This is a genomic window from Enterobacter sp. UPMP2060 (assembly GCF_053709655.1).
The window spans coordinates 1-42558 of record NZ_JBSKJQ010000018.1; the positions used below are offsets into that span (position 1 = coordinate 1).

48 protein-coding genes and 1 pseudogene are annotated in these 42558 nt (G+C 48.3%); 41 read left to right on the top strand and 8 right to left on the bottom strand.

From position 1 onward, the window contains the following. The 7 genes from ACWKXN_RS21400 to ACWKXN_RS21430 form a co-directional block, all read left to right on the top strand. A partial coding sequence (locus ACWKXN_RS21400) for a hypothetical protein (RefSeq protein WP_454544311.1) occupies positions 1-277 on the top strand: 277 nt, incomplete at its 5' end. Next, on the top strand, positions 267-485 hold the full coding sequence (locus ACWKXN_RS21405; RefSeq protein ID WP_454544312.1) for a hypothetical protein: 219 nt from the start codon (positions 267-269) through the stop codon (positions 483-485). The genes ACWKXN_RS21400 and ACWKXN_RS21405, both read left to right, overlap by 11 nt. A gap of 97 nt (positions 486-582) precedes the next feature. Continuing rightward, positions 583-912, top strand: a complete 330-nt coding sequence (locus tag ACWKXN_RS21410) for a hypothetical protein (protein WP_454544313.1) — start codon at positions 583-585, stop codon at positions 910-912. A gap of 51 nt (positions 913-963) precedes the next feature. After that, on the top strand, positions 964-1158 hold the full coding sequence (locus tag ACWKXN_RS21415) for a hypothetical protein (protein ID WP_454544314.1): 195 nt from the start codon (positions 964-966) through the stop codon (positions 1156-1158). Between the two features lie 67 nt (positions 1159-1225). After that, a complete protein-coding gene (locus tag ACWKXN_RS21420) occupies positions 1226-1360 on the top strand; it encodes a hypothetical protein (protein WP_257789149.1) in 135 nt (44 codons plus the stop codon). A gap of 501 nt (positions 1361-1861) precedes the next feature. Beyond that, on the top strand, positions 1862-2272 hold the full coding sequence (locus ACWKXN_RS21425) for a relaxosome protein TraM (RefSeq protein ID WP_454544315.1): 411 nt from the start codon (positions 1862-1864) through the stop codon (positions 2270-2272). Between the two features lie 423 nt (positions 2273-2695). Beyond that, on the top strand, positions 2696-3409 hold the full coding sequence (locus ACWKXN_RS21430) for an SDR family NAD(P)-dependent oxidoreductase (RefSeq protein WP_454544316.1): 714 nt from the start codon (positions 2696-2698) through the stop codon (positions 3407-3409). Here ACWKXN_RS21430 and ACWKXN_RS21435 read toward each other — a convergent pair. Together ACWKXN_RS21435 and ACWKXN_RS21440 are read right to left on the bottom strand one after the other, a co-directional pair. Continuing rightward, on the bottom strand, positions 3366-4019 hold the full coding sequence (locus ACWKXN_RS21435) for a VUT family protein (RefSeq protein WP_454544317.1): 654 nt from the start codon (positions 4017-4019) through the stop codon (positions 3366-3368). The two genes, ACWKXN_RS21430 and ACWKXN_RS21435, sit on opposite strands and share 44 nt — an antisense overlap. Beyond that, the gene (locus ACWKXN_RS21440; RefSeq protein WP_454544318.1) at positions 4016-4666 is read right to left on the bottom strand and encodes a hypothetical protein; all 651 of its coding nucleotides are present in this window, start codon (positions 4664-4666) and stop codon (positions 4016-4018) included. Before ACWKXN_RS21440 ends, ACWKXN_RS21435 begins: the two co-directional genes overlap by 4 nt. Before the next feature lie 124 nt (positions 4667-4790). Between ACWKXN_RS21440 and ACWKXN_RS21445 the strand changes: the two genes are divergently transcribed. From ACWKXN_RS21445 to traI, 24 genes are all read left to right on the top strand, one after another. Further along, complete coding sequence (locus ACWKXN_RS21445; protein WP_454544319.1) at positions 4791-5276, top strand: transcription termination/antitermination NusG family protein; 486 nt, start codon at positions 4791-4793, stop codon at positions 5274-5276. A gap of 28 nt (positions 5277-5304) precedes the next feature. Continuing rightward, positions 5305-5517 carry a hypothetical protein gene (locus ACWKXN_RS21450; protein ID WP_261643176.1) on the top strand — a complete coding sequence of 71 codons (213 nt, stop codon included), beginning with the start codon at positions 5305-5307 and terminating at the stop codon, positions 5515-5517. Positions 5518-5846: 329 nt separating this feature from the next. After that, the gene (locus tag ACWKXN_RS21455) at positions 5847-6182 is read left to right on the top strand and encodes a type IV conjugative transfer system pilin TraA (protein WP_454544320.1); all 336 of its coding nucleotides are present in this window, start codon (positions 5847-5849) and stop codon (positions 6180-6182) included. 12 nt (positions 6183-6194) lie between these two features. Further along, on the top strand, positions 6195-6503 hold the full coding sequence (traL, locus tag ACWKXN_RS21460) for a type IV conjugative transfer system protein TraL (protein ID WP_454544344.1): 309 nt from the start codon (positions 6195-6197) through the stop codon (positions 6501-6503). A gap of 12 nt (positions 6504-6515) precedes the next feature. After that, entirely contained in the window at positions 6516-7085 is a 570-nt protein-coding gene (traE, locus tag ACWKXN_RS21465; RefSeq protein ID WP_454544321.1) for a type IV conjugative transfer system protein TraE, read from the top strand. Beyond that, positions 7069-7800, top strand: a complete 732-nt coding sequence (locus tag ACWKXN_RS21470; RefSeq protein ID WP_454544322.1) for a TraK domain-containing protein — start codon at positions 7069-7071, stop codon at positions 7798-7800. The genes traE and ACWKXN_RS21470 overlap by 17 nt, the downstream gene beginning before the upstream one ends. Next, a complete protein-coding gene (traB, locus tag ACWKXN_RS21475) occupies positions 7797-9158 on the top strand; it encodes an F-type conjugal transfer pilus assembly protein TraB (protein WP_454544323.1) in 1362 nt (453 codons plus the stop codon). Before ACWKXN_RS21470 ends, traB begins: the two co-directional genes overlap by 4 nt. A 194-nt stretch (positions 9159-9352) precedes the next feature. Beyond that, on the top strand, positions 9353-9589 hold the full coding sequence (locus ACWKXN_RS21480) for a hypothetical protein (protein WP_454544324.1): 237 nt from the start codon (positions 9353-9355) through the stop codon (positions 9587-9589). After that, on the top strand, positions 9579-9926 hold the full coding sequence (locus ACWKXN_RS21485) for a hypothetical protein (RefSeq protein ID WP_454544325.1): 348 nt from the start codon (positions 9579-9581) through the stop codon (positions 9924-9926). Before ACWKXN_RS21480 ends, ACWKXN_RS21485 begins: the two co-directional genes overlap by 11 nt. A gap of 222 nt (positions 9927-10148) precedes the next feature. Further along, on the top strand, positions 10149-10529 hold the full coding sequence (locus ACWKXN_RS21490) for a TraV family lipoprotein (protein WP_454544326.1): 381 nt from the start codon (positions 10149-10151) through the stop codon (positions 10527-10529). Continuing rightward, positions 10517-13120 (top strand): type IV secretion system protein TraC, encoded by a 2604-nt coding sequence (gene traC, locus ACWKXN_RS21495; RefSeq protein WP_454544327.1) that lies wholly within the window; start codon positions 10517-10519, stop codon positions 13118-13120. The genes ACWKXN_RS21490 and traC overlap by 13 nt, the downstream gene beginning before the upstream one ends. After that, positions 13108-13512, top strand: a complete 405-nt coding sequence (gene trbI / locus ACWKXN_RS21500; protein ID WP_454544328.1) for a type-F conjugative transfer system protein TrbI — start codon at positions 13108-13110, stop codon at positions 13510-13512. Before traC ends, trbI begins: the two co-directional genes overlap by 13 nt. Next, the gene (gene traW, locus ACWKXN_RS21505) at positions 13512-14138 is read left to right on the top strand and encodes a type-F conjugative transfer system protein TraW (RefSeq protein WP_454544345.1); all 627 of its coding nucleotides are present in this window, start codon (positions 13512-13514) and stop codon (positions 14136-14138) included. Before trbI ends, traW begins: the two co-directional genes overlap by 1 nt. A gap of 20 nt (positions 14139-14158) precedes the next feature. Then, positions 14159-15121, top strand: a complete 963-nt coding sequence (gene traU, locus ACWKXN_RS21510; RefSeq protein ID WP_454544346.1) for a conjugal transfer pilus assembly protein TraU — start codon at positions 14159-14161, stop codon at positions 15119-15121. A gap of 12 nt (positions 15122-15133) precedes the next feature. Beyond that, positions 15134-15742, top strand: coding sequence for a type-F conjugative transfer system pilin assembly protein TrbC (trbC, locus tag ACWKXN_RS21515; RefSeq protein ID WP_454544329.1), 609 nt, complete (start codon positions 15134-15136; stop codon positions 15740-15742). Continuing rightward, a complete protein-coding gene (traN, locus tag ACWKXN_RS21520; RefSeq protein WP_454544330.1) occupies positions 15739-17571 on the top strand; it encodes a type-F conjugative transfer system mating-pair stabilization protein TraN in 1833 nt (610 codons plus the stop codon). Before trbC ends, traN begins: the two co-directional genes overlap by 4 nt. Continuing rightward, positions 17571-18356, top strand: a complete 786-nt coding sequence (traF, locus tag ACWKXN_RS21525; RefSeq protein ID WP_336195655.1) for a type-F conjugative transfer system pilin assembly protein TraF — start codon at positions 17571-17573, stop codon at positions 18354-18356. The genes traN and traF overlap by 1 nt, the downstream gene beginning before the upstream one ends. A gap of 193 nt (positions 18357-18549) precedes the next feature. Then, positions 18550-19086, top strand: coding sequence for a type-F conjugative transfer system pilin assembly thiol-disulfide isomerase TrbB (gene trbB, locus ACWKXN_RS21530; RefSeq protein ID WP_454544331.1), 537 nt, complete (start codon positions 18550-18552; stop codon positions 19084-19086). Further along, the gene (traH, locus tag ACWKXN_RS21535; RefSeq protein WP_336195653.1) at positions 19083-20447 is read left to right on the top strand and encodes a conjugal transfer pilus assembly protein TraH; all 1365 of its coding nucleotides are present in this window, start codon (positions 19083-19085) and stop codon (positions 20445-20447) included. Before trbB ends, traH begins: the two co-directional genes overlap by 4 nt. Before the next feature lie 2 nt (positions 20448-20449). Next, positions 20450-23272 (top strand): conjugal transfer mating-pair stabilization protein TraG, encoded by a 2823-nt coding sequence (gene traG / locus ACWKXN_RS21540; protein WP_454544332.1) that lies wholly within the window; start codon positions 20450-20452, stop codon positions 23270-23272. Beyond that, entirely contained in the window at positions 23265-24083 is an 819-nt protein-coding gene (locus ACWKXN_RS21545) for a hypothetical protein (RefSeq protein WP_454544333.1), read from the top strand. The genes traG and ACWKXN_RS21545 overlap by 8 nt, the downstream gene beginning before the upstream one ends. Positions 24084-24182: 99 nt before the next feature. Continuing rightward, positions 24183-24650, top strand: coding sequence for a lytic transglycosylase domain-containing protein (locus ACWKXN_RS21550; protein ID WP_016193183.1), 468 nt, complete (start codon positions 24183-24185; stop codon positions 24648-24650). Between the two features lie 21 nt (positions 24651-24671). Continuing rightward, on the top strand, positions 24672-26810 hold the full coding sequence (gene traD, locus ACWKXN_RS21555) for a type IV conjugative transfer system coupling protein TraD (RefSeq protein ID WP_454544334.1): 2139 nt from the start codon (positions 24672-24674) through the stop codon (positions 26808-26810). Beyond that, positions 26810-32035 carry a conjugative transfer relaxase/helicase TraI gene (traI, locus tag ACWKXN_RS21560; RefSeq protein ID WP_454544335.1) on the top strand — a complete coding sequence of 1742 codons (5226 nt, stop codon included), beginning with the start codon at positions 26810-26812 and terminating at the stop codon, positions 32033-32035. The genes traD and traI overlap by 1 nt, the downstream gene beginning before the upstream one ends. Before the next feature lie 9 nt (positions 32036-32044). On the opposite strand, the gene ACWKXN_RS21565 is transcribed toward traI, so the two are convergent. Continuing rightward, positions 32045-32692: a DUF2913 family protein gene (locus ACWKXN_RS21565; RefSeq protein ID WP_454544336.1), complete on the bottom strand. Its 648-nt coding sequence runs from the start codon at positions 32690-32692 to the stop codon at positions 32045-32047. Between the two features lie 124 nt (positions 32693-32816). On the opposite strand from ACWKXN_RS21565, the gene ACWKXN_RS21570 reads away from it, so the two are divergent. The 7 genes from ACWKXN_RS21570 (at position 32817) to ACWKXN_RS21600 (ending at position 37771) form a co-directional block, all read left to right on the top strand. Then, positions 32817-33380, top strand: a complete 564-nt coding sequence (locus ACWKXN_RS21570) for a phospholipase D family nuclease (RefSeq protein WP_454544347.1) — start codon at positions 32817-32819, stop codon at positions 33378-33380. 146 nt (positions 33381-33526) lie between these two features. After that, entirely contained in the window at positions 33527-33787 is a 261-nt protein-coding gene (locus ACWKXN_RS21575; protein ID WP_161617811.1) for a replication regulatory protein RepA, read from the top strand. 234 nt (positions 33788-34021) lie between these two features. After that, positions 34022-34096, top strand: coding sequence for a RepA leader peptide Tap (tap, locus tag ACWKXN_RS21580; RefSeq protein ID WP_100208657.1), 75 nt, complete (start codon positions 34022-34024; stop codon positions 34094-34096). Further along, the gene (gene repA, locus ACWKXN_RS21585; protein ID WP_454544337.1) at positions 34089-34952 is read left to right on the top strand and encodes an incFII family plasmid replication initiator RepA; all 864 of its coding nucleotides are present in this window, start codon (positions 34089-34091) and stop codon (positions 34950-34952) included. Before tap ends, repA begins: the two co-directional genes overlap by 8 nt. 1202 nt (positions 34953-36154) lie before the next feature. Continuing rightward, the gene (locus tag ACWKXN_RS21590; RefSeq protein WP_115408761.1) at positions 36155-36949 is read left to right on the top strand and encodes a ParA family protein; all 795 of its coding nucleotides are present in this window, start codon (positions 36155-36157) and stop codon (positions 36947-36949) included. Next, complete coding sequence (locus ACWKXN_RS21595; protein WP_115408760.1) at positions 36936-37187, top strand: hypothetical protein; 252 nt, start codon at positions 36936-36938, stop codon at positions 37185-37187. Before ACWKXN_RS21590 ends, ACWKXN_RS21595 begins: the two co-directional genes overlap by 14 nt. Positions 37188-37540: 353 nt before the next feature. Further along, on the top strand, positions 37541-37771 hold the full coding sequence (locus ACWKXN_RS21600; protein WP_454544338.1) for a hypothetical protein: 231 nt from the start codon (positions 37541-37543) through the stop codon (positions 37769-37771). Between the two features lie 64 nt (positions 37772-37835). Here ACWKXN_RS21600 and ACWKXN_RS21605 read toward each other — a convergent pair whose 3' ends face one another. The 5 genes and pseudogenes from ACWKXN_RS21605 to ACWKXN_RS21625 all read right to left on the bottom strand — a co-directional run bounded on the left by ACWKXN_RS21605 (position 37836) and on the right by ACWKXN_RS21625 (position 40668). Further along, positions 37836-38117: a hypothetical protein gene (locus tag ACWKXN_RS21605; RefSeq protein ID WP_454544339.1), complete on the bottom strand. Its 282-nt coding sequence runs from the start codon at positions 38115-38117 to the stop codon at positions 37836-37838. 528 nt (positions 38118-38645) lie between these two features. Continuing rightward, a pseudogene (locus ACWKXN_RS21610) lies at positions 38646-39266 on the bottom strand (recombinase family protein); the annotation flags it as partial. Positions 39267-39402: 136 nt separating this feature from the next. After that, the gene (locus tag ACWKXN_RS21615) at positions 39403-39885 is read right to left on the bottom strand and encodes an N-acetyltransferase family protein (RefSeq protein WP_454544340.1); all 483 of its coding nucleotides are present in this window, start codon (positions 39883-39885) and stop codon (positions 39403-39405) included. Positions 39886-39950: 65 nt separating this feature from the next. After that, complete coding sequence (locus ACWKXN_RS21620; RefSeq protein ID WP_016192357.1) at positions 39951-40268, bottom strand: helix-turn-helix domain-containing protein; 318 nt, start codon at positions 40266-40268, stop codon at positions 39951-39953. Next, positions 40261-40668, bottom strand: coding sequence for a type II toxin-antitoxin system RelE/ParE family toxin (locus ACWKXN_RS21625; RefSeq protein ID WP_454544341.1), 408 nt, complete (start codon positions 40666-40668; stop codon positions 40261-40263). The genes ACWKXN_RS21620 and ACWKXN_RS21625 overlap by 8 nt, the downstream gene beginning before the upstream one ends. Before the next feature lie 465 nt (positions 40669-41133). On the opposite strand from ACWKXN_RS21625, the gene ACWKXN_RS21630 reads away from it, so the two are divergent. The 3 genes from ACWKXN_RS21630 to ACWKXN_RS21640 are packed head-to-tail and all read left to right on the top strand — an operon-like array spanning position 41134 to position 42556. After that, on the top strand, positions 41134-41649 hold the full coding sequence (locus tag ACWKXN_RS21630) for a DnaJ domain-containing protein (protein ID WP_336195643.1): 516 nt from the start codon (positions 41134-41136) through the stop codon (positions 41647-41649). Between the two features lie 58 nt (positions 41650-41707). Beyond that, positions 41708-41944: a hypothetical protein gene (locus ACWKXN_RS21635; RefSeq protein WP_454544342.1), complete on the top strand. Its 237-nt coding sequence runs from the start codon at positions 41708-41710 to the stop codon at positions 41942-41944. Positions 41945-42004: 60 nt separating this feature from the next. Then, complete coding sequence (locus ACWKXN_RS21640) at positions 42005-42556, top strand: hypothetical protein (protein ID WP_454544343.1); 552 nt, start codon at positions 42005-42007, stop codon at positions 42554-42556. Positions 42557-42558: the final 2 nt, after the last annotated feature.

Consider the following 42558-nt stretch of genomic DNA (forward strand, 5'->3'; position numbering starts at 1 on the left):
AAAAAAAATGAATGAAGTCCTGAGCGTCAGAAAAAACAAAGGTAATGTAACATACAGGATTGTTGTGTCTGAAGATGCAACACGTTTGTTTATTGAACTTGAAAAACTGATGAAGGTACGCTCAAAAGAGGCCGATAAAAAAACAACTAAAAAGGTTGTTTTTAAGAAATATTTTTATCATGAAGAATTCAGTGACGTTAAAGATGAAATTGAAGACCCAATTTTATTGGAATTCTATACAGATACTATTTTGAAGGTACAAAATCATGATTTTTAAACCTACACCTGAAGAGGTGAAACAAGCTCGTATCAAGGCTGGCTTTACGCAACAGGAGGCCGCAGAACGGTTTGGTTTTACGTTATCAGCTTGGCAAGCTAAAGAAACATCTGGGAAAACGTCAAGAGGTTTGGCTGCTGGGACTTACGAATTGTTATTGTTGCTTGCTGATGAACATCCTGATTATAAATTAATTAAGCGGGGATAAATTATATTGTTATACCATCATTTGATGGTGTAATGAATCTGTTGGTCGGGAATGGTTCCCGGTCTTATCCAGTAGCCCAAACGGGCGGGAGATTTAAATGAATGTATTAGTTTTTAAAAATGGCAATGTTTCAATTAGCGATGTATTTGCATCATCATGGGGTTATGAGCAAACCAACGTTAACTTCTATCAGGTAGTTTCTACTCACGGTAAGAAAACCGTCACTGTGCGGGAAATTCGTGCTGCTACTCATCTTTCCGGCTCAATGGATGGGTATAAGATCCCTGTTCTTGATGATTTCATTGGTGAATGTCTAAAGCGTCAGGTTAAAGTCTGCTTAGACGTACTCGCCATTAAAATAGAAGATTTTGAAACTGCTTATAAAATAGCACCAGGCAAAAAACACCGCTTTACTTCTTATTATTGAAACTAAAGGGAGGGGGATTCCCCTCCATCTATCGGAGAGAACGGAAGAATAATGGAAAGAGAATTTAGCGCAGTGGCTTCCCTGAAACGCAATGTGAAATTCTGGTTTGAAAGCTGTGGTTGCAATAACGAGCAGGTTATCAGTAATGTGAAAAATTGGTTTGATTTTGCATATTGTCCGGCAGAGCAGGAGCAGGCCAAATATGAAATAATATCAGCATTAACCGGAGAGGGAAAAAAGATTTGATTGGAGAGGTATCAGGTTGCTGGAACAGCCTGATACCTATGACACTAAACATATAGAGGACGTTCAAATGTCAATGCAGCAGATAATAGCTATTGCTGATTCCCTTGTAAAGGGATGGGAAGTAAAGATACCGGCATTAAAGGCCACAGAATGGGATGAGCTACGTTGGTGGTTGGATTACTTAAAGGGTTATGATATCTAAATAAAGCGGGGATTTTCCCCGCTTTTTCTTTGTCCTTTCCCCTCGAATTTAATTCCCCCGTCAAATGTTAGAAACGGAATTACCGGGCAGGTAGTGAACAGGAATGTGCTGATGATAGATCTAGCCTGCTTCTTTTCCAGTAATCACCACACCTGACGCAGGATTTAAAAATCCTGCAAGTTGCTTATTAAACAAATAGTTAGTATGTGTGGTGTCTGTTTTATCTGAAAATCTTCCATAAAATAGGACTCTCATAAGAGTCTATGTATAGTCCCTTAGGAGTCTCTTTTAGAGTCTTATAAAACTATTATATATAAATCATGACTTTATATCTTTACTCCCCTTATGAGACTCCTTTAGGAGTTTGGTTTTATATTGTGATAGTCCTATTGAACTCTAGTAAAGTTCTGGTTAGACTCCTGTAAGAGTCTTATTCAACTGGCCTATGCGTTGTTTAAAATAAAACCAGACTCTAACTCAACTATGGATAAGGTGGTCGAAATGCCAAGAGCGCAGGTTTACATAACTCAGAATAATTATAAAAGAATACAGGCTATAGTTGATGCAAAAAAGGAAGATGGTGCTGACAGAACCGAAGCTAACGTATCCTCCGTTTCTGCAATGTTACTGGATATAGGGTTGCGAGTTTATGAATTTCAGCAGAAAAAGGAGCAAGAAGAAATTGAAAGTACGGAAAATTGTGATGTTTTAACAGATTCTACCGTATTCAATAAAGTGTTGCTGGAGAATATATTAAAAACATCTTATGCTTCAACTATACTTCTTCAAATGGTTGGTAATATTAATGAAGTTAAGGGGGTTGAATCTTTCAATTATGATAATGTTAAATTACAAATTAGAGAGAAGGTTGATAATGATTTGGCTTCACTATTAAATAATGAAGCCAAGTAAGTAATATAACTTTCTGCTAAGATATGGGAGGTGTCATTATTATGGATTTGCAACAAGTTTTCCAATTATTATGTTTATGATTTCATGAGTCATATCTTTTGATATGCATTCTGAAAATTTAGAAATGTTAAATGAAATGTAATCCTTATTTGAATATAAAAGAGTAATATTACCGTCAGAAATTAGCTTTTCTCTTTTGATCGTTCTTCTTTTCCATAAGAAATGGATGACATAGATCAAGTCCTGTTGTGATTTTTGAAGGTTATAATATATTTGATCTATAGTGGATATATGTATTCTTTGGGGTTCAAAGCAAGATGTATTGTGTACTCTAAAGAAAGGGGTAGTTGTGACATGAATAAATATGTTTTCATCGTAACATTCCAACCTGACTATTGTTAGTCTAGAAAATAAGGATTTGATGTGAGACGAAAAATTATTGTTACAGGACATGCGAGCGGGATAGGATATCATCTGGCTAATAGATTTCATGATTTAGGGTTCTCCGTAACCGGGATTGATAAAAATATTTCAGATAAATTAAATTGTGAAATAGAACAAATAATTTGTGATTTATCAGATGAAGTCTCTGTAACTAGAACATTTAGACATTTGAGTGGCTATACGTTTGCTGTAAATTGTGCTGGTGTTTCAGGAGTAAGAGATAAAATCGTTAACCTCGGAAAAGATGATTTGATTGATTCATGGGAAAAAATATTTATTCCAACATTTCTATCTTTAAGAGAAGAAATAAAAATGATGAATGAAATGAAAAGTGATGCGCCGTGCAAAATTGTCAACATCGCTAGTTTTACAGCAATGTTTGGTTGTAAAAATATGTTAGCATACAGTGCCGCAAAAGCTTCCATTGTTAACCTTACAAAGGTAGCTGCTGTTGAAAACTCTCCTGGGGTTTTAATAAACTCAGTTTCTCCAGCCACAATCGATACCCCTTTAATTAGAAAAAAATATGATGGAGATCTTCCTGATTATAGTAGTACCTATCTTACCGGAAATTGTGGCTCAGTTGAGGATGTTTTTCTTGCGGTTGATATGCTGTTAAAAAATAACTTCATTACCGGTTTCGATCTAGTTATAGATGGTGGTTTCTCAAGTAACTTTGAAGTGAGACAATGAAAGAAAGTAATAAAGTTACAACTAACTTATAAAAAACAACAAGTGCCACTGATAATAATGCACCTCCTGATAGGTTGTTTTTATACATCATCAGTGGTATTGATATCATGCTAACACTACTCTCAGCAAAGATAGCGGCGATAGAATACTTAGCGAAATCGTTTACCTTTTTCTTCTGTAAAATTGAAAATGTTACTATGTTAATTGTGTTGCTCAACCATACAAAGAAAAATGTAGATACCATTATCACGGGTATTTCACTGAAAACAGAAAAGTAATCTTCTCTATTACCTATGTATGTGAGTGCGTATCCGCAGAAAACAAAGATACAATCGGCAATAAAAGCATATCTGATAACTGTATTTGTAAATAATCGACCATGCCGGTCTTGAATGATATTAGATAGCGTAAAAGTTAGTGGGAAAACAATTAATCCTACTGAAAAATGCAATGGTCTCCCAATCAAATCGAAAGTGACATGATCAAAGAAGAACACCGTTGTCATGCATAGGGTTATCGTGAAGAATATTGGAAGGTATATTCTATCAGCTTCAGATTTGATAGTTTCTCCAAAGAGTTTATCAAGAATCTTAAACATCCGTTTTATCATCGCTTGACTCCATCATTAATAATTAAAATTATAGGCAGTATTAATGTGTTATTTCCTGCCTCCATATCCATTCCATCCTTATTTATATATGCATTCCCGGCATTTCCAATCCTCACTATCTCAATTTTCTTTTGGTTTATGAATAAACTAAAGTCATTGACTCCGCAGAAATTTTGGTTGAATACAATTACGTCCCCTTCAAAAATGAACGGGGGAAACGTTAGGTCTTTTACTTCAAAACAATACGTTGTCTCTACTAATTTGATTTTGTCTTTTACAGAAGCTTTTATGCTCAATATATATCTTTCGATAACGAGAGTGGGGGTCTTTCTGAACGCTATGTTATATAAATTCTCCTCAGAAATCACAGGGATAATGAATGCATTAATTTCTGGGTCGTAAATCGCCATAGGTGGTTCAGGAATGGAGCCTTCACTATATAGGTACTCTTTTGATACCCCCATGCGATCTGCAACTTTTAGCTTTTTTTTCTCAGGCGGAAGCGCGTTTTTGAAGAGCCAGTTTTTGATAGTTCCGGGTTTTTCATCCGTCAAGCTGGCAATCCTGACCTCTTTATTCTTAATGTTGGGCAGGATTTTACTGGATAATTCAATGATTTTACTAGAGAAGTTATTGTTCTTGGACATCTGAGGACGCTTGCTCCACCAATAATGTGTTTTTTTGTTGAAAAAACACATTTGTGTGTTATAGTATAATCTACACTAAACCTGATCCTTTCTTCAATTTTTCTCCGTTCATAGACGGCGAAAAATGGGCGAGATTTTGTCTTTAGCAGGAGGAGCCGTGAAATGCTGGTACTTGCTGTATTGTAAATCTGGATTTAAAAATACTATCAGACGATTGAATGAGCTTGGTGTCGAGGTATACCAACCAACAATGGTTAAAGTTCAACTACGGACGGACTGCCACTCGGTCAGGCTTAAAGAAAAACCTCTTTTTAATAACTATCTTTTCCTTTCTTTCGATATAAACCAGTTACATACCACTACTATCTGTCAAGTGCCTGGCGCAATCGGCTTTGTGCGATTCGGTTCTGAACCTTGTGTCGTCTCTCCAGATGTAATTTCAGCAATCGAGTGCGCTAAAGCTAAAGCTTTAAATAACGATGATGGGTCAGTAGATTGTATAAATGTGCATCCTGCATTAATTCTCAAGATACAGGATATCGTTAAGCTTAGGTCTTCAGATGAAAGAATGGCTGAATTCACAAAGCTACTATCATTTCTAAGAGAGTGAAATATTAACATTTTAGGGTTATTCAATTATGAAAAAAATAGGTAAGCCACCTTCTACTGCTATGGTTTACATTGGCAATGCCCGATATCAATTAATGGATAAAATTGCTCGTGAGATAAGTTTTGAAGCGGGATACACGGTGCGCAGTAGTACTCTCGTTCAGTATTTGATTGATAATTTTAGTGATTCAGCAAGAGTATCAATTTTGGAAGATCTATCTATACGTAACGAAAAGGGATAAGAACTTAAGAGAGGTGATTATGTCTCCGCAAACCAGCCAATTACGGGAAGCTATGATTAAACTGGCTGCGATGAAAATAGCCTATCGCCGGGCGTGGCATAATAAAAAGACACCAGTTACCCAACTTGTATCATTACTCCACGAAGTCGAAATATCAGAGAAGAATTGTCGATTACTTTCCCGCAGCCTCAAAAATTAAACTCTCCGCGAGAGAACTTTCTTTTCGGGGAAGAAAAAACTTCCCCTGATTATTTAAGACGATGTTTTTACAGGAAGCATTCTGCTTTCTGTAACAACCTTGTTTTTATCACAACGAAAGGAAATCAATAATGGAAGTTTCTGTAAATAAAAGCAGTCCTGTATCTTTTCTTAACAACAACCTGTCCCGTAAGAGGATGATGCATCTGATGGTTTTGTTTGCACTGGCCTCTGCATTGTTCCTTGCAATGATGCATGGTTGCTGGGCTGATGATGACCTTCTCAAGGTGGGTGATACCACAGTCAAAGCCACTTTCGGTAAAGATTCATCCCTGATGACGTGGCTTTTGATTGGTGAGGTGGTGATGGCTATCCTGGGTTATGTTGCAACCAAAAACTTCAAGATCCTGGGTGGCATTATCGTTCTTTCCGTTTTTATTAACGTGGCGTTCGCCATCATCGGATAAAGGAAGGTTATGATGGAATCGGGAGATGAACTGAAAAAGTATCGTTTCCCGAAAACTCTAGGGGATCAGTTGCGAATAATCGGCATGCCACTGGATGAGTTTATTCCAACTGTTCCCCCGTTTCTCGTTTCAATCTACTACAAACATGCATTAGGTGGGCTGATTTATGGCATCACCATGTGGCTGTTTATTCGCTGGCTGAAAAGAGGGCGGGGGAGCATGTGGCTTTATAATATGCTCTACTGGTATTTACCAACAGAGCTGTTCCGCGTCGTTTATAAAGTCATACCTGATTCCAGTTTTCGGAAATGGATAAAATAACAGGCGGTAATTATGTCCGTTAAGGCTCAAATTTCCGGTAATAAGGTCGTTGGCTACATTATTGTCGGATTGTTGTTTTTCCTTGCGCTTTCACTTACCAGCAATATTTATCTGGAGATAACAAACCGGGCGCTGGTTAACAAACGTGAAAAAATTGTCGTACCGATGGCATTTGATGCGCCGTTCGTCGTGTCGGAGAGTGAGGCGAGTGCGCCTTATCTTCAGATGATGGCGCTTTCATTTCTCTCACTGCGACTGAATGTCTCTCCTGAAACGGTTGATATGAATCACGGTTTCCTTTTGTCCTATGTTCGCGCCGAATCCCGCGAAAAATTTGCGCCAGTGCTGGCCGCTGAAGCTAAACGGATTAAGGAAAATGCGGTCACATCTGCGTTTTATCAGACCGCTATCAAAGTTTATCCGTCGGCTAGCATTGTTGATATTCGTGGTGTGCTGAAAACATGGATAGGTAACAGCAAGCCACTGGAGGAGATCAAACATTACAGACTGCAACTCAGCTATCGGGCCGGTGTTACCAGCATTGAGAAATTTGTGGAGGTGGACGATGCGAAAACGAAATAGCGTTATCCTGATGCCCGGCCTGTTGTGCCTGATGGCCGTGAATACTGTATTTGCCAGCACCGGCCCGGCAGAGCTTCGCGGTGAGAACGGCAGCACTTTCACCGTGTCTGTCAGCAGGGACAGCGCTAACGTATTGATGGTTCAGGGGGACAGGGTCACTGCCTTAACCAGTAAGGAAAGTGATGTGCCAGATCCGGAGAAAACCGGAAACGGTGCGGTGATGTTCAGCGTTGCAACGGATAAACCTTTTACCTTCGTCGTTGAGACGGAATCCGGCCAGGTATTTTCTGTCAGGGCCACGCCGGTTAAAGGACAGGGCAGAGTATACCGTATTTCACCACTCAGCCCTGTGGTTCATCCGTCAGCTAAAGCCTGGGAAAAAGAGACTCCCTATGAATCCCTTCTGCTTGCCCTCAACAAAGGTGTACTTACCGGGGCCATGCCTGATGGTTATTCACTGGTTGATAATCAGGAGCGTGATACTCGTCTGGCAGCGCCGGTCAGTGCAAAACGCCTTCAGGTATGGGATGGCGGTAATCTTCGGATTGAGAAATACCGCCTGACTAACCCGAATACCTGGGGACTCACGCTTAATGAACATGACTATGTGGGACATGGTGTCCGGTCAGTCATGTTCTGGCCCCGTTCTGCTGTATTACCTGCCGGAGCAACGGTTTCGCTTTATCTGATCCGTGACCTGGAGGTAAGCCAGTGAAAAACGTCAATATTCAGGCCAAAAAGAAGCAGATAGCGATAGTGGTGGCCGTGGTTGTGCTGGGACTTTGCGGCGGTGGGGGGGCGTGGTATCTCACTGCGGCCAAAAGACAGGTTTCATCCCCGCCTCCGGGTGAACCCGCCCCGGATATGACGGGAGTGGTTAATGCCACTTTCGATGACAAAGTTCAGCAGAATGCCATAACGGAAGCGCAGCGTGTCGGCAAAGAGGTAAACGAAAAATTTAAATCAATGGAGCGGGAAATCAAGGCGTTATCGGATAACAACGTCAGTCTGCAAAAACAGCTTACTGACCTGCAACAAACCAATTCTGGTCTTGTCCAGGCAATGACCAGCAATAAAGGGGAGAGCAGTCAGGGTAATGCTGGCGCGGGTAACGCAGGTAAAGCTGATGCTGGTGATAATGCTTCCCCCCCTGCGCAGGGGGGGCAAAATAATTCCCGGTACGATGGGATGGGCTACGCCCCTCCGGGGCAGATAATGGTCATGCCGCGTGAGAATGGTCTTCGCAGGCAGACGTTCAGTCAGGCCGTTCAGGAGCCTGCCTTTCACTTCCCCTATATCCCTTCCGGAAGTTATGCCGAATCAGTCGTGATAGAAGGGGCTGATGCCAATGCGGCCGTTACCGGCTCACAGAACACGTCTCCGATGCAGTTACGGTTAACAGGTAAAGTACAGATGCCTAATGACCGCGAGTTCGATCTTACCGGCTGCTTCGTCACGCTGGAGGCTTACGGGGATGTATCCAGTGAACGTGCGGAGGTCAGGACGCGAAAACTCAGTTGTAATATCGGGAAAGACGTTATTGACCAGGAAATTAAAGGACATGTTTCCTTTATGGGGAAAAACGGCATCAAGGGCGAAGTGGTCATGCGTAACGGTAAGGTGCTTGGCTTTGCCTGGGGGGCTGGTTTCCTCAGCGGGATTGGCAAAGGTATTGAAAGTGCCGGGTCAACCACCGTGGGTGTGGGAGCGACGGCTTCTCCGGGGGCCGGGGACATCATGAAAAGCGGCATAGGTGGAGGCACCAGTGAGGCGGCCAAAACGCTCTCTGAATATTATATTAAACGCGCTGAACAATATCATCCGGTCATTCCCATTGGTGCGGGTAATGAGGTCACACTGGTATTTAACGATGGATTCCAGATACAGACTATTGCGGAGGCGTTAAAAGCGAAACAGAAAAAATCAGAGTCAGCACTGGAAAAAACAGCCAGCGCGGTAGGTCACGAAACGCAAAATACAATCAACGATATTAAAAAGTTTAAACTTGGCGATATTGTTTCTGCGGAAGGTATCAACGGACCGTTGGCTATCCCTGGTGGGGTTAATAAATAAATGGCAATGATAAATAAAGTACTGAAGGCTATGTTCAGATACGGAGGTGCTGTCGTGGTCTTAATGGTTATTGTTCTGATTGTTAATGCACTTCTGCTTTTAGTTATGGGGGTTGATATATCAAGTGTAGTGAACGCAATCATTGAACCAGTTCACTGTGATTGTTTATCCGTACATGGGTGAGGATATTAAAAGTGAGTGATGAAACAGATAAAACAGGGGCAGGTAACGTAATGGTTACAGGTGAACCAGGCCGGGGTAAAACCTGCCTGCAAAGCCAGATAATGCATGTTCTCCTGTCGCAGTCTGATGTTGTTCAGCTACAGCAACGGTATGGCAGTGAAGACAGTGAACCCTTCGCTGAAACTTTGCGTAAAAACTGCAACGTCGGGATTATCTTGAAGTCCGGAGATGAACATCATGGCGAATAAAGAATGCATGAATAATACAATGGCTAATACGGGCGATGTCATAAATTCTGTCAAAGATTTTATTATGGATATGTCATCAAGAGGCATTGTTGTAAATGATCTGCATAAACTAATGGATTGTTGTGAGCACATTGCTGATGCCGGGAATAAAAACCCTCTGGATAATCTGATGCATGTGGTGAAAACAGGGAGGAAGATGGATATACATTTTTATGCCGATGATAAGGTTATCTCGGATATGAGGCTGGGAGAGTACGATTTTTATCTGAAAAGCGTATATGGGTTTACGCCTTATCAGGTGTCAGTATTCGCCAGTTCGGTAGGAGTGGTGAATTGATGGTAAGAAAATTAATCCTGACATTGACATGTGTTTTGTGTATCGCTTCAGGTCTGCTTATTGGTTATGTGATTAATGAGCATAAAGAAGGTGCCTGTATATTACTTCCGGTTCCTTTGCTGATATATATGTGTGGCAGAAAAGCTGCTTTTTACTTCAGTAAGTGCCGATCGTTATAGCCACCTTTCTCCATTTCTTTACATTATCGTCGGTATATAAACTATGAATAAACTCATTATGCCCTTGCTGGCAGGTGTTGTATTGCTTGCAGGTTGTGCCGGTGCTAAATCGGATTTCGAATGTAATGCCACCTCCAGTGACAGTTGTATGACCATTGATGCTGCGAACAATATGGCCCGTCAGAAGGCTAAGGCGGCAGCAGTAAAGCCGGGTGCGGCGTCGTTGCCCGCCCTGGCTAAACCTGCCGGTGCGGGTGTTCCTCTTACCCGTTCGGTGCAGGGGGCATCGTTTCTTCGCCCTCCTGTGAGAACACCAGAAGCGACAGCGAAAGTATGGGTCGCGCCCTGGGTTGATGGTCAGGATAACTTCCATGAGCCAGGGCTGCTGTCATTTGTCGTTAAACCAGGAGAATGGCACCAGTGAGTAATTTAGATATTTTCACTCAGACTATTTCCCGGATTCAGAATGCGATTAAATCGCCTGGTGGCGTTTCTGATGCCAACCGTTCTCTGGGAAATCTGACCTACCCTCAGCTATCAAACCTGCTTCCCTACCGGGAATTTGATGATGAAACAGGACTGTTTATCAATAAAAATACGGCAGGATTTTTACTGAAGGCTGTGCCGCTTATCGGGGCTAATAAGCATATTGTGGATGTGCTGAATGATCTGGTTAAAAGTAAACTACCCCGTAAAACGCCCGTCAGCTTTCACCTTGTCTCCAGTCAGGTCATCGGTGAAGAACTGGATTATGGTCTGTCGGATTTTGCCTGGCAGGGAAAACAGGCTGATAAATTTAATGCTGTTACCCGTGCCTATTATCAGCAGGCCGCCCGTAAAAGCTTTCGCACGCCAACCGGGCTGCCACTGACCCTGCGTAGTTACTCTCTGTATATTGCCTGTGCGGTAAAAAAGAAAAGTAACCGGTCTTCCACCATGACCAGCCTTTCTCACCTGATGAAAGTTGTCCGGGCGACGCTCGATTCCGCGAAACTGTATACCGAAATTGTTAACCGGGAAGGGCTGGTCAGTCTTGTCAGTGGTCTGGTGAACTTTCGCTGCGATCAGCTTTTCCGCCCGGAAGTGAAGGTTAATGAATATGATGACCTCCATTTCCAGTGCGTTGAGAACGGTATTGATTTTGATGTTTACCCTGAAAAACTGATCGTTACATTGCCGGAAAAAGCGGGTAGCGTAAAAACGTCCCGCGTCATGAATTTTATGCTTGATGACAACCCCGATATGTTCCTGCTGTGGCAGGGGGGGGACAATATCAGCAATCTGCTGAATCCGGATTTGAGCATACCTTTTCCCTTTGTACTCACATTTACCGTTGAAGCGGAAGATCAGGTTGCGGCACAGGGGGAGGCTAACCGTAAGTTTCTCGATCTGGACAGCAAATCCAAAGGTTCGCTGGCAAAACTTCTGCCGAATCTGATCAACCAGCGCAACGAATGGGAATCAGTTCGCAGCCGTCTTCTGTCAAATGAAAGCTGCCTGGTCAGGCATTACTTCAATATTACGGTTTTTTGCCGTGATGATGACAGTGAAGCGCTGACCTGCGAGCAAAAGGTGATTAACACCTTTAAGAAAAACGGACTTGAACTTTGTGCCCCGCAATATATGCAGCACCGTAACTGGATGTCGATGTTGCCATTTATGGCTCACGAGGGGCTATGGAGCGATCTGAAGGTTTCCGGTGCCACTAACCGGTGTGAAAGTATTCAGGCTGTTAACCTTATGCCGGTGATTGCTGACAACCGCCTGTGCCAGAAGGGACTTCTGGCACCGAGCTACCGCAATCAGCTTGCCTTTCTGGATATCTTTGGTGAAGGCATGGGGAATACCAACTACAACATGGGCGTTACCGGCACATCGGGAGCGGGTAAAACCGGTCTGGTGCAGCCTATCTTACGCAGCGTACTGGACAGCGGCGGTCTGGTCTGGGTGTTCGATATGGGCGATGGCTATAAGTCGTTCTGTGAGAACATGGGCGGGACTTACATTGATGCCTCGTCACTGTCGTTTAACCCCTTCGCTAACGTCACGGATATTACCCGCTCCGGTGAGCGTATCCGCGATCAGTTGTCTGTGCTGGCAAGCCCGGACGGAAACCTCGATGAAATCCACGAAGATCTGCTGCTCGAAGGCGTGATGTATGCCTGGGAGACAAAGGGGAATGCGGCACATATTGATGATGTGGTGACGTTCCTGAAAGGGGCTGTGCTTCAGGCAAGAAAGGACGGGGCAGACAGTATCGCCCGCCGCTTTGATGAAATTATCAAACTGCTGGGAAAATACTGCGCGGGCGGTATTTATGCCGATTACTTCAACAGTGATAAGCCCTCGCTTCAGGAAGATGCCCGGATGATTGTCCTTGAGATGGGGAGCCTGCAGGAAAGGCCAGCACTGCTCGTTGCGGTGATGTTTTCGCTCATCATCTATATCGAAGACAAAATGTATCGTTCGCCGCGTAACCTGAAAAAGTGTTGCGCTATCGATGAAGGCTGGAAACTGCTTAATTTTAAAAATCAGAAGGTTGGCTCGTTTATTGAAACAGGCTATCGCACTGTTCGTCGCCATAACGGCTCCTTTATCACCATCACACAGAACATTAAAGACTTTGATTCACCCGATGCATCTTCAGCCGCAAAAGCTGCCTGGGGTAACTCTGCTTTCAAGGTGGTTGCTAAACAGGATACCACTGAGTTCAAGACTTACTGTGAACGTAACCCCAGCCAGTTCAGCGACTATGAGCGCCAGATTATCGAGCGTTTCGGGGATGCGAAAGATCAGTGGTTTTCGTCATTTATGCTGCGTATCGGGGCTGTCAGTTCCTTCCATCGTCTGTTCGTTGATCCCCTGAGCCGTGCCATGTTTTCTTCCCGTGGTGGCGATTTTGAGTTTATCCAGGAAAAACGGGCGCAGGGATGGGATATCCACGATGCGGTATATGAACTGGCAAAACTCAACTATCCGGACGAAATGGAGGAGCTTGAAGCATGGGAACTCTGAGCAGTAATGATATCCGCCGCGGTATTGTGGCCCCGGCCAGACGCCGGTTACGCCACCGGGTCCGTCTTCTTTTGCTGGCCGGGGCGCTGATTGCAGTGAATGCCGGTATTTCGGCGCTGATGGTTGAGTGGCGAACGCCTGACGTGGTGACGTTCGATATGAAAGGGACGATAGACCGGTTTATGGATCAGTCTTCCCGTAAAAATCTTGATGAAGTGACCAGCCGCGCCCTGACCGAACGCTTTACCTCAAACCTTAACCGCAGCATCGAGGACTGGCAGGCATCACACCGCGCACTGATTCTGGTCACGCCTGCTGTGGTCAGTGGGGCCAGAGATATCACCCGCGATGTTCAGCAGGACGTGGCCCGGAAAATGCAGGCAGGGCAATGATGAAAAAGTCACTTCTTCTGATACTGGCGATAGCATGCAGCGCCGGTGCTAAAGACCTGGGAACATGGGGCGACCTCTATCCCATTCAGGAACAGGATATGCTGACGTTCATTCAGCAGCGGCTTAAATCGATGGAGGCAGATGGTTCACTTGCCCGTGAACAGAAAGCCGTCCAGGAGCGCGTAAAAGCGCATATTCTCAGGCCACCTCCGGTAACGGGGCTTCGTTTAGCCGATAAAAGCGAAACCCACTATATCGACCCGACGTTTACCGTTGATAAAGACATTGCTGATGGTAAGGGCGTGGTTTTCGCGCATAAAGGGGACAAAATCAATCCACTGGAGCATGTGCCATTCCGGGAAACCCTTTACTTCATCGACGGCGACGATAAACGTCAGATTGACTGGATGAAACAGCAGAAGCCGGACACGGTGATCAGTAAAATTGTCCTGGTGAACGGCAACATTAAAACCAGCGGGGAAAGCCTTGACGCTCAGGTTTACTTTGATCAGAACGGCACGTTAAGCCGCAAGTTTAAGCTTGACGCCGTTCCGGCCAGAGTCACCGTAGCTGCTGACGGTAAACGTCTGCGGGTAGATACGTTTGCGATGGAGGGCGGAAAGTGAGACTACCAACAGCCCTTATAATGCTGTGCGCTGTGCTGTTTCTGCCAGGCAGAGCCAGCGCGTCAGCCGCCGCCTGCGATGGTCATTTTGTCAATCCGATCACCGATATCTGCTGGGAATGCCTGTTTCCGATAACCATCGGCAGCATACCGGTTGCACCGGGCAATGTTGCTGATACCGAAAACCCGGCCAGCCCGATACAGATATGCCCTATGGGCGTTTTCTACCGTATCGGGCTGGCGATAGGCTTCTGGGAGCCTATGGCGATCACCGATGTCACCCGCTCTCCTTTTTGCCTGGTCAATATGGGCGGTATTAAGCTGGATATCGGTAAAGTTGGCCTGGGAGTGGGGGAGCAGGAAAATAATGACGTGCCAAACGTGTTCTATCACGTCCACTGGTACAAATACCCGCTGATAGCCTGGCTGAACATTATTACGTCTGTGGGCTGTTTGCAGGGCGGGGACATGGATATCGGGTATCTGACCGAGCTTGACCCGATGTGGAATGACGATCAGCTGTCTCTCATTATTAACCCTGAAGCGGCGTTGTTCGGTAACGTTATTGCACAGGGAGCCTGTGCCGCAGATGCCGCCGCCAGTCTGGTGAAGCCCATCGATGCGCTGTTCTGGTGTGCCGGGAGTCACGGCTCGCTGTATCCGTTTACCGGTACAGTCACCAATGAATACAGCCCTGCGCAGTCGTCGGTGCTGCTTTCCGAGCGAATGGCCTTCAAGCTGCACCGCGAAGGTCTGGTGATGGAGAGCGTGGGGGCAGATACAGCGGTATGTTTCGAATACCCTTCGCCCATCATCCCCAAAAGCCGCTGGCGATATCAGATGGTGAATACCTTACCCGACCCGCTGGCCTGCCACCCTTTCGGGCAGAGCACGCTGACCTGGCAGACAGGACATCTCACCCCCAACGACAAGAAAAATTACGGCTATTTAATGTGGCGTAAGCGTAACTGCGTCTTTCTCTGAACAGGAGTATTAATGATGAAATGCCTGCCTGTATTATTGATGGCGGTTTTCCCCTGCCTGTCTCATGCCGGAACTGTATCAGAAGACAGGGACTTTATTGAGCGGATGCAGTCGGCTGAAGCTCAGACTCAGAAAATGGAGGTGCCGGACTTTATTAAGCAATTAAAAAATAGTGGTGTATCCAGGGAGAATATGGATTTCATCAATAATCTCCAGCATAAGCAGCAGATGCAATATCAGGCTGCACAAAAACCACAACCGGCCATTCAGTATTTCGTCTCTTTTTCAATTCCCCGAAGTGGCCTTGCTATTATGCTGAATAATGCTTCTCAGTTTGCTATTCCGGTAAATATTCGCGGGATGATTAATAATGATTTCCGTCAGACGGCGAATACTATTTTTGAAATGACAAAGGGCAGTAATAAAGGCGGCGTTCAGATAAACCCCAAAGCCTTCCGGCAGTACGGGATAACCGCCGTTCCGGCACTGGTTGTGACGTGCGGAGACACGTTTGATCGCGTATCCGGTGATATCCGCATTGATGGTCTGCTGCGCAAGGTTGCTGAAGGTGGGGACTGTGCTGATGTGGCGAGGGCTGCACTGAAGGAGGCCACACAATGAAATCATTATGGTTAGTGATAGCGCTGATGGCGGGATTTATCGTTAACTTTCCGGTCACGGCGAACGACGATTTTAACAGTGGTATGGATTATGCCAAAGGGCTGAAGGGAAAGGATCTTGATACCTTTAAGTCATTTAAACCTGCGGATAACCTGCCTGACTACAGCAGCAGTCCGGATGCAACGAAGTACTACGGTGGTGTACAAAGTTCGGGTACTGATTTAACCTCGCCGGGCAGCAATACGCTTAATAATACCGAGTGGGGTAAGGCCGTCACCGATTCTATCAGTAAGCAGCCGAAAGATATGGTAACGGCTGATTCCCCGTTTCTGGATAATGGCCGCAATGCCGAGAATAACGCTGAAACGGTATTCGACCCCAAGCTGTGCGAGTCCAAAGAATTCGAGAAGAGTGTATTTACTAATTATGTCTGTGACCGGGATTTGCAGGTTCAGCAATATTGCACCAGAACTGCGACAATATCCGGTCATTACGAGGATGCAACAGAAATTAAAAATATTGTCATTCAGTCTCAGGATATTTTGTTTGCTTCTACAGATGCAGGATACACAGGAACCTGGAGCGCCCCCGTGACAGGAAAGATTATTAGCGCATTTGCAACATATTCCTGGAATAAACATCTGGCATTTAGTAACCCTAACTGGTTTATGCGTGTGAGTACGCCTTTCGGGTTGATTTCAATGGATGATGATACAGGCAGCCCTGCCCTGAGCAGTGGGACACAACTGACGGAGGGACAGAAGATGGCGTTCTCCATTCGTAACAGAAATAATAAGCCAACAGTCGATTTCATCTGGAAAAGCAGCAACATGCGTTACCGCTTTTCCATTACTCTTCGGGTTGAAATTCCATCAAAGAAATGGGTTCCGGATGTTGTATGGTCTGAAAACTGCCCGTTTGATAAAGCTGAAGGCAGTCTGACCGGGACGGAATGCACGGAGCCGGGCGGCGATAAAACGGTAACGGTGGATGGCAAGCCCTATACCGTACATCAGGACTGCTGGGCGTACCGCGACAGCTACCTGACCCAGAGCGAAAGCGAGGGAACCTGCGGGGCTTATATCCATAATGCGGCGTGTAACGTTATAAACCAGAAGTGCGTGGATCAGGGGGATGGTGTCTGTCTCCACGCCAACATCACGTATTCGTGTGAAACGAAGACAAAAGGTGAAGGGCAGGTTTGCGGCGATGAGCTTTTTTGTACAGACGGAAGCTGTGTACTGGATAACAACGGCAAAAACGACATGTTCGCCAAAGCGGCATCGGAACTGGCGGCAGTGGCGGCAGCGGGTAAGGACGTTGCCGAACTGAACAGCAATGATGTGAAAATCTTCACGGGTAAGGGCGTGTCCTGCAAGAAGTTTGCAGCCGGGTTCAGTAACTGCTGTAAAGATTCGGGCTGGGGGCAGGACGTGGGGCTTGCCAGTTGCAGCAGTGAAGAAAAAGCGCTGGGTAAGGCCAAAGAAAAACGGCTTACCGTCTATGTGGGTGAATATTGCAGCAAAAAAGCGCTGGGTATCTGCATTGAGAAAAAGCGCGGCTACTGCCAGTTTGATTCCAAGCTGGCGCAGATAGTCCAGCAACAGGGCCGTTCATGGCAGCTTGGGATCGGGTTCGGTTCAGGTAAATCGCCAGATTGCAGGGGAATAACACCGGAAGAACTCCAGAAGATAGATTTTTCAAAAGTCGATTTCTCCGCGTTTTATGACGACCTGAACAGCGGCAGTGATATTCCCGCTGACAATAATCAGATGGAGAAAATGAAAGAGCGGATGAAAGCCATGTTTGACCAGGGGAGCAGCCACTGATGCGAAAAGCCTGTTATCTGATGCTGGCTGCTGCTGGTTTTATCGGGGGACATGCTCAGGCCAGCGATACCCGGCTTGGCGGCTTTCCCGACAGTGAGGCGCAGGGCTGGATCTGGTACAACGAGCCTGTATCTCCTGACGAGGACGAGCCGCCGTCAGCACCGCCTTCTTCAGCAGTATCCCCGGAAAATGCCACCGAACTGAAAGAGAAATTGCAGGCTGCCACGAAGGCCGCGCTCGATAAGGCGATCATGTTCCCTTCTGCTGAAAATTTCAGGCGATACAAACTGCTACAGGATTTCTGGGCGGAAAAATCGTCTCAGTTTGCTCAGTCCTCAAAAGAGGCGCTGCTGAAGTTCCCCGAACTGGATTACAACCTGCGCTACAGCCATTACAACGGAACGGCCAGTACCCGCCAGGCGATACAGCGTCAGCGGGAAAAAGACGCTATTAAAAAGCTGTCTGCTGATAACGGGCTGTTTTATTTCTACCGGGGGAAAGAGCCGGTGGATGTGCTGATGGGCGTGGTTGTGCGCTCGTTCGTCAGGGAGTACGGCATCAATCTTATCTATGTGTCAGTGGATGGCAAAATTGCGCCGGAACTGCCGGGATCACGGCCTGACAACGGACAGACGGAGGCCATGCATATTACCCATTACCCAGCGCTTTTTCTGGTGAACCCCCGCACGGAGGCTTATCAGCCGCTGGCGTATGGTTTCCACTCCCAGGAGGATTTAGCCTCTCAGTTCCTTCTGGTAGCAACGGACTTCGCTCCCGGCTTCTGACGTCCTGACTGCCGCGCTTCGCTTGCCATCCGGCCCGCTGAGCCAGAATAAATTCTGACTCCCCGGCCCGGAGCCGACAAAAACCCAATCATCAGACTGGTGCTTTAAAGCTGCACCGGTGCTGCCGTGTGTTGCCCGAAGAATTCCGCCGTCACGACAGCCTGATTTTACGTATGTTAATACAGGTGAATTTATGCGATGTATTCCTGCACTTCCCTTCCTTTTGCTGGCGTTCACAGCCAGCGCGTCCGTCAACGCTACGACCTGGGATGAGATCGCCAGGCTGGAAGCGCACAAACAGGCACTTCAACATAGCGGAGGTCAGGTTTCGACCCGGCCCGCATCGGTGTTTTATCGTCTCAGCGACGGGCGGCAGGTCAATCTTCGGGACTGGAAAATCGTCCTCTTTATGTCGTCGTCCTGCCCGCACTGCCATGCTTTCGATCCCGTCCTGAAAGCTATTGCTAAGGACACCGGCTTTTCAGTATTCCCTTACACCCTGGATGGCCGGGGGGATGCGTCATGGCCGCAGGCAATTCCGGCTCCGCCGATGGTGATCACTGAATTCTTTGCTCAGGGTCTGCCTATTGCCACACCTACGCTGTTTCTGGTGAACGTTAACAACATGAAAACCTATCCCCTTCAACAGGGAGAAAGTGAGCGTGAAGCCTTTGTGGCAAGGCTTGATGAAGTACTGCGCTTTGCTATGGATAACGGGGAGGCGAAATGAACGGCGGTCTGAGAAAAAGCGCGCTGGCATGTGTTTTATGTCTTTATACCCTGATGGCCGGTGCCAGTCTTAATGATGATATGAACAAGTTCTTTGGCAAGCTGGGCTATGAGCAGAATACCACCACGCCGAAAGTCTGGCAGGGGCAGGCGGCAGGTTACGCCACGGGTGGGGCGCTCTATGCGCGAACCTCCGCGAAGGATGTGCAACTGGTATCGCTTCAGTTACCCAGCCTGAACGCCGGTTGTGGCGGTATTGATATGTTTCTGGGTTCCTTTTCCTTTATCAGCAAAGACGAATTTATCCAGTTCGCCAAATCCATTCTCAGTAACGCGCCGGGGCTGTTTTTTGACCTGGCTCTGAAGACAGTGACACCGCAACTGGCGTCAGCAAAGGATTTTCTTCAGAAACTGGCGTCCGATGTTAACAGTTCCAACATGAGCAGTTGTCAGGCCGCAAGGGCTATCGTCGGTGGGTTATGGCCGGAAACGCAGGAAAATGCCAGCGCGGTTTGTCAGACCATCGGCAGCGATTCCAATTTCTTCTCGGACTGGGCGGCAGCGCGTCAGGGCTGCGGCACCGGGGGGCAGTACAAAAACATGAGTAACAAAGCCGGGGCCGATATGAAAGACCAGGTGCTGCGTAACAAAAACCTGATATGGGACTCGCTGGAAAAAAATCAGGTATTCAGCGGAAACAAAGAGCTAAAAGAGTTTGCCATGAGCATTACCGGCACCCTTATTTTTGATGATGATGGTAAGCCTCAGCCTCTTACGGCCATGACGACAAATGAAGATCTGATCCATGCGTTACTGCATGGCGGTACGGCCAAAATCTATACCTGCAATGACGGTGAATGCCTGAAGGCAACAATAGGGGAAGTGACGATCAGCGCAGAGAATTCTCTAAGTGGTCAGGTCAATAAGATGTTGCAGAGTATCGGCAGTAAAGCCTATGCCGATGAAGCGCTGACGGAAAAGGAAAAAGGCTTTATTACGTCCACTTCTGTTCCGGTATTGCGTTATCTCGTTGATCCTCTCTCTCTGGGCGTATCGGATTCGGTTATCTATCAGCTTTCTGATTACATCAGCTTCGACATTCTTATCCAGTACATGCAGGAAGTGATGCAGCAGGCCCGCGTTATGTTGGCGAGCAAAAGCTACCCCGACAGTGCGCTTAAACCGTTGCAGGCAAGCATGGCAAACGCCAACAAGCAACTGGCAATCATGCAGTCCAGGGTTCAGGTACAGCAGGATGCGCTGATGGTAGTTGAACGTCAGATGGGCTATATGCGCCAGCAACTGTCCGGACGGTTACTCGACCGTTATCAGAACAACTATCGCTTTTCCGGAGGTATGTAATTATGCAGGTGATTTATACCATTACGGGTGGTGACTGGCTGGCTGACTCGCTGAACGCCGTGGCGGTATTAACCGCATCGGCCACTTGGGGAACCCTGATTAAATGGGCTTCCATTCTCTCCGTCCTTGCCGTTATATGGAGCTGGTTGCAGAAAAAAGATGTGCTGACCTTCATTAAGTGGGTGGCGGTGATAGTGATTGTACCGGGGGTGCTTATCGCCAATAAGCATTCGGTGCAGGTCATTGATATGACCGACCCGACAGCCGTTCACCAGGTGGATAATGTGCCTGGCGGTCTGGCAATTCCTGCATCGCTGATCACCTCTGTAGGGTATGCGCTGACGCAGGCCTATGAGGGTGTGTTTCATCGACCAGATGCGGTGTCTTACAGCAAAACCGGGATGTTGTTTGGCTCCGAACTGGTGAAGGCCAGTACGGGTTTTACCTTTGCCGATGGTGAGATTGCGGGACTCTTTTCCGATTATGTGCAGAACTGCGTAATAGGCGATATCTTTCTGAATCATAAGTATTCAATGGAAGATCTGATGAACAGCACCGATCCTTATTCGAAGATTTTTGAGAAACCCAGCCCACTACGGGGAATATTCGATAAGGCGGGTAACTTCCAGACCTGCCAGCAGGCCGCAGTAACCCTGCAACAGCAGATAGGTACGGATTCTTCCGGTGGTGGAAAGACGTTCTCGTTCTGGGCGCAGAAGCTGTTTGGTTCCAGGGCCAACCGGGAGCAGTTGTTTGCCTCCCTTCTGGGTGACAGCTACGGCTATTTTTATAATGCCGGCAGCAGCGCCAGCGGCATTATAAAACAGAATGTCGTGATGAACGGGCTGCGCAAAGGTATCAGCGCCTACGCTGCACGTAATGGCGATACCGCCAGTATGATGAATATTGCCACAGAAACGGCCACTGAGAAGCAAATTATGCAGCAGTCCGTCAGTGCCAATATTGCGATGAAGTATCTGCCAATCATGCAGACCGTTCTTCTGGGGATGATGATCGGGCTTTTCCCGGTAATGATTGTGCTGGCTATTATTAACACGCTGACCTGGACTGTGCTCAAGGGGTATATTTTTACCCTGGCTTATCTTCAGGCGTGGCCGCTGCTGTTTGCAGTGTTAAATAACGCCATGACGTTTTACCTGAAAGCCGGTGGCGCTTATGACGTTACGCTGTCTAACCTTTCTCAGATCCAGCAGCAGCATTCGATGATTGCATCAACGGCGGGCTGGCTTTCGCTCTCTATTCCCTTTATCGCTTATGGCATGGTGAAGGGGTTGGGTGGCGTGGTTTCCCAGGCGGGCAGCTATCTCAGCAGCATGACACAGGGGGTTGCCTCTCAGTCGTCCTCTCAGGCCGTAGATGGTACTTATGCGTTTAACAATATGCAGACGGATAACGTGCAGGGCTTTAAATGGGATACTAACAGTACCTTTGCTTCCGGGCGAAGGGATCAGCAACTGGCGAATGGCTCTATGCAGGGTACGACGGCTGACGGAACGACGATAGTTAACAGTACGACAGGCACATCTAAATTGCCTATGGATTTAAACTTTGGCCGCGCAATGAGTTCTTCTGCGCAACGGCTGGCAAGAGAAAGCCAGGTGCAGGCTGAAACATCGTTGCAGGGCTTTAACCATGCCATGAACAGCGCATATAACCAGGCGCAGCAATTCTCGCAGCAGACCGGTAACAGCAATACCATGAATACCAGCACGGATGATTCGCAGACGGCGCAGGCCACGAGAGGGGTTAGCTCGATGATCTCTGCGGCGAAAGACTATGCCAAACGTCACGGTATCAGCGAACAGCAGGCATGGGCTGAGATTGAAACCAAAGCCCGTCAGGCTGAGGCTGAAGCGTATGCGGGTATATCTTCAGGTAATTCAGCGCTTGGGAAAGTGGCAAAATGGACTATCGGGGCTGATGTTGGGGCTTCAGGTAAGATTTCAGCCAGTACAGGTAGTCAGAGTTCGGCAGATCAACGTCAGACCGGAAGCACCGATCACACCAGTAGTGAAGATGCTAAAAATGTGCGCGATTTCCGGGAAGGGAAACAGATACTTCAGAGTTATCGCGTTTCGCATTCTGCGGTTCGTAACGATAACAGTTCGGCCTCACAACTTGAACAGATTGGCACAACACTGAGTGTGGCCGACAGCCAGTACCAGCAATATACCAGCAGTGTGAGCCGCAGCCATGAGTACAGTAAAGTGGCGTCAATGTCGGAAAGCGAAACGGCACAACAAACCAGCAATCTTTCTCAGGAGTTCGTGGGTTATGTTCAGCAAAAAGCGCCAGGAGATGCGAGCCGTATTCTGACTAATACGGCTGATGAAAATGTGCGCCACGAACGTGAAGCACTGGCGGATAGCTTTGTGGAAGAAAAACTGCGGTCACGTATTGAAGGTGACTTCAACAGTAATCGTGCCTCGTTGGCGAGCGGTATGCAGAGTGTTGAACCATCAACCGGGGACGCAGCAGGAACGATAAATTCAGGTCAGCAGGAAATCGAACGCAGGGCGCAATTAGCAGGCATTAAAGGAAACATAACACAGGGCGTTGATGATTCTCTGACGAGAAATCAGGGAGTTATTAAACAGACCGGAGCAAATATTGAGCAAGGTCACGGTGATGTTCAGAGAGAAAGCGATAGACTGAAAAGTGAGCATGGAAAAGTTGATGGCGATTTTGTTGCTAATTATAACAAAGCCAGTGAACACCAGGGTCTTGGAGACTTAAGAAATAACCCTGGTGATATATCTGATATGGCGAAGAAACTAAAAGAGCGGAGGCGAGAAGATGATTAGATGTAAGTACCTGTTAATAATGCCATTAACTATATTTATTGCAGTTGCTTATAACTTTTCAGTCCATTTCGGTGAATGGTTAAAGCAACCACTGAATGCAGTGATTCTCTTTGTTTTATTGTTTTTAATTCCTTCTTTCTTCAATGTTTTATCGATGGCGGGTTTGTTGAGTAGAGATAGAAGATTGCCTTTTTATTTTTTCACATGTGGAGTTTTTCTTTCTGTTGTGTACACATGGGGAATGGATAATGAATTGTTGATAATACTCTGCTCAGCAAATGCTCTGCTGGCTGGTTGTATAGCGCTATTTCTCAAAAGGAATTATCATTTTGACGAAGTTAAGGAGTTAAAGAGTCTTGATACTCCTGACTGGATAGTCAAATCAGCTATAAAAAGAATTTTAAAAAGTGAGGTGGAAAAACGTATCCAAGATAAAGTAAATCCGCAAGTCGCATCCAGAATATCAGGCGGTGTGGCTGCTGGTGTACTGACTGAAGCCCTGTCTTCAGGACAGAAAGATCTATTTTCAGATAACCTGATCCCTGCCGCAATGAGCATTGCTGATAGTCATTTGGCTAACTTTGAATCAGGAAACTATTCTGTAACTGGTTCCCATGCTAATGACTTCAACCCGGCAACTGGTTTGGCTATGACCAGCGATTACTTTGATGCCGGAGGTGATACTTATGGTAGTGCCTTGAATCATGACAGTCTCTTTTCATCTGATAATCATATTTCTGGCGGCTTCGATAACCATTCAATAGATCATGGCAGTTCTTTCAGTAGCGGCTTCGACGACAGCCGATACTGAAATATTAATGCTTCAGTGCTCAAACTGAATCATCATTTGTAATTAAGTCTCTGATAAGCGCAGTCTTCCTGACTGCGCTTTTTCCTGTGGAATAAATCTATGCGACTCATTAAATCACTGATACTGGTGGCGGTCTGCCTGTGCTCAATGAATGCCAGTGCGTTCTGTTTCGTGCAGGCAGGAGAACGCTACCACCTTGACCCGATGCTGCTTGAAGCGATTGCCATGCAGGAAAGCAGCCTCAACCCGCGAATCACCAATGATAACGGCCCGCGACTTGGTAAAGACTATGGCTTGATGCAGATAAACAGCAGGCATATTCCTGAACTGGTCAGAATGGGGGTTATCCGCTCCCCGCAGGACTTACTGAATGACCCGTGCCTGAATGTACAGATCGGTGCATGGATACTCGCGAGACATTTACGGACGTGCGGTGTTAACTGGCACTGTCTGGGTTCATACAACGCCGGTTTCTCCGATAAGAATGCCGGTAAACGGGAACATTACGCCAACCTTATTTATAACCTCTACGTTCGCGTTAATCGCTCGCAAAAAATAACAGGTTAAGTCCTCTTACCGGAGAAAAAAATGAGTTTCAAAGGCCGTGATATTACGCAGGGCGGTCAGGTCACGTTTATGCGTTTCCGGATGTTCCTGCAAGTTAATAATATTCTGTTCTACTATGTTTTTATCGGGTGGCTGGCTTTGCTGGGGTTCATCCTTTATCTGCGATTAAATACCCAGACGTTCCTTAACGGGCTGGTTTACTGGTGGAGTCATACATTAATCCCGTTTGGTTCAATTATAAGAAAGCCGCCTGTTTATCCCGTAAGGTATTACGGTAATACTCTTTATTATACTTACGATAAAATCCTTACCGACAAATATACAGTCTGGTGTGGCATCACTCTGAGAAATGAATTCATTCTATCGGGGGTGTTCGCGTCGATAATTACGTTTGCCGTGGTTATGGGGGTGTTCTGGTATATCGGGCGGGTGGGGAAAAAGGCCAGCGAAGATGAAGTTACTGGTGGCCGTATCCTGGAAGATAACCCCAAAGTTGTTGCCCGTCTTATGCGCAGGCGGGGAACCGCTTCACATATCGTGATTGACGGCCTGCCAATAGTTAAAGACTCAGAAATACAGAACTTCGCCATGCACGGTACGGTCGGTACGGGGAAATCCACGCTGATGCGTAAGAAATTACTCCATCTTCGTGAAGCCGGTGTTCCGGTCATTATTTATGACAAAGGGAATACCTTTGTTGAAGAATTTTATGATGAATCCATCGATATCATTCTTAATCCGAAGGATAAGCGCTGTGCAAACTGGGATTTGTGGGCTGAATGCCCGACGCTTCCTGACCTGGAAGCTGTCACCGAAACGGTTATCCCGATGGGAAACAGCGGCGATCCGTTCTGGCAGGGGTCGGCCAGGACGATTTTTGCGGAAGGTGCGGAGCAAATGCGCGGTGATAAGAAGCGGACTTATAACAGCTTCCTGCGTACCCTGCTGGCAATCAAGCTTGACCAATTGCGTGACTTTCTGGCCGGAACGCCTGCTTCCACACTGGTGGATGGCAGCATTGAGAAAACCGCCATCTCTATTCGAAGCGTTCTCACCAACTATGTGAAGTCGCTGCGCTATTTGCAGGGTATCGATCGCGAGGGTAAAAAACCGTTCACCATCCGTGAATGGATGCAGGGCAACAGCGATAAAAAGCGCAGCGGGTGGCTGTTTATCACGTCCAACCAGCGTCACCATGAATCGCTGAAACCGCTGATATCAATGTGGCTGGGAATTGCGTCCAGCACCCTTCTGTCACTGCATGAGAATCGCTACCGGCGTGTCTGGTTCTTCTACGACGAACTGCCTTCACTGCATAAGCTGCCTAATCTGCCCTACATCATTGCGGAGGCCCGAAAGTATGGCGGCTGCTTTGTGCTGGGGTTCCAGTCCTATGCGCAGCTTGAAGAAACTTACGGCCCCAAATTTGCCGCTGCCATTTATGACCTGCTGAATACCAAATATTTTTTCCGTTCGCCCAGCGCGGCCATCGCGAAATTTGTTGAAGAAGATATCGGCCAGACCGTCCGCAAGCGTTTCTCTGAACAGACCAGCTTTGGTACGGATGAGGTGCGCGACGGTATCAGCTACGGCAAAGACGAAGAACGGGTATCGATAGTCAGCTATTCAGACGTGCAGGGACTGGAAGACCTGCAGTGCTTCGTCACGCTTCCCGGCAAATATCCCGTTGTTCGCCTCACCCTGAAATACCAGCCCCTGCCGAAAGTCGCGGAAGGCATTCTGGAGCGCGACGTGAAAACGTCTCTCGACCCTGAAATTGAGCAGGAAATCAGTCAGCAGGAAAGCAGCGAACGTCAGGCTGCGAGAAAGTTGTTCATCCCTTCCGACACTCAGGTGAAATCCGATCCGGCACCGGCGGGCAACCCCGTAAGCGTGCCGCCTGCACCGGCTGTGGCCGGGCCAGATTCATCTTCAGGCGGCCCGTCTGGTGAAAAGTCCGCCGTGACGGATAAACCTGCCCGTGGTGGTGGCCGTGAGAACGAAATACCTCATGGCATCAGCACGGATGGCGAGGTTATCGATATGGAGGCGTATGAAGCCTGGCAGCAGGAGATGCAGCACGGCACCCGTGATGAGGTACGCCGTGAGGAGGTGAATATCAATCACCACCCGTCACATGAAATTGATATGGAGTTGTGATGCTTTCAGTTGAACCGATTCATGGCGATGCCAAATATTATGGCGGTGAAGCCAACTTTGAGACGCTGGAAAATGCTGATGGTCACTGGCTGGGAAAAGGGGCCGCGATGCTGGGGCTTGAGGGAAAAGTGAACCCTGAAGTCTTCGATGAAATGCTCCGGGGGCATCTGCCCGATGGCACGGTGATTTCCCGTCAGATTGCGGGTAATGAAACAAACCGTCCGGGCATGGATCTGACCTTCGGTGCGCCCAAAAGTCTTTCCATTCTCGCCCTGCTGGGTGGCGATACCCGGCTGATTGAGGCACATAATGAGGCGGTCAGGCTGGCAATGCTCGAAGTGGAGAAAAGCGTCAATACCCGCCTTACCCGTGACGGTGTCACCACTACGGTGACAACCGGTAACATGGTTGCCGCACTTTATACGCATGATACGAACCGTGAAGGTGAGATGCACCTCCATTCGCACGGCCTGCTGTTTAATGTCACCCGCGCTGATGATGATAAGTGGCACGCGCTGGGGAGTGATACACGCCAGCGCAGCGGTATTCGTGAGCAGGTTTACGATATGAAACTCGCTTACGGGCAGTTTTACCGCGAGTATTTGCGCCCAATGGTGGAAGACTGTGGTTACACACCGGTCAGAAGCGGGCCACATGGTATGTATGAATTTGCTGAAGTTCCACCGGATGTGATTCGTGCATTTTCTCAACGAACCGCGCAGATTGATGATGCCGTAGGACGGGATGCCAGCCCACTTTCCCGCTCGGTCGCGGCGCTGGATACCCGTAAAAACAAGGAGTTCGTCGAGGGGGAGGCGAGACGTGAGCAGTGGGATAAGGTGCTGGCGGATTACGACTTTGATCCGGATAAGACGATCCAGGCTGCCCGTGAACGCAGCCGGTCGCAGGCAGCAGAACGCGGCGAAGCGGAAGCGAGTTCTCCGGCCAGCGTGACACTTACGGCTGAACCTGCACTGAAAGAGGCCATCACGCAGGCGCTGTCGTCTCTCAGTGATAAAAAAGCGCAGTTTGCCTACAGCGAAGTGCTGACCGCCGTTGTGTCACTTCTGCCAGCGGAAAAGGATATGGTGCTGCGGGCAAGAGCAGGCATCGATACCGCTATTGAACAGGGCCGTCTCGTTGCGCTCGATAAGGACAAAGGCATTTTTACGTCTGATATTCATTTACTTGATGAACTGACGGTTCGCCAGTTTGCGCGGGAGCATATGGATTCCGGCCGCGCCATTGTCTCCGGCGAAGCCCTGCTGAACGGGACGCTTGCCGCTGTTTCCGGCGTCTGTGCTGAACTGGCAGAGAATCGCGATCCACTTGCGGTGATCTATGGGCGCGGCGGCGCAGCCGTCCAGCGTGGGCGGGCCGAACAACTGGCCGGACTGGCAGTGTCGCAGGGGCGTCAGGTTATGGTACTGGCCGCAGATCGCAAAAGTGAAGCCTTTCTGGGAGAGAGTGAAACGCTGTCCGGGCTGATTGCAGGACGTGGCGCACTGAAAGCCGACCTTCCGCTGACTGCTCATACCACCGTGATTGTCGCAGAGGCCGAAACGCTGGGGCTGAAGGACAGCGTATTCCTGATGGAAAAAGCGCGGGAAAGCGGTGCGCAGATCCTGATGATGGACAGCGGTAAACGACAGGGGACTGGCAGCGTCCTTTCGGTTCTTCAGGAGGAAGGTGCCGCTCATTATCGGTTCAATGACGCGCCGGTGCCTGTGGCACAGCTTACGTCTGAAGCGGATAAAAAGGTTCGCTACAGCCATCTTGCCGCAGAGTATGCCCGCGATATTACCGCCGGGCATGGCGTCGTTGCACAGGTTGCCGGTGAGCGTGAGCAACAGGTCCTGACGGGGTACATTCGTGATGCGCTACGTGAGCAGGGGCGTATCACCGGCGATGATATCCGGATTGAAACATTGTCTCCGGTCTGGCTCGACAGTAAGAGCCGGAAAAGTCGCGATACCTACCGCGAAGGTATGGTAATGGAACGCTGGAATGCCGATGAAAAGAACATGGAGCGCTGGCGTATTGATCGTGTTGGCGCTGAAACCAGTGTTCTTCGTCTTGTGAATGAAGCCGGGGAACTACAGCACCAAAAAATCAGCCAGATTGACGCCTCATGGAGCCTTTTCAAACCCCGGATGCTGGAGGTGGCTCCCGGCGATCAACTGCGGGTTACGGGACGGGAAGCAAAGGGAAAGCTGAAGGCGCAGGATGTGGTCAGCGTCGTCAGCGCCGGTGATGGCGCTGTTGCGCTGGAGAAAAACGGAAAGATTATCCGGGCAGATATCTCCCGGCCCCTGAAGGTTGAGCATAACTATGTTGAATCCCTGGGTAAATCGATAGCGCCTGAAGGAAAAGTGCTGGCCGCGCTCAGCGGGCGTGAGATGCGCGATGATGTGCTTAATACCCTGACCCGCAGCGGCAGTGACATCCGGATATTTACCGCTATGGATGCTGAACGGGGCGAGGCAAAACTTGCCCGCAGCCCTGCTGTGCGGGTGATAAGCGCCCAGGTGGAAGCGGCCACCGGCGCAAAAGGGGTTGATGCCGCCCTCGATGCCGCAAGAGAACTGCCACGAACCCCGGCGGCTCAGGCCGTGTATCTGGCCCTCAGTCAGGTGCAGCATGAGAAAACCGCCTTCCTGGCCCCGGAATTGCTCAGTGCCGCGCTCAGTATTAATTCAGCGGTCAGCATTCCGGCTATCCAGTCCGAGATTAACCGCCAGGTAAAGGACGGTGAACTTATCCGGCTGGAAGCCGGGCTGATGCTGCCAAAATCCACTTTTGAAACGGAAAAGGCCATTCTGCGCCATATCGCGGAAGGGAAAGGCAGCGTCACGCCGCTGATGGCGTCGGTGCCTGAACAGTATCTTACGGGGCTGACGGCAGGGCAGCAGGCCGCCACGCGCATGGTCCTGGAAAGCGCTGACCGCTTTACGGCGGTGCAGGGCTACGCCGGTGTGGGTAAAACCACGCAGTTTAAAGCTATGCTGGCGGCAATGGCGACGTTGCCGGACGACCAGCGACCGGAGGTGGTGGGGCTGGCTCCGACTCACCGGGCCGTTGAGGAAATGAAAAGCGTGGGCGTCCGGGCGCAGACGCTGGAATCCTTTATCTGGGAAGACAGACAGGCCCGGATGAACGGCGAGAAACCGGACTACAGCAATACCCTGTTCCTGATTGATGAGGCGTCAATGATTGGCAACCGGGCGATGAGTGAGGCTTACCAGGCCATCGCCACCGGCAGCGGGCGGGCCATTACCAGCGGGGATGATGCTCAGTTGCGGGCCATCGAGCCGGGACAGCCGTTCCGGCTGATGCAGCAGCGCAGCGCCGTTGATACCGCCATTATGAAGGAGATTGTGCGCCAGACGCCGGAACTTCGGGAAGTGGTGTATGCCATGATTGAAGGGCAACATGCGCTCGCGCTGGAAAAGGCCGAAAATGTCACACCGGATGTGGTGCCGCGTGAAGCCGGTGCATTCGTTCCTGCATCATCCGTTGAACAGGTCAGTCCGGATAAAGAACAGATCCAGGCGTTACGTGATGCAGGAATGCCCGCCAGCGTGACGGAGGCAATAGCGGCTGACTTTGCGGGACGAACAGCCGAAGCCCGCGACAATACACTGACGGTGGCGCATCTCAATACGGACAGGCAGGAAATAAACCGCCTGATACATGACAATCTGTACAGGGCTAGCATTACGATAAACGAACAGGAGATAACCGTCCTTGACCCGGTTCGCGTCCGGCACAATGAGCTTCGGAGCCTGACAGGATGGTCCGCTCTGACGGGAAAAGTTGCCCTGATTAACCGGGAGTACTGGACGGTCGGCGGCACTGACCGGCAGAGCGGGCTGGTGACGCTTATCAGCCATGACGGACGGGAAAAAATCCTGTCACCGTTCGAGAACAGCACCGAGGATGCACAGATTTATCAGCCAAGGATTATCAGCGTCAGTGAGGGCGACAGAATGCGTTTTACCCGTTCTGATGCCGAGCGCGGTTATACCGGAAACAGCTTCTGGAACGTGGAACAGATCGACGGACAAAGCATGATCCTTCGCAGCCAGGATGGTCAGCTTACCCGTCGTCTTGACCTGAATGACCCGGCAGACAGGCATACCGACCTGGGGTATGCCGTTACGGCATACGGTGCTCAGGGGGCCAGTTCCCGGTTTGTCATTACGCTTGAAGGGACTGAAGGAGGGCGAAAGCGAATGGCAACAAAGGAAAGTGGTTACGTTACGTTGTCCCGTACAAAAGAGCATGTGCAGGTTTACACCGATGACAGAGCCGGATGGCTGGCTGAACTCAGTAAAAACAAGGGTGATCGTACCGCCCATGATTATCTGATGGCGGGTGAGGATCGGGCGGGCAGGACGGCAGAGGGGATTCTGTCCTGGGCTTCCCCTCTTGCCGATGTTGCCGCAGGCCGGGCGTTGCTGAAGAACTACGGGCTGGCTGAAGGCGAATCACAGGGCCTGTTTGTGCCGGGCGTCAGGCGGCATCCGGAGCCGGGGCTGGCGTTCGCGCTGTGGGACAGTAACGGCAACCGTTCAGGCGTGGTGATTCTGACGATAAATGCGGATGAGCGTAACGGCGTGTCCTTACCCGGTGATTTTCGGGTTATAGGCAGCAGTGATGCAAGGTTTGCGGGGATACAGCAGAGCCGGAACGGGGAAAACCGCATCGCGGAGAGCCTGCCTGAAGGGTTGCAACTTGCGCAACAGTATCCCGACAGCGGCGTGATCGTCAGGATGGAGGGCGAGGGTTTACCGCTCAATATCAGCCGTATCAGCGGCGCTGATCAGGTAGTCGATGACAGCCTGACCGCGCAACTGGCCCGCAACGTGGCCGGGAAAACGGAAGACCCCCTTCCCTTCATTCCTGAGCCGAAGGAGAACGCTGAACAGGAGGCGGAACGACTTGCCCGTGAAGCCCTGGAAAAACAGGGTAAAGGTGAGAAGGATATTCGTCCGGAAGATGTACTCGCCGCCATCAGCGAGCCGGAGGATGATATCCATACCGGGCTGCTGGCCGGTAAGCTGAAAGAGGAGGAATATCCGCTTACCGGGCGGGATATTGCGGCGGCGCTGGGCGAGAAATCGCCGGAGAAAGAGCCGGAAGCAGAGAGTCAGCCCGATCAGTCGCTTCATCTGAAGCAGATCGAGCGGGACATCGTGAAAGAAAAATCTTTCGAGGACTGACGCCGGTTGCTATGTCTTTTCCGGCAGCAGCTGGATAACGGAAAAGCCTTCCTCATCAGGCCGCTGTTCGCTTTTTAAATGGCATTGCTCAAGTAACGGAAATACGCCTGAAATATCACCGGTGAAGCGGATCTCCAGTGGTTTAATCAGTTCGCCACTGTCACTGAATGCAGGATGGAGTTCTGCTTTCGGGGTATACACCGCGCTGGCCGTTGCTGATTCCCTGTGATAACTACGCCATTCCTGCTGTGACAGCAGAAAGTCCAGCCAGCCCATTGTTTTCAGCGTTTCAATAAAATACGTGAAGCGGAATAACACGCTTTGTTTCGCCAGTTCGCCCGTGCTGGAACGCCAGATGTACTCCACCTTGCGGTGCAGCCTGGCACCAAAACCGTAGCGTTTCCCCTGGTCAAGAAGCCAGAGAATGTCCTGTGCGACCGAGCGGGGGAACAGCTTACGTTTTTGCGCGGCAGACAGCCACTGCATGATGAACATGTGTATCTGCAAATCTGTGCGAATTTTGCCCTGTTTCTGCGACAGTTTTATCGCTACCAGCAGGCACCATGCCAGATGCATCAGTTCTTCGGTCGGGCGTTTCTGATAAAAGACAGTCAACCAGTACCACTCCATTTTTTTCATCGCGCGGAAGGATAGCATATTGCCTCCCCGGTCGGGAGCAGGGCTACCGCCTTCGCTGCGCTCAGTTGGTCAACCCCGGAAACGGGTAAAAGCAAGTTTTACCCGCCCCCGGCGTTTCTGTTAAAAATCCAAAGGAATCATGATGATGCTATTTTCATGCAGAAGGCTGGTCAGGGCCAGCTTTCTTTGTCTTCCCCTGCTGTCTTCTCTGCCCTTCCCCGCCGACGCGGGGATATCGACGGCTCCGGATATTCAGGTGGGTTTTTCTCCTGAAGGGACTGGCCGCCTTCTGGTGCTGAACACCATCGGTTCCGCGCAGCAGAGTATCCGGATGATGGCCTATTCCTTCACCGATCCGGACGTGATGAAAGCGCTTATTGCCGCGCATCAGCGGGGCGTGGATGTAAAAATCGTTATCGACGAGAAAGGCAACCGCAACAGGGCCAGCATGGCGGCAATGAATCTGATTGTGAATGCCGGTATTCCTCTGAGGACAAACAGCCGCTTCCCTATTCAGCATGATAAAATTTTAATTGTTGATAATCATACGGTTGAGTCAGGTAGCTATAACTTCAGCCGGGCGGGAGCGAGAAAAAATTCGGAGAACGTGGTGGTGATGCGCTTTATGCCCGCCATCGCCAGTCAGTATCTGGCCCACTGGCAGTCCCGCTGGGAAATGGGGACAGACTGGCAATCGACCTACTGATAACGGCGTACAGATGGCCTTTCACTGGAAGGGGTGATCCGTGCGCCAACACAGATCACCTTTTCGATAAAAGTTAAGTCGCTGATTTACCGATTCTGTAGTATTCTCCACGGGACGATCCTTTTTTGATCCTTGGGGAGGCGGAGATGTCGCAAGCCGTAAATGCAGCAACTTCCTCATCGAAAGAAAAACGTGCCTATCGCAAAGGTAATCCGATGTCAGCGACTGAAAGGCAGTTGGCCGCGATTGCACGTAAACGTGAAACTCATAAAGAAGTGAATGTATTTATCCGAAACCCGATGAAAGACCAGCTTTTGCACTTATGCGAGCAAGAGGGGTTAACTCAGGGAGAAATGATAGAAAAACTCATTCAGATTGAGACAGAACGTCGCGGCGGGAAAATGTGAACCTTTCACATTCTTGCCTGTTAAGCCGGTGAGTGTTAGATTACTGATCGTTTGAGAGAATTTTTGGCGAGCCACGCCGTAAGGTGGCAGGGAACTGGTTCTGATGAGGTGTTAAGCCGGAGCCGGAAAAAACGAAACCCCGATAATCTTTCTTTTCTTGGCGGAGCAGAAGATTAATCGGGGCCTACTAAAAACTGCATAGAAGCTGTTGCTCTATGCAGGGAGTATATGTGCATGCTCAGAAAACTGCAATACCTTCTGTGCTACCTGCTCCTTCCGTGCAACATAAGCGCAGGAAGGTGTGGCTGACGCTCAGGCCCTGTTCACTCATTACCGGCAGGTCAAAAACCCGAATCCGGAATTCACCCCGCGTGAGGGCAAAAAGACGCTGCCGTTCTGCCGTAAGCTGATGGCGAAAGCTGAAGGCTTCACATCCCGTTTCGATTTCTCCATGCACGTTGCGTTTGCGCGTTCGCTGGGTGTGCGTCACCGTATGCCACCGTTGTTACGCCGCCGTGCCATCGATGCGCTATTGCAGGGGCTGTGCTTCCACTATGATCCCCTGGCTAACCGCGTCCAGCGCTCCATCACCAATCTGGCCATCGAGTGCGGGCTGGCCACAGAATCGAAAAACGGCAATCTGTCCATCACCCGTGCCACACGGGCGCTGAAGTTTATGGCTGAGCTTGGGCTGATTACCTACCAGACAGAGTATGATCCGCAGATCGGCTGTAACATTCCAACCGATATTACGTTCACCCCTGCCCTGTTCTCGGCGCTGGATGTTTCTGACGTGGCCGTTGTGGCCGCGAGGCGCAGTCGCGTGGAGTGGGAAAACAAGCAGCGTGAAAAACAACGTCTCCCCCGGCTGGATATGGACGAACTGATAGCCAAAGCCTGGCGGTTCGTGCGTGAGCGGTTCCGGAGTTACCAGTCCGAACGCAAATCGCACGGGCTGAAGCGCGCCCGCGCCCGCCGTGACGCTGACCGTAACCGCCGCGATATTGAAACCATCGTGAAGCGGCAACTGACGCGTGAAATTGCTGAGGGCCGCTTTACCGGCAACCTGGACGCCGTGCGTCGGGAACAGGCAAGGCGTGTAAAAGAGCGTATGCTGATGTCCCGTGGCAACAACTATTCGCGGCTGGCAACGGCCACCACCTGACCCCTTCTCCTTTTATTAATCCGGCTGACCCCGGAGGGTTCTGCACGTCTGTTACTCACCGTTGCTTATTATCTGAGCGAACGGGCATGGAGGCCATCCATGATCCCCTCTCTTTTCCTGCAAAACCGTGCTGAAATTTTGTTGCCGGCGCCATCTTTGCCCGATGAATTCAGTTACCCACACATAACTGCAAGGGAACTTTCCATAAGGTTACAGCCGTTGTGCTTGCAGAGCGCCAGCCGTACTGATTTCAAAGTGCGTGGTTCCCTTTAAAAACCTGCTCAGTACTTCTTTTAAATACCTTTTATTTTTTTCATATAAACAGATAACCTGTTCATCGTCTGTCCTGTGGACAGCCTCAGAGAATGCCCGCCCTTGCAGCGGACTCACGTCCGCGCCGGTCCGATAAAAGCAAAGTTACCTCCCGTCGCTACGCGACAGGCACTGTAAAACACCTGAATTTAGTTACAGCATTCAAAATGCGTTTCCACAAACCCAGAATGTGCATATCTGTGACCTCATCACCCCACTCACCACTGAAAAGCGGCCACACCCCCGGCCGAAGGCCGGGAGTGATGTCGCTTTTAATGATGGATGTTGTAACTAGAACTAACTCGCTTTGAGAAGTATCGCTGGAAGGTCTGGATTAACACGCCCGTAAGCGGCCCTCACGGCCCGCTAACGCGGAGATACGCCCCGACTGCGGCTACGGCCTTGTCGTGACCACTCCGACAGCGCACAGCTGCTTCTATATCGCTTTTAGTGGATTTTGGTCTAGCAGGGCAAGGGGGGAGTATCGGTGATACCTGTTAAACCGGAACCGGCTTCGCCGGGTTACCGGCGCCATGCAGCGCTGGTGCAATATGTAACTGCTTCTGGCGCCTTCATGCCGCAAGCGGCATTAGAAGTGACATTTGATCTTTGCTATCATTTTTACAAACAAAACCTGTCAGTCCCCTGCCCTTCTTTTCCGAAACCCCTAAATTCATGCGTCACTGCTAAAAAGTTAAGAGTAGGTTATACAGCAAGTTGGAGGATATTTGTATATACATTTGTATATACATAAGTGATTTTCTGGGAGTTCTCATGTCGTACCGGGCAATGGCTTATAATCAGGTATGTATATGCCTATGTATATACATTGACATCGCGCAGGATACATGTAGTATGCATATACCTTTGTATATACATGGCGGTGTGAAATGAAGAAGCCCTACATTATTTCTTTTGCGAACAGCAAAGGCGGTGTTGCCAAAACGACAAGCTGTATTGCGGTTGGATGCGCGCTGGCTTTAGCTGGTTATAAGACCTTGCTAGTTGATCTGGACCACCAGGGAAACCTGAGTGACGACGTGGGACGTGGTGATGAAGATTATACAATCACCGATCTTTTTGAAGACCCTAAGTTCGATACGAATAAACTCGTATATACCGCCCTCGATGGGGAATCTGCCATTCCTAACCTAGATGTTATTCCCGCCGATATAACCCTAGCAGTTGAGGCGCGTAGCGCCGAACGTTTCCGTCACCGGCTCAGTATTCTGGATGAAGGTCTGGCAAGGCTTAAAACCGTTTACGACTTTATACTGATTGACCTGCGGCCAGCCATTGATCTCAGCATTGAAAACGCGCTGCTGATAACGGATAAAATTGTTGTGCCGGTAGATATGGATCGCAGGGCGGTAAAAGGTATTGATGACCTTTTCCAAGTTGTTCGTGAAGTGAAGCGTAACAATGATTTTGTATATACACTTGTAAAGACAAAGGTTAACGAGTCTCACTCTAAAATGAAAAAAGCTATTGATGGGTACATCAGTGAAGCGGGCTACAAAGTTGCGAATACTGAAATACGCCAGAGTGAGCTATTCAAACAAGCAACTGAGGTGCATCGTCCCGTTATGATGTTCGCCAGAAATGAACGCCCTTACCGGGATTACAAAGCCTTCACACAGGAGTTGTTGCAGCAGATTGAGGAGGCCGCAAGTGGCAAGAAGTGATCGTATAGCGAAAGGGGTTACGCGCGTTACCGAACGCAGAAATATCACCACCGGAAAGCAGATGAACCTTCGCCTTACTGGTCTGGATGACGATGCGTTATCCATTCTTGTTGAAAGAATACAGGAAAGGCTACCTAACAAAAACATCACACGGTCGCGTGTCGTCCGGGCGGCTTGCTATATAGAAGATGATAAGTTGATCGATAAGCTGGCTAAGCTTCTTGTTGAAAATACCTGATTTGTATATACAAGTTGCTCCTTGGCTGAATATGAATATGCTTTTGTATATACAATATTAAAGCTTAATGCCTATACATCTGTATAGGCATAGTTGTTGGGTATAATTTCAGCAGAAGAATGCTGGATATCTACAGAACTCAGAGCAGTAACGTAAAAGGGAGCGTCATTGAGAATTAATCCGTACCATTCAAATGATGCGGCAGGTGTAAGCTTTCAGCCTGTTTTTAATGGTATCGTTCTTCCGATAAAACCGGTCTTACGTTACGGGGTCTGAAGCCCAATCGTACGAAAACGTACGCTAAGTATGTTTTTTGAACAGATCTGTTACAGACCGCCAAAAATGGGGGCGTCATGAGCAAACTAAATAAAGAACCGATCAGGGGACTGGATGATGAGGAAATAGCCCTGCTTATCGATGCTCTGACAGCACTACGCGCCGAACGCGGAAAAGCCTGGAATGTGGCCTGTGATCTGGCTCAGGTGGCGAACGAGCGTCCGCCATCGCTGAAAAGGTATGGCATTGATGAAATTACACGGCTGGCTCGTAGGCTGGGTGCAAGAAAAACACATTGGCTGGATTGAGACAGGCTGCGCTCATTTCCTCCAAAAGTCCTAGCGTCATGATCTACACTATTGATTACATTAATTATGGCGTTGGATTTCCGTCATAAGATCCTGATACCTGTACCTCTGCATCTCCCCATTGTTCACGTTCCGGTTCGTCAGGGTCAAGGTACTTGCGGCATTTGGCGTGAAGCCAGATATTCATAGGCCGCAGATTAACAACTTCCACCTCATCAAACTCAAAATCGGCATTATCAATCAGCCAATCCTGAATAATTTCCTGGAGATCATTATCGTCAAGCTCAATTTTTCGCTCAACGAATCCTTCGTCTTTATAGTATTTGACAGGGAAAACCGTCCGCATTTTCAGCTATCCTCTTTCCGTTGGGGTAAGCCGGAACCGCCGAAAGTTCCGGCATCTGAAACGCTGCTGGGGTGTCACCCGCATTTAAATTGGCAGAAACCCGGTCACCAGCCCAATGATATACAAAGTTTTGGCAGCCTGCCGCTTACAACCCCGTATACCGTGTGTTACGTCAGCTTATTGCCAACAACCGGCACAATCATCCCATCCCTGGTGAGTTTGGTCATTGGTCAGCAGACAGTCAATAACCATACAGTTACGATCATCAGCTATCATATGAATTTCACTGAATAAATAATCTACCTGTTCTTTCAACTGCTCGTTGTTTTCAGCAGTCAGAGGTATTCGGTATTCATTCCCCCCTAAAATTTGACCGTCGAATTCAGCTTCGATGAACCAGTCAATCAACTCTCTGGTTTTTTTCTTCCCACGGGTAAATTTACTGCCATTTTCAATAGACACAAACAAGGTCATAGAACGTGGGGTAGGGGAGGCCACAGGAGTTTCTACCAGGGTTTTAGCCTGAATCTGGCTGGCGGCATATTTGATGGCACTGCTGATGGTGCTTCGGCTGCAACCTATCGTTTTCTGAACCTGAGTCCAGGAGCTACCGCTCAACAATAACCGGTTAATGGCATCGTAACGTGGCTTATTGACCTGCCGCCCACGGTATTTTCCTGCCGCTTTCGCTTTGGTTATGCCCTGTTGCTGACGTTCCCGCCGCTGCTCGTAATCGCGTCGTGCAATGGCGGCCAGCATATCGAGCAACATATCATTGATGGCCGCAAACATTCGGCTGTCAAATTCATTGGCTCTGGGAGAAAGGTGCTGCCAGGTGGTGGGAACATTGACGGCCACAACCCACACGCCACGCTGACGGATGATCGCTTTAAGTTTCTCCCACTCATCTCCTTTTAAGCGTGAAAGACGATCGACGTCCTCAATGAGTAATACATCCCCAAGGCGGCTGTCATTGAGCAAACGGAAAAGTTCGGGCCGCTCCAGGCGTGCGCCTGATTCATTTTCAGCATAATAGTTACAGATGATGACATTATGCTCATGAGCAAAGCGATCAAGCATATCGCGGGCACGTTGAGCATCCTGCTCACTGGTTGAAGCCCGAAGGTAGGCACGAACAAACATGGACATGGTACTGTTAGAGTCCTTTAGTGATACCGGTCTGGTTAGGGTTGATGTCATGTAGATAAACAGTACCGGATTCTGCCAGTTCGGTATAGGGATACTTAAACAGTACTATCAGTTGTGACGTAATTCGCTGATTAAACTAATCTACAAAACGGTACGTTTTCTTACCGCCTTGAGTTGTATTTATTAGCTTGAACCCACTTCCGGCCAGCAACTTCATCATTTTTATGGATGGAGGTAGACAGGATGCTTCCAGCCTGTGACCGGGAGTAGCTTCAATAATCGAGGTAAGCATATTTTTGCCAATACCTTTACCCTGCTTATCTGCTGCAACGGCGAACATACGGATCTCCAGATGCGAAGCGCGGCCAGCAAAATCATTACGCCCGGTAAGCAGGGCAAAACCCACCGGTTCTCGCTTTAACTGCCCGTCAAAGACAAAGAGATAATCCCCTATGGGAATATTATCTCTATATTTTCGAGTAACGCTCTCAAGCTCAGATTTTACTGTTTCAAAGCCCTTGCCACCAAAATAAAAAAATGCACCTGATGTTATCCCATCACGCACCAAATTCATGATAAAAGGTATATCGCTATCATTCCCTAATCGCATATCGAGCATGTATTTCCTCCAGTAAAATGAAAGCCGCGTAAGCGGCTTCCCTTTCTTACAGTAGCATTACTGGCTTATGCCATGAACACTTGTGGCCCTTTAGCATCGATGATGTTAATGATTCGCAGAGCAGCCTTATTCGGTTTGCTTTCGTTTCGCTCCCATTTGGAGACGCTTTCTACAGACATGCCGGTTGTTATAGCCAATGCGGCTTGCGACATGTTGTAGCGAGTGCGGACTTCCTTTATCTGGCTACCGGTCATAACTCGGATCGCCGGGATATTACGGGCTGCGACCGCTGCATCAATTGCAGCTACGGTTTCATCTTTTACCACGCCTAGTTTGTTATAGCGTTCAGCCATACCTTGAATGCGTTTCAGACGTTCAGTCATCACAATTTACCTCGATCAGTTCTTTATCAGACAGAAGCTTATTTATAGTTGCCGGACTCATTGAGATAAAATCTTTTGCGATATTGCAGTAAGCATCAATTTCATCATCTTCAAGCTCTTTTCCTTTCTTTTTTGAAAGCCCACTCTTCAGATACATATCAAAAAAGAAGATGTTGTCGCCATCATTGAAAAAAACGATTGATCGTGCTCCATCTCTGGCTCCTACTCCGGGCAAGCCGAGGCGCTTTTTAAAGGTAAATTTTCCAAGTGGATCACCCGGCAGACCAGAAAAAATAGCCTTAGCCGCTTTGCACAACATGGCATTGCTGATGCGGGCCTTCTGCCGCTCTGTCTCAAATTCAGGTGTTAAATAAATTCCCATGACACTCAATGCAACCATGTTACCGTAAGCATTACTATAGTATTAATTACGGGTTTGTGCAAGTTGCATGGCATACAAACGCTGGTGAAACCCTCCTATATAATGATTTTTAGAGCAAAAATTTAAGCCGAGTGTGTCCGGTTCCTGATTTAGCAATGGCTCTCTTCCGCTTCCTCGCTCACTAACTCGCTACGCTCGGTCGTTCGGCTGCGGCGAGCGGTGTATGCTTTATCTGAATGAGCATCTTATATACCCCCATGTAATGACAATGCAGCTTGGCAGAACGTTAAGAATAAATACAAGCGGGCTGAGGGCAGGCCAGTAAAAATCTCACAGTATTTTCATACTGTAGTCACTAGGTATTAACGATAAATACGGGAATAATTAGTAGTTGATATACCATCATTTGATGGTATAATGAGTTTGTTGGTTGGGAATGGTTCCCTGCCAGATTCCAGAAGCCCACACGGGCGGGAGCTAAAAATGAATATTCAGGAAGCATTAAATGTTTTTGGTTTGTCAGGTGAATTAACGGAGAAGGATATCAAAGCTGCATATAAAAAAGCGGCTTTAAAATATCATCCAGATCGTAATCCATTAGGTGCTGAACTGATGAAGGCTGTAAATACAGCTTTTGATTTTCTCATGGCTAACATTGATAAAATTAATCAGTTTCAAAGCACTGATGAAAACGCACGTTACAACTACGGTGAAGATCTGGAAAAAGTTTTGAATACGCTATCCGGCCTTAAAGGGATTGTCTATGAAGTTATTGGTAATTGGGTCTGGATTAGCGGAGAAACTAAAGAACACAAAGATATTTTAAAAGAAATGGGCTGTAAGTGGGCATCGAAGAAAAAACAATGGTTTTACCGTCCTGAAGAACACAAAAGCCGCTGGAACCGTAAAGAACACAGCATTGAAGAAATCCGTGAAATGTATGGTACAGCAGGTAAACGTAAGGCGTCAGGCTGGAGACGTGTAGAAGCGAGCGCATAACCGGAACGGGGGCGAAAGCCCCCTAGAACATGGCAAAGATTGATACGGAGACACGTTGATGAAAAACAAGACCATAACGGAAGCGGAGCTGATAAACATTTTTGAAAGTTACGGAGCCTACATTTGCACGGATGAGATCGAAGTTACGGCCAAAGAATGCAATGAAAATGGTTCAGTCTTACACCGTGGCTTAAACGCAGAAGGATGGGCGCATCTTTTTGCAAAGGAAGAAGCATATCAGCAGGAATGCGAAGCCCAGGAAGCTGCAAGTGATGATAGACACTTTGACGAATAATTTTAAAACTGCCGTAATTCGATTTACGGCTTTTTTATTGAGTTCAAAAGGCTGAATCAGATGAAAGAACAGAAAAATTTCTTTGAACGGTACCAACCTGTGTTTGAAATCGTTTGTCGAATCCTTGGGAACGGCTGGCGTGTAAATCTGCTCGATGATTGCCAGTACAGGATAAAGCTAACCTCGCCTCAGTATAAAAATTTCACTATACATATTCGAATGGAGAAGGGAAGGCTAGTTATCATCGGAAGCGTAGATAGTCGAAGCTGGCGAGGCCCTTACCATACTTGCACTGTATCGCCAGAACGTAACCCTGTAGAAATTGCCGCCGATATTGAAAAGAAAATACTGACGGATGCTTTAGATAATGTAGATATTGCGCGAGAATATGAACAACAGTTACAGCGAAAACGCGATCAAATTCAGATTCTGAAAGGGATGCTATCTCGTTTAATGCATCTTGATAGCTGGCATGGGACATTGACTGGTTTTAAAGTTGAGAATGGATTAGATGGTAACGTATCAGAACGGGGCGACGGATATGAAATGATAATTCGTGGCCTGAGTGTAGATCAGCTCATAAAGGTAGCGGGGTTTATTAAACAGTTATGAGG

Coding starts and splice junctions, on each gene's coding strand:
- ACWKXN_RS21405 (WP_454544312.1), top strand. CDS start 267: ATGATTTTTAAACCTACACCTGAAGAGGTGAAACAAGCTCGTATCAAG.
- ACWKXN_RS21410 (WP_454544313.1), top strand. CDS start 583: ATGAATGTATTAGTTTTTAAAAATGGCAATGTTTCAATTAGCGATGTA.
- ACWKXN_RS21415 (WP_454544314.1), top strand. CDS start 964: ATGGAAAGAGAATTTAGCGCAGTGGCTTCCCTGAAACGCAATGTGAAA.
- ACWKXN_RS21420 (WP_257789149.1), top strand. CDS start 1,226: ATGTCAATGCAGCAGATAATAGCTATTGCTGATTCCCTTGTAAAGGGA.
- ACWKXN_RS21425 (WP_454544315.1), top strand. CDS start 1,862: ATGCCAAGAGCGCAGGTTTACATAACTCAGAATAATTATAAAAGAATA.
- ACWKXN_RS21435 (WP_454544317.1), bottom strand. CDS start 4,019: ATGATAAAACGGATGTTTAAGATTCTTGATAAACTCTTTGGAGAAACT.
- ACWKXN_RS21440 (WP_454544318.1), bottom strand. CDS start 4,666: ATGTCCAAGAACAATAACTTCTCTAGTAAAATCATTGAATTATCCAGT.
- ACWKXN_RS21445 (WP_454544319.1), top strand. CDS start 4,791: ATGGGCGAGATTTTGTCTTTAGCAGGAGGAGCCGTGAAATGCTGGTAC.
- ACWKXN_RS21450 (WP_261643176.1), top strand. CDS start 5,305: ATGAAAAAAATAGGTAAGCCACCTTCTACTGCTATGGTTTACATTGGC.
- ACWKXN_RS21455 (WP_454544320.1), top strand. CDS start 5,847: ATGGAAGTTTCTGTAAATAAAAGCAGTCCTGTATCTTTTCTTAACAAC.
- traL (WP_454544344.1), top strand. CDS start 6,195: ATGGAATCGGGAGATGAACTGAAAAAGTATCGTTTCCCGAAAACTCTA.
- traE (WP_454544321.1), top strand. CDS start 6,516: ATGTCCGTTAAGGCTCAAATTTCCGGTAATAAGGTCGTTGGCTACATT.
- ACWKXN_RS21470 (WP_454544322.1), top strand. CDS start 7,069: ATGCGAAAACGAAATAGCGTTATCCTGATGCCCGGCCTGTTGTGCCTG.
- ACWKXN_RS21485 (WP_454544325.1), top strand. CDS start 9,579: ATGGCGAATAAAGAATGCATGAATAATACAATGGCTAATACGGGCGAT.
- ACWKXN_RS21490 (WP_454544326.1), top strand. CDS start 10,149: ATGAATAAACTCATTATGCCCTTGCTGGCAGGTGTTGTATTGCTTGCA.
- traC (WP_454544327.1), top strand. CDS start 10,517: ATGGCACCAGTGAGTAATTTAGATATTTTCACTCAGACTATTTCCCGG.
- trbI (WP_454544328.1), top strand. CDS start 13,108: ATGGGAACTCTGAGCAGTAATGATATCCGCCGCGGTATTGTGGCCCCG.
- traW (WP_454544345.1), top strand. CDS start 13,512: ATGAAAAAGTCACTTCTTCTGATACTGGCGATAGCATGCAGCGCCGGT.
- traU (WP_454544346.1), top strand. CDS start 14,159: ATGCTGTGCGCTGTGCTGTTTCTGCCAGGCAGAGCCAGCGCGTCAGCC.
- trbC (WP_454544329.1), top strand. CDS start 15,134: ATGATGAAATGCCTGCCTGTATTATTGATGGCGGTTTTCCCCTGCCTG.
- traN (WP_454544330.1), top strand. CDS start 15,739: ATGAAATCATTATGGTTAGTGATAGCGCTGATGGCGGGATTTATCGTT.
- traF (WP_336195655.1), top strand. CDS start 17,571: ATGCGAAAAGCCTGTTATCTGATGCTGGCTGCTGCTGGTTTTATCGGG.
- trbB (WP_454544331.1), top strand. CDS start 18,550: ATGCGATGTATTCCTGCACTTCCCTTCCTTTTGCTGGCGTTCACAGCC.
- traH (WP_336195653.1), top strand. CDS start 19,083: ATGAACGGCGGTCTGAGAAAAAGCGCGCTGGCATGTGTTTTATGTCTT.
- traG (WP_454544332.1), top strand. CDS start 20,450: ATGCAGGTGATTTATACCATTACGGGTGGTGACTGGCTGGCTGACTCG.
- ACWKXN_RS21545 (WP_454544333.1), top strand. CDS start 23,265: ATGATTAGATGTAAGTACCTGTTAATAATGCCATTAACTATATTTATT.
- ACWKXN_RS21550 (WP_016193183.1), top strand. CDS start 24,183: ATGCGACTCATTAAATCACTGATACTGGTGGCGGTCTGCCTGTGCTCA.
- traD (WP_454544334.1), top strand. CDS start 24,672: ATGAGTTTCAAAGGCCGTGATATTACGCAGGGCGGTCAGGTCACGTTT.
- traI (WP_454544335.1), top strand. CDS start 26,810: ATGCTTTCAGTTGAACCGATTCATGGCGATGCCAAATATTATGGCGGT.
- ACWKXN_RS21565 (WP_454544336.1), bottom strand. CDS start 32,692: ATGCTATCCTTCCGCGCGATGAAAAAAATGGAGTGGTACTGGTTGACT.
- ACWKXN_RS21570 (WP_454544347.1), top strand. CDS start 32,817: ATGATGCTATTTTCATGCAGAAGGCTGGTCAGGGCCAGCTTTCTTTGT.
- ACWKXN_RS21575 (WP_161617811.1), top strand. CDS start 33,527: ATGTCGCAAGCCGTAAATGCAGCAACTTCCTCATCGAAAGAAAAACGT.
- ACWKXN_RS21590 (WP_115408761.1), top strand. CDS start 36,155: ATGAAGAAGCCCTACATTATTTCTTTTGCGAACAGCAAAGGCGGTGTT.
- ACWKXN_RS21600 (WP_454544338.1), top strand. CDS start 37,541: ATGAGCAAACTAAATAAAGAACCGATCAGGGGACTGGATGATGAGGAA.
- ACWKXN_RS21605 (WP_454544339.1), bottom strand. CDS start 38,117: ATGCGGACGGTTTTCCCTGTCAAATACTATAAAGACGAAGGATTCGTT.
- ACWKXN_RS21615 (WP_454544340.1), bottom strand. CDS start 39,885: ATGCTCGATATGCGATTAGGGAATGATAGCGATATACCTTTTATCATG.
- ACWKXN_RS21620 (WP_016192357.1), bottom strand. CDS start 40,268: ATGACTGAACGTCTGAAACGCATTCAAGGTATGGCTGAACGCTATAAC.
- ACWKXN_RS21625 (WP_454544341.1), bottom strand. CDS start 40,668: ATGGTTGCATTGAGTGTCATGGGAATTTATTTAACACCTGAATTTGAG.
- ACWKXN_RS21630 (WP_336195643.1), top strand. CDS start 41,134: ATGAATATTCAGGAAGCATTAAATGTTTTTGGTTTGTCAGGTGAATTA.
- ACWKXN_RS21635 (WP_454544342.1), top strand. CDS start 41,708: ATGAAAAACAAGACCATAACGGAAGCGGAGCTGATAAACATTTTTGAA.
- ACWKXN_RS21640 (WP_454544343.1), top strand. CDS start 42,005: ATGAAAGAACAGAAAAATTTCTTTGAACGGTACCAACCTGTGTTTGAA.